The organism is Massilia sp. YIM B02443 (assembly GCF_030411955.1).
Taxonomy (GTDB): domain Bacteria; phylum Pseudomonadota; class Gammaproteobacteria; order Burkholderiales; family Burkholderiaceae_D; genus Telluria.
This window is the reverse complement of the sequence record NZ_JASNRA010000015.1, coordinates 1-57,671: the sequence shown is the minus strand read 5'-3', so window position 1 is coordinate 57,671 and position 57,671 is coordinate 1. Positions and strand designations below refer to the sequence as shown.

Below are 57,671 nucleotides of genomic sequence, written 5' to 3'. Positions count from 1 at the left end.
GGTGCAGGGCAAGCCGCCGGCGGATCCGTATGCGGCGTCGCCGCATTTGAAGGAGATCCTGAAGGCGGGGATGAAGGGGCGGCGCTAGGAGGACGTCGACCGTGGTTGCATGGATGCTGATGCGGTGCGCGTGCAAGCTTGGATTCCCGCCTTCGCGGGAATGACGTTGGATAAGTAAGATGTGCGCGGGTTTTCCGACTTCGGCCAAGTACGTAACTCAGCATCGGCCACCTCACTAAAAACGTCGTTCCCGCGAAGGCGGGAACCCAAGTCCGCCGGTCAGCCAATAACGTCAGCCGATCAACGCTTGGCCGACGAACTAAAGCGCTTCCACCACCCCCGGCTGCACCACGCGCTCATGCAGTTCCGGCTCCATCCCGCGATACAGCTTGACCACCGTCGACGTGCGCGTCCCATACCCCTCCATCTCGATACACACCGGCGACAGCATCCGCTCCACTTCGATCGGCATCCCGGTCTCCGGCAGCCGCACGTCCGGCGCGCGCGTGGTATCGGCCAGCATCTCGAAATACGCGTCCTCCGGCGCACCCTGGCACAGCAGGCTCGCGAACTGCGCCTTGGTGCGCAGCACCTTCGGCCACGGCGCATCGAGCAGGCCGTTCGAGATGCCGTAGATGCGTCCGCGCTCCAGCGGCTGGCCATTGCGTGGATCGGCGCCGCCGCGGTTCGAGTACCAGTACAGCGCTTCGCCGTCGCCCAGCACCAGGTTGTAGCCGTTGTAGACGTCGCCGCGCTCCACGATACGTTGCAGATAGTCGGGCGCCGTCACGTCCTCGCGCAGGAAGTCCGCCACCAGCGCCCCGCGCGAGGGCGCGTCCGGCCGCCGTTCGTCGGGCGCGCGGATATTGGTCAGGGCGGCGAAGCGCGGCCCGTTGGCGCCGGTCAGCGACACCCCCATCCAGCTGCCGCCGCCCTGCAGGTCGCGCCCGGCGATCACGTGCGGGGCCTCCGGCCAGGGGCCGGCCGGGGTGGCCGGGCGGTCGTAGAATTCGTCGCGGTTGGCCGCGGCGATGACGGGCACGCCCGGCAGGACGTGCCATGCGAAGACGATCAGGCACATGGCGGCAGGTCCGTGAAGATTTCGGCGCGGCGCGGGCCCTCGATCAGGCCATCGAAGCCGGCGTTGGCGGCGGCACTCGCTACCACCTCGGCGAAACCGTCGGCGACGCCGGGATAGATTTCCATCCAGGTTTGCAGGCCGTCCTTTTCTTCCGGACGACGCTTGAGCTGGCCGCGCACGCCTTGCTGCGTGGCCAGTCGCTCCTGCATCGCGCGCACCAGCGGCGCCAGGCGCGCCGCGTCGACGCCGCGGACCTTGTAATAGACGTACAGGTCGATCATCGTCAGTCGTCGACCGGATCAAGGCTGTACGGCATCGGCAGGAACTTCACGCCGGCGCCGGCGCTCGAACCGAGGTGGACCGATTCGTCGAGCGCGGCCAGCTTGATCTCGACCAGCGCGTCGGCGCCACCGAGTCCGTTCGGCGCGGCATTGACCACCATGCCGCACGGCTGGTCCGGGTCGGCGCTGGAAAATACCTCGTCGCCAGGGCGGGCGGCGGCGTTGTCGATGCTGGCCAGGGCCGCGCGGCGCTTGATCTTGCCGAGGTACTTGGTGCGGGCGACGATTTCCTGGCCCGGATAGCAGCCTTTCTTGAAATTGACGGCGCCCAGCAGCTCGAGGTTGATCATCTGCGGCACGAACTGTTCCTGGGTCGCGGCGCCCACCTGCGGTTCGCCGGCGTGGATCGCGGCCAGGCGCCAGGCCTGGTTGCCGCCCAGGGCCAGGGTTTCCTTCAGCGCCGGCAGGGCGGCGACGGCGGCCTCGACCGAGGCCAGCCACAGGTAGCGCGGGGCGCCGAAGGCGTCGTTCAGGCGGATCACGGTGCCGAAGGCGCCGTCGGTCTTGCTCATCGGCGCGGCCGGCAGCACATCGACGTGGCGCGCCAGCGCGGCCTGCGCCGCGGCGCCGCCCAGGCCGAGCACGGCCGCGAACGGCGCTTCCGCGGTGGCGTCGCGCAGCTTGGCCTTGGAGCGCAGCACGAACATGGTCAGGCGCTTCTGCAGCGGCGCCTGGATCGCGCGTGGCAGCTGCAGGTAGACCGCATCCGGATCGCGCCACATCAGGAAGCTGGCTTGCAGCCGGCCTTTCGGGGTGCAGAAACCGGCGAAGCGCGCCTCGTTGCCGCCGAGATGCTCGACGTCGTTGGTCAGCTGGCCATGCAGGAATTTGGCCGCTTCTTCGCCAGCGACGGCGATCAAGCCCTGGTCGGTGACCGGCGCCACGAAGCCGGCGCCAAGGTCGGCCACGCTCAGCGGACGGCCGAAGTCTTCGACCTCCGTGGCCTCATCGACGTGGAAACGCGCGCCGTGCGCGGCAAGGTGTTCTGTCCAGTTACTCATCGTCACTTATGAAAATCCGAAATGTTTTGCAATTAGGCTTTATCATTACGGGCTCATTATAGAGTTGTCGGGAAAATCGCGCCGGAGGCGCTGCAATCTCCGGCCAGCCCGTACCAACCAAACTAAAACATGGCACTGATAAAAAATCTCGTGGTTGCCGGCGTCGTCGCCGGGTTCGCAGCAGCCGGCGGCTTCGCCTGGTGGTCCAAGAATCCCTTGCCGACGCCCGAAAAACGCGTCGAATTCAACGTCAATCCGGGCAGCGGCGTCGGCGCCGCCGCCCAGCAGATGGTCGAAGCCGGCGTGCCGATGAACCAGCACCTGTTCGTGCTGCTGGCGCGCCTGACCGGCGACGCGTCGCGGATCAAGGCCGGCAGCTACGAGCTGAAACCCGGCACCAGCCCGCGCCGCCTGCTGACGCAACTGGTCAAGGGCGAGTTCGCCCAGCAATCGGTGACCATCATCGAAGGCTGGACCTTCAAGCAGATGCGCGCGGCGATCGCCGGCCACACGCGCCTGAAGCACGACACCGTCAAAATGTCCGACGCCGAGCTGATGAAGCAGATCTCCCCGGACTACAAGGATGCCGAAGGTCTGTTCTTCCCGGATACCTACCTGTTCTTCAACGGCACCTCGGAGCTCGAGATCTACAAGCGCGCCCACCAGGCCATGCTGACTCACCTGAACGACGCCTGGGAACGGCGCAACAAGGAGCTGCCCTATAAATCGCCGTACGAAGCGCTGATCATGGCTTCGATCGTGGAAAAGGAAACCGGCCAGAAAAGCGAGCGCAACATGATCGCCGGCGTGTTCGTCAACCGCCTGCGCACCGGCATGCTGCTGCAGACCGACCCGACCGTCATCTACGGCATGGGCGAGCGCTTCGACGGCCAGATCCGCAAGAAAGACCTGCTGACCGACACCCCGTACAATACCTATACGCGCAGCGGCCTGCCGCCGACCCCGATCTCGCTGCCTGGCCTGCAGTCGCTGCACGCGGCGCTGGAACCGGCCAACACGCCGGCGCTGTATTTCGTCTCGCGCGGCGACGGCACCAGCCAGTTCTCGGATAACCTGCTCGACCATAACCGCGCCGTCAACCGCTACCAGCGCGGCATTCCGAGCGGCGTCATGGGACGAGCACAATGACGCAAGGCAGGTCCATGCAGGGCAAATTCATTACCTTCGAAGGCATCGACGGCGCCGGGAAATCGACCCACATCGGCTCCGTCAAGGCCTTCATCGAAGCGCAGGGCAAGACCGTGGTGTCGTCGCGCGAGCCGGGCGGCACGGCGCTGGGCGAGAAGCTGCGCGACTTGTTGTTGCACGAAACGATGGATCTGGAAACCGAAGCACTCTTGATGTTCGCCAGCCGGCGCGAGCACATCGCCCGGGTGATCGCACCGAACCTGGCGCAGGGCCACTGGGTGCTGTCGGACCGTTTCACCGATGCCAGCTTCGCCTACCAGAGCGGCGGCCGCGGCCTCGACCGTGCCAAGATGGAAGCGCTGGAAGCCTGGGTCCACCCGCATCTGCAGCCTGACCTGACGCTGCTGTTCGACGTGCCGCTCGAAGTGGCGCGCGAACGCCTGGACGCCACCCGCACCCTCGATAAATTCGAGCGCGAGCAGGCCGACTTCTTCGCCAGGTGTCGCGCCGAATACCTGCGCCGTGCCGAACAGTTCCCTGAACGCATCGTGATCATCGACTCGTCGCAGACCATCGCCGCGATCCAGGCCCAGCTGCAACCCGTGCTGGAGAAGTTGCTGTGACGATGTATCCGTGGCAAGCGTCCGCCTGGACCCAATTGCAGCAGATGCGCGAGCGCATGCCGCACGCGATCCTGTTCCACGGCCCGGCCGGCACCGGCAAGGCCGATTTCCTCGAAACCTTCGCCCAGGCGCTCCTGTGCGAGAACGTTCGTCCCGACGGCCACGCCTGCGGCGAATGCGCCTCGTGCGGCTGGTTCGCCCAGCACAACCACCCGGACTACCGCCGCGTGCGTCCGGAAGCGCTGGAAGACGAGCCAGGCGAGAGCGAAGAGGGTGGCGACGGCGAGCGTAAATCGAAGTCGGCCAAGGCGCCGTCGAAAGAGATCAAGATCGAGCAGATCCGCCAGCTGGCCGACTTCATGAACATCTCGACCCACCGCCAGGGCTTGCGGGTGGTGGTGCTGTACCCGGCCGAGGCGCTCAACATGCCGGCCTCGAATGCATTGCTCAAGACGCTGGAAGAACCGCCGCCGGGCACCGTGTTCCTGCTCGCCTCGAACAGCCTGGACCGGCTGCTGCCGACCATCCTGTCGCGCTGCCGCAAGTTCGCGCTGCCGATGCCGGACCACGCCGCGGCGCTGGCCTGGCTCAAGGAACAGGGCGTGCCGGACGCCGACAGCTGGCTGCGCGAGCAGGGCGGGGCGCCGCTGGCGGCCTTGAATGCCTCGAACGACGGCAACCGCGAAGACATGGACGCGCTGCTGCATTTCCTGGCGCGCCCAAGCCCGGACGGCGCCCTGCGCAGCGCCGAGAAGCTGGCCAAGGCCGAGCTGCCGGCGCTGGTGGCCTGGACCCAGCGCTGGCTGTATGACGTGTTCTCGTACAAGCTGTCGGGCACGCTGCGCTACTATCCGCGCTACCAGAAAGAGGTGGCGGCATTGGCGGGGCGGGCCGGGGCGGCCGGCCTGCTGCGGGCGATCAAGGCGGTCAATGAGCGGCGCGCGGTGGCGGACCATCCGCTGTCGGCAAAATTGTTTGTCGAGGACATGCTCCTTGAGTACACTGCTTGCACCGCATAATCAGGTGAATAAGTGAGCTTCAATGAGTGGCTTTATTGGAAAGCTCGCAGTGAAAGGATCGCAGTGAAAGGTTCTCAATGAGCGCCAGTCCGCCGGACCCCTCCACGCCGCAGGCGCCGCGGCCGTCCGTGCTGTCGCTGGCGATCAAGGAAAAGGCGGCGCTGTATGCCGCCTACATGCCTTTCCTGAAGAACGGCGGCATCTTCGTGCCGACCACCAAGCCGTATAAAATCGGCGACGAGATCTACCTGATCCTGTCGCTGATGGACGACCCCAATAAATACCCGATCGCCGGCAAGGTGGTGTGGATCACGCCGGCCGGCGCCGCCAACAACAAGGCGCAGGGTATCGGCGTGCATTTCCCGTCCGACGAGTCGGGCGAGCGCGCCAAGCTGCGCATCGAGGAAATCCTGGGCGCGGCGCTGCGCTCCTCGCGCGCCACCCATACGCTGTAACCTTATCGTATTCCACCCTTCGTTCAACCAACCTAGCGCTTTATGCCGTCCTACGTCCATCGCCTGGCCCGCCGCGACGACCTGCCGGTCATCGTCGACATCTACAACTCCACCATCGCCTCGCGCGAAGTCACCGCCGACACCGAACCGATCACCGTGCAGTCGCGCGAAGCCTGGTTCAACGACCACACGCCGGAGCGCCGTCCGCTGTGGGTGATCCACGACGCCGCGGACACTTCCGATAACCCTGAAGTGCTGGGATGGCTGTCGTACTCGAATTTCTACGGTCGCCCGGCCTATTCCGGCACGGCCGAGGTGTCGATCTACATCGCGGAACAGGCGCGCGGCCAAGGTCTCGGCCGCTATTGCCTCGACCTGGCGATCGCCTTCGCGCCCAACGTCAACGTGCACACGCTGCTCGGCTTCATCTTCGGCCACAACGCGCCAAGCCTGGCGCTGTTCGGCAAGTACGGTTTCGAGAAGTGGGCGCATTTCCCGCGCGTGGCCAACCTCGACGGGGTCGAGCGCGACCTGATCATCCTGGGCAAGCGTGTCGCCTGACATGCTCGTCGCCCGAGGCCGGCCGCGGCGCATCCGTGGCCGGCCTCGCGTACAATAATGGGATGTTTATCGATTCCCATTGCCATATCAATTTCCCGGAGTTGGCAGCCCGCATGCCGGAAGTCCTGGCCAAGATGGCCGAGAACAAGGTCACCCACGCCCTGTGCGTCTCGGTCGACCTGCCGGACTTTCCGCAAGTGCTCGCCCTGGCCGAGCAATATCCGCACATCTTCGCCTCGGTCGGCGTCCATCCCGACTACGAAGACACGCCGGAACCGACCGTGCAGCAGCTGGTCGAGCTGGCCGACCACCCGAAGATCGTCGCCATCGGCGAGACCGGCCTGGACTACTACCGCCTGGAAGGCGACCTGGAGTGGCAGCGCGAACGCTTCCGCACCCACATCCGCGCCTCGCGCGAGACCCGCAAACCGCTGATCATCCATACCCGCGCCGCCAGCGCCGATACCATCCGCCTGATGAAGGAGGAGGGCGCGGGTACCGATGCGGGCGGCGTGGCCGGCGTGATGCACTGCTTCACCGAGTCGCTCGAGGTGGCGCAGGCCGCCATGGAGCAGGGTTTCTACATTTCGTTCTCCGGCATCGTCACGTTCAAGAGCGCCAAGGAATTGCAGGAAGTGGCGAAAGCGGTGCCGCTCGAGCGCATGCTGATCGAGACCGACTCGCCCTACCTGGCGCCGGTGCCGTTCCGCGGCAAGATGAACGAGCCGGGCTACGTCGCCCACGTGGGCGAGTACATCGCCAACCTCAAGGGCGTGTCGCTGCGCGACGTCGCGGCGCAGACCAGCGAGAATTTCTTCAACCTGTTCCAGGCTGCCAGGAGCTGACCCCATGCCGATTCGCCGTGTTCTTGTAGCCAGCATGCTGTCCCTCGCTTGCGCCACCGCGGTTGCGCAGCAGCCGCAGCCGCCTACCCAGCAACAGATCACGGCGTTCTTCCGCGCCGTGCAGCTGAACGACGAAAACACGGTGCGCGAGATGGTCGGCCGGGTGGTCAATGCCAACGAACTCAATCCGCTCGGCGGCGAGCCGGCCCTGGTGGTGGCGATGCGCGAGGGTTCGAACCGGGTGTTCGAGGCGCTGCTGCGCCATCCGGGCACCGACCTGGAGCGCAAGGCGCTCAACGGCAACACGGCGCTGATGATGGCTGCCTATAAACGCGACGAAGACAAGGCGCGCGCGCTGCTGGAGAAGGGCGCCAAGGTCAACCAGCCGGGCTGGACCGCGCTGCACTACGCCGCCGCCAGCGGCGACGTGGCAATTGCCCAGATGCTGATCGCGCGCGGCGCCAGGCTCGACGCGTTGTCGCCGCGCACCAGCGGCGCCTTCACGCCCCTGATGATGGCGGCGCGCGAAGGCCAGGCCGAGGTGGCGCAATTGCTGCTGGCCAAGGGCGCCAATCGCGAGCTGAAGAATACCGAAGGCTTGACCGCGCTGCAGATCGCCGAGCGTTCGGGCCGCGCCGACGTGGTGCAAGCCTTGTCCGGCGGCGCGCGCTGAACTGCAGATTTCACGGCTCGAGCGAGAAGTAGGCCGTAATCACCCCTCAGCTTCAGGCATTGCGTCACGGCAAGTGTCCGCATAATACGCATACGGATCACGTACAGAGTACGGGCACACACAAGGACAACCATGCTGAACGAACGCGAAATCGAGAGCTGCTACCTGGGACAATTCATTCCGGTGCACTACCATCACAATATGCTGATGGACCAGAACCGGATGCACAGTTTCAAGTCCGCCATCCACTACGCGGTGCGTCCCGGCGCCAAGGTGCTGGAACTGGGCGGCGGCACCGGCGTGCTCTCGTGTTTCGCGGCCCAGGCGGCGTCGAAAGTCTATTGCGTCGAGTTCAACCCGGACATGGTGCGCGAGGCGCGCCGCTTCCTGGGCATGAACAAGCACGGCGACCGGGTCGAAGTGATCCATGCCGATGCGTTCGAATACCTGCCGCCGGAACCGGTCGACGTCGTCATCTGCGAGATGATCCACGTCGGCATGCTGCGCGAAAAGCAGGTCGAAGTGATCGAATCGTTCAAGCGCCGCTACCTGGCCAAGTTCGGCGGCCCGCTGCCGGTGTTCCTGCCGGAAGCCGTGATCATGGCGGTGCAGCCGCTGCAGCAGGAATACGATTTCGAAGGTTTCTATGCGCCGATCGTGCAGTTCCAGGAAACCGGCGTCGCTTATCCGGGAACCGTCGAACTGACCCAGCCTGCGGTGTACAGCGTGCTCGACTTCACCCAGCCGGTCGACAGCCTGATCGCATGGGAAGGCTCGATGGTGGTCGAAAAGAGCGGCACGCTCAATGCGCTGCGCTTCGTGACCAAGAACGTGCTGGCCGTGGTGCAGGAGCAGGCGACCACGATCGATTGGCTCAACCATTACATGACGCTGCCGCTGTACGAGCCGGTGAACGTCAAGGCCGGCGAGCTGCTGCGCCTGTCGTTCGCCTACCGCGCGGGCGGGTCGATCCCATCGCTGCAGGCGTCGGTGCGGGTCGAGGTGGTCAGCCAGCTTGAAGTGGAGCGGGTCGCGGAATTTGCCTGATCCCGCGGGTGGCGCTCGAGGTTCCCGCTTTCGCGGGAACACTCATCGCCGCCAGCAACCGTTCACCCCGTCAATATTCCCATCCATCGCACGCCCCTCGCGACGCGCCCCGCGCCGCCGTAAACTCAGCCCGTCATCCTCTCAACGACGGAGAACCCCACAATGCTGAGCTTCCTGGTCTGGCTGCTGTTGCTGTTCCTGTGCTGGCCGATCGCCATCCTGGCCTTGATCCTGTACCCGCTTTTCTGGCTGCTCCTGCTGCCTTTCCGCATGCTCGGCATCGGCGTTGATGCCGTGTTCAGCCTGCTGCATGCCATCGTGATGCTGCCCGCCCGCGTGCTTGGCCACCGTCCAGGTCGCTGATGAGCCCGTTCGAGTGTGGGTCAATTAACAGACGACAGCAAATCATTCTTCTACTGTGGAGTTCCCGCTTTCATCCGGAAAGCGGGCATTGAATAGAGGAAAATGACTATGCGCCTGGATATTTACCGCCGAGCCGAAGAAGACGGCAAACTCTCCTACCTGGCCGTTCCTGAAGCCAAGAACATCCCCGAAGAAGCCACCAACACCGACTGGGAAATCGAAGCACGCGCCTACGAGGCCGACGACAACGCCAGCCAGCTGGACGAGTACGATATCGAGAATGTGAGCGGCCAGATCGCCGAAAAAGGTTACGCCATCACTTCGGTTCAGCACTGACACCGACCCGGCGGGCCAGGCTTTCGCCTGCTCGCCATCGCGTACAAGCCGGCGCATCGGCGCCGGCGCCACACGCTGCCAGCCCTCGCCCGGCAAGCAGCCGAGAAAGCGGCCCGGCCTTTCACGGCCCGGTAGCCGTTATGGTATCCTGCGTCCTTGATCAAGCAAGCCAGCCGTCAAAACGGGCTGGGACGGAGGATGCAATGAAATGGGTTGTGGTCGGTTTTTATATTTTGTCGATCCTGCACATCCATTTCAGGGGGCGCGTGCGCCTGCCTTTCCGTCGCCAGATTTTCGACCATTCGTCGTTCATGGCGCCGATCAACATCTTCATGCACAAGTTCTCGCGTGTGCCGAGCACGCCGTTTATTCCGGTCTCTGAATTCCCGGAACTGGCGCGCCTGCAAGAGAACTGGCCGATCATCCGCGCCGAAGCCGAAAACCTGCTGGCGCTCAAGAAAATCAAGGCAGCCGAGCAGAACGACGACGCCGGCTTCAACTCCTTCTTCAAGAATGGCTGGAAGCGCTTTTACCTGAAATGGTACGACGCCAGCCACCCGTCGGCCGAACGCCTGTGCCCGCAGACCTACGCGCTGCTGCAGTCGATTCCGTCGGTCAAGGCGGCGATGTTCGCCGAGCTGCCGCCGGGCGGCAAGCTCAATCCGCACCGCGACCCGTTCGCCGGTTCGATGCGCTACCACCTGGGCCTGGCCACGCCGAACGACGACCGCTGCTTCATCGAAGTCGACGGCGAGCGCCACAGCTGGCGCGACGGCCAGGGCGTGGTGTTCGACGAAACCTTCATCCACTGGGCCATCAACGGCAGCGAAAGCGACCGCGTGATCCTGTTCTGCGACGTCGAGCGTCCGATGCGCTACCGCTGGATGGGCGCCTTCAACCGCTGGTTCGGCCGCACCGTGATGACCGCCGCCGCGTCGCCCAACGAATCCGGCGACCAGGTCGGCCTGGTCAGCAAGCTGTTCCGCATCTCGTTCACCATGGGCCAGTACCGCCGCCGCCTGAAGGCATGGAACAAGACCGTCTACAACATCACCCGCGTGGCGCTGGTGGTGGCGCTGGCGGCCTTCATCTACTGGATCTGAGGCCGGGCGCGGTGTTCGCGCCGATTCAAAACAATTCGTCCAGGAGCAGGTGCAGGGTCAGCTTGCCCTGGTCGATGTCGGCGATGCCATAGCTTCGCATGAAGCGCTCCTGTAATGGGGCACCAAATTCCCCCAGGCAGTTCCAGATGATCGCCAGATCCTGGTAGCGGTCGGCCACGCCGACCAGGCCGGCGTCGATGCAGCCGACCACTTCACCATCGCGCAGCAGCAGGTTGTCGAGCGAATAGTCGCCATGGGTGACGACCGGATCCGGGTCAAGCGGCAGCAGCGCCTGCATCGCGTCCCATACCTGCTCCGGGCTCCAGCCTTCCCGTTCCTCATCGAAATCATCGGCATCGACCAGGCCGGCCTCGATGCGCGCCCGTGCCAGCGGCAGCCGTTGCCCGAGATCGCTCGTGAAGGGGCAGGCTGCAGGCGGGATCGCGTGCAGCCGGTGAAGGAAGGCGGCAAGCGCATCGACCACGGCGAAACGTGATTCCGGGTGCGCCTCCATCACCTGATACGCGCTCGAGCCGGGAATCGCCGTCATCAGTAGCCAGGCCTCCTGCGACGCGCGTTCGAACTGAACGACACGCGGCACCCGCAGGTATTCGGCCAGCCAGCGCAGCCGCGCCGCTTCCGCGTCGATGTCGTCGGCAACCCTGTGTTTGCCGTGTTTCAGGTACAACTCAGGCGCGCCCGGCTTGCCATGCAGCCGGTAGACCGCGCCGCCCGATTCGCCAATCGTATTGCGTGCCCATGCATATCCAGCCACGGCCTCGGACAGGCAGGCCGGCACATCTACCGCGCCACAGTTTTTCTCTCGACTCATTGCCGCGCCTCCACGCTTGCTCATGAGCGCCCATTTTGCGGCACTCTCGCTAGAATGGCTGTCCGATATTTGCACATATGGAGGCAGGCAATGGCAAAGGTACTGGTACTGTATTACTCGACCTACGGACATATTGAAACCATGGCGAACGCCGTCGCCGAGGGCGCCCGCAATGCAGGCGCGACGGTGGACGTGAAACGGGTGCCGGAAACGGTGCCTGAAGAGATTGCCAAAGGCGCCCACTTCAAGCTGGAGCAATCCGCGCCGGTCGCCAAGCCGCAGGAACTGGCCGACTACGACGCCATCATCATCGGCGCCCCGACCCGCTATGGCCGCATGCCGGGCCAGATGGCGGCCTTCCTCGACCAGACCGGCAGCCTGTGGGCCAGCGGCGCCCTGAACGGCAAGGTCGGCGGCGCATTCACGTCCACCGCCACCCAGCACGGCGGCCAAGAGACGACGCTGTTCTCGATCATTACCAACCTGCTGCACTTCGGCATGACCGTGGTCGGCCTGCCGTACAGCTACCAGGCGCAGATGACGCTGGACGAGATCACCGGCAATAGTCCGTATGGCGCCAGCACCATCGCCGGCGGCAAGGGCGAACGCCAGCCGAGCGCGCTGGAACTGGGCGGCGCGCGCCACCAGGGCGAGCTGATCGCCAAGACGGCGAACAAGCTGTTCGGCTGATCATCCCGTACCGCCGTGTTGGGCGGAGGGCCGGCGCGAACTTTGGTAAGGTCTGCACGACAGGGCCGCATCCGGCGGCCCGCCAACCTTCGCGTGCACACCATGAGCGACCTTTCGTTCTTTCCCATTACCGAGAAATGGCCGGCGCAACATCCGGACCGGCTGCAGCTGTATTCGATGCCCACGCCCAACGGCGTCAAGGCGGCCATCATGCTGGAAGAGATCGGACTGCCGTACGAGGCGCACAAGGTCGATTTCGCCAGCGACGACCAGAATTCGCCGGCCTTCCTGTCGCTGAACCCCAACAACAAGATCCCGGCCATCATCGACCCGAATGGTCCGGACGGCCAGCCGCTGGCGCTGTTCGAGTCGGGCGCGATCCTGCTTTACCTGGCGGAGAAGAGCGGGAAACTGATCCCGCAAGACGCCGCCGGACGCTACCACGTGATCCAGTGGGTGATGTTTCAGATCGGCGGCATCGGGCCGATGTTCGGCCAGCTCGGCTTCTTCCACAAGTTCGCCGGCAAGGATTATGAAGATAAACGTCCGCGCGACCGCTATGCGGACGAATCGCGCCGCCTGCTGCGTGTGCTCGAGCATCAGCTCGGCCGCCACGCCTGGGTGGCGGGCGAGGATTACTCCATCGCCGACATCGCCGTATTCCCGTGGCTGAATGGCTTGATGAACTTTTACCAGGCGGGTGAGCTGGTCGGTGCGGCCGAGTGTCCGCACGTGACTGCCGCGCTTGAGCGCTTCCTGACGCGGCCCGCGGTGCAGACCGGGCTGAAAGTCCCGGCCTGAACCCGCGCTTCAGTACGGGCTGGCGGTCGGCCGCACGATCATTTCGCTGACGTCGACGTCGGCCGGCTGCTCGATCGCGAAACCGATAGCGCGTGCGATCGCAGCCGGCTTGATCGCGACCTTGCGGAAGTCGCGCATGGTGTCGCGCGCCAGCGGGTCAGAGATCGACTCGGCCAGTTCGGATTCCACCACGCCGGGCGAGATCAGCGTCACCCGGATGTCGCCGCCAACTTCCTGGCGCAGCCCTTCGGTGATCGCCGCCACCGCGAACTTGGTGGCGCAGTAGACCGCCGCCGTCGGGCTCACCGTATAGGCGCCGATCGAGGCGATATTGATGACCTGCCCGCTGCGGCGCGCCTGCATGTGGGGCAGGGTGGCGGCGATGCCGTGCAGCACGCCGCGCACGTTGACGTCGATCATCCGGTTCCATTCGTCGATCTTGAGCGCTTCCAGTTTCGACAAGGGCATCACGCCGGCGTTGTTGACCAGCACGTCGATCTGACCGTGGCAGTCGAGGGCGAAGGCGACGAATGTCTTCATGCTGTCGAGGCTGGTGACGTCGAGCTGGGCGACGTCGGCGCGCCCGCCCGCTTCGCGGATCTCGGCGGCCAGTTGCACCAGCCGCTCGGTGCGCCGCGCCCCGAGCACGACGCGGTGGCCGCTCGCCGCCAAGTGGCGCGCGCTGGCTTCGCCGATGCCGCTGCTGGCGCCGGTGATGAGGATGACTTTGCTGTCAGTGGCTTGCATGGTTGACTCCCTGTTGTGTTGATCATTGGAGTCAGTATGCGGCCGTGAAGCGCGGCTGAACATGCCGGGAAGTCGGCGTCGATTGCACGATTCTCCGGAAATGGGCTGGCCAAGCGACGGGCAATGCGTACTGGAATCTGCGACGCAGAAGCGTCAACGCCATGCATCCTAGAGTTTGTGAGGTTCAGCTTCTTTTACACAACGTCCCGAAGAATGCGACCATCGCACGAAAGGTGATCAGTATCGCGAGGGGCACTGCGAAATGGAACACAACTATCCAAAGATAGTTCATTGCAAAGTTAATTCACATACCTGACGGGATTAGCCCGGGTATGGGGCCTAGCGCTGCGCTGATGCAGGAAGCTTTCACGCTGTGGGTCAATCCAGACGGGAGCAATATCGCCGGAAGTAACGACAAGCCCACCAAGTATGCCGGCGCATGCATAGGCGTTGGAAGAGAAGCGGCCCAGTCGGGAAGGCGAAAAACTTTTGAAAAGATGAAAAGATCACGCCAAACCAAGACAACTACTGAAAGCAAAACGATACTTCCGTACAAGCCCAGGCGATATCTCGTTTTCTCATCTGGCGTCGCAAATCGCATGTTGCTCCCTCAGAAATTACATGGCGTCTTTCAATGTTCGCTACGAAATCTATGCGCATCGCCAGAGAGCCGAGTTACCAGCCAGGACGAATCGTACGCAAGATATTGATGGCGACCTGCTTCAGCCCGCGCCCTTCGCGCTGCGCTCGCCTCTCCCAATCGCATATTCAGCAACTATTCAGTGTAACAAATATCGCATCGATTGCCGCGTTGTATCAGGCATCGCTATCCAAGGAAAAATTCCATCCCGCGCGCCATTGCCGGGAAGGTCGCCGACCCATGGTTTTCATGCGCCAGCAAGTGGAACCGTACGCGCGACAAGACGTCCAGCTTGCGTAGCCGCTCGTCCAACTCGCGCGCCTCGTCCACCATGCGGCGCGCGGCCGCGATCGCATCACGTCCCTGCGCCGGCTTGCCACCCGGCGCCGGCTGCTCCAGCTCGCCCACGCTCAGCATCAGCGACGGCCGCGCCGGCAAGCGCGCGACGCGTCCCTCAAAGCCCTGCAGGCCGGACAACACCGCGCGCTCGCCGTACCAGATCGACGGACTGGCCGCCAGGTACGTTTGGAACATCGCCGGACGGTTGAACAAAGCATACAGCGTGCACAAGCCGCCGTACGAATGCCCGAACAGCGCCTGGCGCGATGGATCGATCGGCGCCAGCGTCGCCACCAGGGGCTTGAGTTCGCGTTCGATGAAGTCGAGGAACAGCGCGGCGCCGCCGCTGGTCCCGGCCTTGTCACCGGGGACGCCGGACGGCGGGGTGTAATCGCGGCCGCGCGGGATGCCGTAATCGTGCTCGCCCGGGTAGCCGATGGCGACCACGACCGGCGGGTTGACGCCGCTGGCGTGGCGCCAGCCGGCCATGCGCGCCATCAGCGCCAGCGTCGGAAAGCTTGCATTGCCGTCGAGCGCGAACAGGACCGGATGACCGCCCGCCGGGGCCGGCTGCGAGGGCACGCTGATGAAGATCCGGTATTGCTGTCCGGTGATGCGCGAGGTGACGTCGCGTTGCCGGGTGTGCGGCAGCGTGACGCTGGTCCACTCATCGGCGGCGTGCGCCAATGGCGCGATCAGGCTACCGGCGGCAAGGGCGCCGGCAGCGCCGAGCAGGGAACGGCGGGGCAGGGAGATGGAAGACAAGGAGGCGGCTCCAGCGAATTGATGAGAATGATTCTCATTATAAACGCTGGCGCCGCCTTTCGGCCAAGGCGGCCGGTTGGCCGCGGACAAGACAACCGAGCGGGATCAGGCGCGTGGACGCTGGCGGTGGAAGGTCAGCGGGCTGTACTGTACGGCCGACGGTGGCGGCGACTTCAGGATGTTGGTCTTCATCGCGCCCACCACGTGCATCTCGCACGGCTTGCAATCGAAACGCAGCGTGTACTTCTCTTCGCCGCTCACCAGCGTCATCGGCTCGGCCTTGACCTGGCCCTGCACACCCTGCACGCCCTTGGCTTGCTTTGGGCACAGGTTGAACGAGAAGCGCAGGCAATGCTTGGTGATCATCAGCGAGACTTCTCCCGCTTCCTCGTGCGCCTCATAGGCCGCGTCGATCAGCTGCACACCATGCTTGTGATAGAAGGCGCGCGCCTTTTCGTTGTACACGTTGGCCAGGTAGCTCAGCTGGGTGTCCGGATAGGTCGGGCGCGGCTCGACCGGCGCCTTGCGCTGCGGACGTTCCCACGCCGCCAGTCGCGCCGCCTCATGCGCGGCGATCGCGTCGCGTCGCAGCGCATTGATCGCCGCCGACGGCACGAACCATGGCTGGCTCAGCGCCAGTTCCACGTGGCCGGCCTCGAACATGGTATTGCCCAGCTTGGCCACCGCCGAACGCAGCGCGGCGTCAGCCTGCGCCGCCTGCTGGGCCGGCTGCAGCGCGATCTCGGCCGTGGCCGACGAGGCGATGCCGTCTTCGTCCACGATCGACAGCACCAGGCCGGCCGGATGTTCACTCAACTTCAGATCCAGCGACACCTTGCGCTCGGACGACTTCTTGTTGAGCGTGGCTTCCCACTGGTGATCGCGGTTGCGGTGGATGACGGTGCCGACCTTCAGCCCGCTCAGTGCCGCCATGGTCTCGTTCGGGAACACGCGCCAGCGCTGGCCGTCTTCCTCGTCGCCCAGCTTCTCGGCGCGGTTGGCTTGGATGCCGACAGTGGCGCGCTTGTGCATGAAGTTCAGGCCGTCGCCATTGGCCATCGGCGCATTGGTGACCAGGTCGAACGAATCGCTGCCCAAACGCGCCACGATGCCCAGCTCGACGCCCACGTACTTGGGCGAATCGAAGGCGCCGATGTCCGGCTGGCGGCCGGTGGCGAAGTAGTCGGTGTGGCCGCGGTGGAAGTTCTTGTCGACGTCCGGGGTGAACATCACGCGCGTGCGCCCGCTCGCGGCGCGCACGAATTCCGGGCGCTTGTCGAGCAGTTCGTCGAGCAGCAGGCGGTAGTGGGCGGTGATGTTTTTCACATAACCCATGTCCTTGTAGCGGCCCTCGATCTTGAACGAGCGGATGCCGGCGTCGACCAGCGCTTCCAGGTTGGCGCTCTGGTCGTTGTCCTTCATCGACAGCAGGTGCTTTTCGTAGGCCACCACGCCGCCCTTGCCGTCGCTCAGCGTGTACGGCAGGCGGCAGGCCTGCGAGCAGTCGCCGCGGTTGGCCGAACGGCCGGTGTCGGCGTGCGAGATGTAGCACTGGCCCGAGAACGCCACGCACAAGGCGCCGTGCACGAAGTATTCGAGCGGGGTGTCGGTGGCGGCGTGGATCTTGCGGATTTGCTCGACGGTGAGTTCGCGCGCCAGCACCAGCTGCGAGAAGCCGGCGTCGCCCAGGAACTTGGCCTTCTCGGCGCCGCGGATGTCGCACTGGGTGCTGGCGTGCAGCTGGATCGGCGGCAAGTCCATTTCCAGCAAGCCCATGTCCTGGATGATCAGGGCGTCGACGCCGGCCTCGTACAGTTGCCAGATCTGCTTGCGCGCGAGCTCCAGTTCGCTGTCGTGCATGATCGTGTTCATGGTCACGAAGATGCGCGCGCGGTAGCCGTGCGCAAATTTCACCAGCGCGGCGATGTCTTCCAGCGGGTTGCTGGCGTTGTGGCGCGCCCCGAATGCCGGGCCGCCGATATACACGGCGTCGGCGCCGTGGAGGATCGCTTCGCGGCCGATCTCGGCGGTCTTGGCGGGCGAAAGCAATTCGAGCTCGTGGGCTAGCAGGGACATGGGGGGATTTCCTTTGGGGCGAAGGACGAAATTATAGCGGGGTGGCGGCCTGCCGTCATGTGCGGTGCATGGCGATGTGGTTCGGAAAACCCATTTATGCAAGAGAAGATCCGCGGATGAGCACTGAGCCGGCGCAATCGGCAGCGCCGCAGTGCTGGCACCTGGGGCAGGGCCTTCCTACCATGGACGGGTAACAGCGACCGGCCAGCCGGCGCCTCGTTGCGACATGCATGAGTTCGAGCGCTCATGCGTCCTTTCATTCGCACTTTCACTTTTCATAAGAGAAGACCATGAACATCGTCCGATCCGTGCATATCCGGTGCGCCGGCGCCGCCTTGTTGCTCAGCGCAAGCGTGGCTGCTGCGCCAACGTTGGAAGTGACGAAGCCGGGCGCGCCACCCGCGGCGCTGCTTGCCGCCGTCGCGCCCGCCGCGCGCGGCGCCGTCGCGCAGGCGTGGAGCGAAGCGCGGCAGGCGGACGCCCTGGCGTCTAGGCCGGTCGCTTGCGACGGCCGCCACCCACACGGCGTGCGCTACCACGTGCAGCGGCTGCAAGCCTTCGAAGGCGCCAGGTCGTCCTTTCCGCGTGCGGTCAACAACCTGGGCATCGTGGTCGGCTACAGCTCAGTCGGCGGCCTCGGGCGTCCGACGGTGTGGATCGGCCGGCGCGGATTCGAGCTCGCCACCCTCGGCGGTCGCTATGGCGTGGCTGAGGATATCAACGATGCCGGCGTGATCGTCGGCATCGGCACCACGGCGGACTCCGCTAGCCGCGGCATGAGCTGGTTTCTGGGCGCGCGCCGCAACCTCGGCACGCTGGACGGCGCCGACACGGCTTCGCATGCCTACGGCGTCAACAACCTCGGCAAGATCGTTGGCATTGGCATGCTGCCGGACAGAAGCGCATCCCGCGCCGTGGCCTGGCGTGGCGGCGCGCCGCGCCAGGCCACGCTTGGTGGCTCAAGCACGGCCTACGGCGTCAACGATTTCGGCTACAGCGTCGGATCCAGCCGGACCGCCGGCCCTGACAGCCAGGAACATGCCGCGCTGTGGCGGCCCGACGGCAGCGTCCAGGACCTCGGCACCCTGGGCGGCAGGCTCAGCATTGCCTACAGCATCAACAACAAGGGCAAGGCGGTCGGCTACGCTTACCGCCTGGGCGAGACGCGGCTGACGGCCGCGCTCTGGGAACAAGGCGCCGCTTCCGAATTGCCCGGCCTGGGCGGCCGCACCAGCGTGGCGAACGACATCAACAACCGCGACCAGGCGGTCGGCTTCGCGACCACCGCCGATGAGGTCGACCGCGGGATCATCTGGTTTGGCAAGACACCGGTGCAACTCGACACGCTGCTTGACGACGAAAGCCAGGGCCTGCAAATCAGCCGCGCCGAAGCGATCAACGACCGCGGGCAGATCGCGGCGCAACGCAATATCGACGTCGTCACGATCGAGCCTTTGCTGCTCACGCCCCGGCCCTGCCGCTACGAATGACACGCGGAACCGGCAGGGCGAGGGCGGACTGGCCGATGTTAGCGCAAACCGCATGCAATCAGCCGAGGCTTTCTCTGCTGTAACCGGGTCGGTAAGGGGGAGGTGCCAGTGGCCGCAGGTGCGTGCCTAACTGTGCTAACATTGCGCAAGCACCCGCAGCCCGATAGGAATCCTCCCCCTCATGAGCAAACCCACGATCGAGTCCATCCGCGAGACGATGGAGAACGGCAAACCCACGATGGTGGACGTTGCCCGGCTCGCGGGCGTGTCCGCGATGACGGTCTCGCGCGTCATGAATGGCAAGGGACTGGTGCGCGAAAGCACGCGGCGCAAGGTGGCGGAGGCCGTCGCCGCGCTGAACTACACCCCGAACCAGGAAGCGCGCAACCTGGCCGGCTCCAAGCCGATCCGGGTCGGCTTCTTGTACAGCAACCCGAGCGCGGCCTACCTGAGCGAGTTCCTGGTCGGCCTGCTGAACCAGTCGGGCCTGAACAACGTGCAGCTGTTCGTCGAAAAGTGTGAGGCCGGCAACCACGAGGCCGAGCACACCCAGCGCCTGATCGAAAACGGCCTGGACGGCGTGATCCTGCCGCCGCCGCTGTGCGACAGCGAGGCCGTGCTCGAGTGCATCGCGAACGCCGGTATCCCGGCGGTGGTGGTGGCCTGCGGCTCGCCGGCCGAGAACGTCGGCGCGGTCAGCATCGACGACTACGAGGCGGCCCATTTCATGACCCGCCACCTGATCACGCTCGGCCACCAGCGCATCGGCTTCGTGGTGGGCCACCCGAACCAGACCGCCAGCAGCCGCCGCCTGGCCGGCTACCGGAAGGCGATCGCGGAGAAGGGCGCCGATGCGTCCGACGAACTGGTGGTGCAGGGCATGTTCACCTACCGCTCGGGCCTGGACGCGGCCGAGCAACTGCTGGCGCTGGAAGAGCGTCCGACCGCGATCTTCGCCAGCAACGACGACATGGCCGCCGCCGCGGTGGCCGTCGCGCACCGTCTGGGGCTGGATGTGCCGGGCGACCTGACCGTGACCGGTTTCGACGATACCGCCCTGGCCACCACCATCTGGCCTGAACTGACCACCGTGCGCCAGCCGATCGCCGGCATGGCGCGCGAAGCGGTGCAGTCGCTGGTGCGCCGCGTGCGCGCCCAGCGCGAAGGCGAGCCGGCCGCGCCCGAGCTGACCCGCATGGACTTCGAGCTGGTGCGGCGCCAGTCCGATGCCGCGCCGCGTATCCGTCCGCCGGCACGGTTGCCGGCTGCGGCCAAACCCAAGGCCAAGGCCACTTACGCCGGCTAAATACGTCTCGAGACAGCGACAGGCCGCCTTTGGGCGGCTTTTTTTTGTCCCTCGGCCCGCATCACAGCACTGCACGCGGCAGGCGTAAAAGCCGGGTCAACGCAGCCTGTTCTCCGCAGCCTGTTTCGCTTGAATAATTCGTTGACAACCCTTCCGCTCGACGTATAGACTGGAATGGTTGCGGTAACATTACTGTTAAAAGAATGTTCTAAGCCGACAGCATATAACGACAACGAAGGAGACAACATGCCTGACCAGGACATCCGTTCCCGGTGCCATGGCCCGACCGATCTGCGCATGCCCGAGGCAGCGCAAGACGGTTCGCGCGGCCGTGCCGATGCGATGGCGCAGCCGCGCGCTACCCGCGTGGCAGCCGACGCCTCTCCCGTTGCCGACTAACGACCGCCGTTCGACCGCAACCCGGCCGCGCACGCCGACACGGCGCGCCGTCCCATAACAATACGAGAGACAACATGACAGCCAATCATATCAATGCGCTGCCCGAGGACGCCGCCCGAGCCCTGCTCGTCGGCCGCGTCTGGCGTCCGGCCCCGGTGGACGGCCCGGCAGTGGTCGCGGTGCGCGCCGGCCGCCTGGTCGACATCACCCGCCACGCGGCCACCGTCGCCGACCTGTTCGAGCGCGACAGCGCCAGCCTGCTGGCCATCGTGCGCGACGCCGACGGCGAAGACCTGGGCGACGCCGCTGCGCTGGCGCAAGCGACGCTGGACGGCCAACCGGGCGAGGGCGGCCTGCGCCTGCTGGCGCCGTGCGACCTGCAGGCGATCAAGGCCTGCGGCGTGACCTTCGCGGTCAGCCTGCTCGAGCGCGTGCTCGAAGAGCAGGCCAAGGGCGACCCGGCGCGCGCGGTCGAACTGCGCGGCGAACTGCAAGCCTCGATCGGCGGCAACCTGGCCGAGATCGTGCCCGGCTCCGACGCCGCCATGCGCCTCAAAGCCGAATTGATCGAGCGCGGCCTGTGGTCGCAGTACATGGAAGTGGGCATCGGACCGGACGCCGAGGTGTTCACCAAGTCGCAGCCGATGTCGTCGGTCGGCCATGGCGTGCCGATCGGCCTGCACCCGACTTCGCACTGGAACAACCCCGAGCCGGAAGTCGTCCTGGCCGTCAACAGCCGCGCCGAAGTGGTCGGCGCCACCCTCGGCAACGACGTCAACCTGCGCGACATCGAGGGCCGCAGCGCGCTGCTGCTCGGCAAAGCCAAGGACAACAACGCCTCGTGCGCCATCGGCCCCTTCATCCGCCTGTTCGACGACGGCTACACCATCGATACGCTGCGCCAGTGCGAGCTGGGCATGCTGATCGAAGGCGTCGACGACGGCTTCGAGCTGTCGGGATCGAGCCGCATGCGCGAGATCAGCCGCGACCCGCTCGACCTGGTGGCCCAGACCTGCGGCCCGCATCACCAGTACCCGGACGGCTTCATGCTCTTTTTGGGCACCATGTTCTCGCCGATCAAGGACCGCGACACGGCCGGCGGCGGCTTCACCCATCACGAGGGCGACCGGGTGGCGATCTCGACCCCGACGCTGGGCACCCTGGTCAACACGGTCGGCCGCAGCGACAAGCTCGCACCGTGGACCTTCGGTGTGCGCGCCCTGTACGCCAACCTGGCGCGACGCGGCCTGCTGGCCGCCACGTCCAATACCAACACCGATAACAACGCCGCCTGACGCGGCACTGCATCCAATACTAGCGAGCACACAATGGCAGAACACGCAGCATCCTTGGTTTACGCGACCTATCCCGACCTGCGCGGCAAGCGCGTCGTCATCACCGGCGGCGGCACCGGCATCGGCAGCGAGCTGGTAACGGCCTTCGCGGGCCAGGGCGCGCGGGTCTGGTTCCTCGACATCGCCGAACATGCTTCGCGCGCACTGGCCGAATCGCTCAGCGGCTCGGCGCACGCGCCAATCTTCAAGCGCTGCGACCTGACCGACCTCGATGCGCTGGCCGCGACCTTCGCCGCCATCGAGCAGGAGGCCGGCGGCATCGACGTCCTGCTGAATAACGCCGCCAACGACGACCGCCACGAGATCGACGACGTCACCCCGGCGTATTACGAGAACCGGATGGCGGTCAATCTGCGCCACCAGTTCTTCTGCGCCCAAGCGGCGGTGCGCATGATGAGGAAGCAAGGTGGCGGCGTGATCCTGAACTTCGGTTCGATTTCCTGGCACCTGGCCTCGAGCCAGCTGTCGCTGTACATGACGGCGAAAGCCGCAATCGAAGGCCTGAGCCGCGGCATGGCGCGCGACCTGGGCGCCGACAATATCCGCGTCAACGCCGTGATCCCGGGCGCGGTGCGCACCCCGCGCCAACAGGCGCTGTGGCATACGCCGGAAGAAGAAGCGCGCATCCTGTCCGGCCAGTGCCTGCGCGAGCGGGTCGAGATGCAGGATGTGGCGGCATTGACGCTGTTCCTGGCGTCGGATAATGCGCGCCGCTGCAGCGGCCGCGAATACTTCGTCGACGCGGGCTGGTACGGCGCATGAGTTCATCCATCGCCACCGCGCCAAGCTGCATGTGGGACGTCAAGGCCACGCTGGGCGAGGGCGCCCTGTGGGACGCGGCCAGGGGCCAGGTCTGGTTCGTCGACATCAAGGGCCGCCGCATCCATCGCTGCGATGAAATCGGCGGCGCGCGGCGCAGCTGGGATGCGCCGAGCCAGGTCGGCTTCGTCGCCCCGCTCGAAGGCGGCGGCATGGTGTGCGGCCTGGAAGACGGGCTCTACCGCTTCGTCGAACAGACCGGCGAGTTTGCACCGCTGGTAAAAGTCGAAGCCGACCTGCCGGGCAACCGCTTCAACGACGGCCACGTCGACGCCAAGGGCCGTCTCTGGTTCGGCTCGATGGACAACGGCGAAACCGCGCCGACCGGCGCCCTGTACCGCTTCGACGGCGCGCTGGTGGCCGGCATGGACAGCGGCTACATCATCACCAACGGCCCGGCCGTGAGCCCGGACGGCCGCACGCTGTACCACACCGACACCCTGGCCAAGCGCATCTACGCCTTCCACCTGACGCCCAATGGCGCGCTGGAAAGCAAGCGTACCTTCATCGAACTCGAAGCTCCCGGCCACCCGGACGGCATGGCGGTCGACGCGGAAGGGCACCTGTGGGTCGCCACCTTCGGCGGCTGGCGCATCGACCGTTTCGACCCGCAAGGCGTCAAGGTCGGCGAAGTGCGCTTCCCGTGCTCGAACATCACCAAGCTGGCCTTCGGCGGCGAAGACCTGCGCACCGTCTACGTGACCACCGCGCGCAAGGGCCTGAGCGAAGACCAGCTGCGCGAGCAGCCGCTGGCCGGCGGCCTGTTCACCTTCCAGAGCAGGACGCCCGGCCTGGCGCAGCACCTGCTGCGCATCTAGACATCACCAAGAGAACCAGCATGAGCAACCCCATCGTCAAGCGCCGCTTCCGCTCGCAGGAGTGGTTCGACAACCCGGACCGGATCGACATGACCGCGCTGTACCTCGAGCGCTTCATGAACTACGGGATCACACCAAGCGAACTGCAGTCCGGCAAACCGATCATCGGCATCGCCCAGAGCGGCAGCGACATCGCGCCGTGCAACCGCATCCACCTGGAGCTGGCCAAGCGCGTGCGCGACGGCATCCGCGACGCCGGCGGCATCCCGATGGAATTCCCGCTGCACCCGATCTTCGAGAACTGCCGCCGCCCGACCGCGGCGCTCGACCGCAACCTGGCGTATCTGGGCCTGGTCGAGATCCTGCACGGCTACCCGATCGACGCGGTGGTGATGACCACCGGCTGCGACAAGACCACCCCGGCCCAGCTGATGGCCGCCGCCACGGTCGACATCCCGGCGATCGTGCTGTCCGGCGGCCCGATGCTGGACGGCTGGTTCGAAGGTGAACTGGTCGGCTCCGGCACCGCGATCTGGCGCGCGCGCCGCAAGCTCGCCGCCGGCACCATCGACGAACAGAAATTCCTCGACATCGCCACCGCCTCGGCGCCGTCGGCCGGCCACTGCAACACGATGGGCACCGCGTCCACCATGAACGCCGTCGCCGAAGCGCTGGGCATGTCGCTCACCGGCTGCTCGGCAATCCCCGCGCCATACCGCGAACGCGGCCAGATGGCGTATGACACCGGCCGGCGCATCGTCGAGATGGCGTTCGAGGACCTGCGCCCCTCGACCATCCTCACGCGCGAGGCCTTCCTGGACGCGATCGTGGTCAACGCCGCGATCGGCGGCTCGAGCAACGCGCAGCCGCACATCGTCGCCATGGCGCGCCACGCCGGCGTCGAGATCACGCCGGACGACTGGATGAAATACGGCTTCAAGGTGCCGCTGCTGCTGAACATGCAGCCGGCCGGCAAATACCTGGGCGAGCGCTTCCACCGCGCCGGCGGCGTGCCGGCCGTGATGTGGGAGCTGGAGCAGGCCGGCCTGCTGCGTTCCCAGCGTCCCACGGTCACCGGGCGCTGGATGAACGAGAACCTGACCGGCCGCGAAAGCACGGATCGCGAGATGATCCGCCCGTTCGCCGAACCGCTCAAGGAATACGGCGGTTTCCTGGTCCTGAAGGGTAACCTGTTCGATTTCGCGATCATGAAGACCAGCGTCATTTCGCAGGCCTTCCGCGAACGCTACCTGTCCACGCCCGGGGCCGAAAACTGCTTCGAGTGCAAAGTCGTCGTGTTCGACGGCTCGGACGATTACCACCACCGCATCAACGACCCGTCGCTGAACATCGACGAGCGCACCATGCTGGTGATCCGCGGTTCGGGCCCGATCGGCTGGCCCGGGTCGGCCGAAGTGGTCAACATGCAGCCGCCCGATCACCTGATCAAGGCCGGCGTGAACGCACTGCCGACGCTGGGCGACGGCCGCCAGTCCGGCACCTCGGACAGCCCGTCGATCCTGAACGCCTCGCCCGAAAGCGCGGCCGGCGGCAACCTGGCGTACCTGCGCACCGGCGACGTGGTGCGGGTCGACCTCAACACCGGCAGCTGCAACGTGCTGCTGGCGGACGGTGAACTGGAAGCGCGCAAGAAGGACGGCCCGCCCGAGATCCCGGCCAGCCAGACGCCGTGGCAGGAGATCTATCGCGCCACCGTCGGCCAGCTGCACACCGGCGCCTGCATGGAACTGGCCTTGCCGTACCGCGGCGTGCGCGACGTCGTGCCACGCCATAACCACTAAACGGATCGACTGTTACTACTGAACAGTAGCGCTGCCACGGTTTTTTGAGCAAAATAGCAATACAGGCTGCATGGCGCGAAGCCGCGCAGCCGACAATAAAGGAGACACGTAGCATGAAAAAGATCATCACCGCCATCGGCCTCGGTTGCGCCATGCTGTTCGGCAGCGGCGCCGCGATTGCCGACGCCAAGAATCCCAAGATCGGCTTTTCGATCGACGACCTGCGCCTGGAGCGCTGGACCCGCGACCGCGACTACTTCACCCAGGCTGCCGAAAAACTCGGCGCCAAGGTCTTCGTGCAGTCCGCCGACGCCAGCGAGCAGCGCCAGATCGCCCAGATCGAGAACCTGATCTCGCGCGGCGTCGACGTGCTGGTGATCGTGCCCTACAACGCCACGGTGCTGAACAACGCGGTGCGCGAAGCGAAGAAGGCCAAGATCAAGGTGGTCTCGTACGACCGCCTGATCCTGAACGCCGACGTCGACGCCTACATCTCGTTCGACAACAAGGCCGTGGGCGAGCTGCAGGCGCAGTCGATCGTCGCCCTCAAACCGAAGGGCAACTACTACCTGCTGGGCGGCGCGCCGACCGACAACAACGCCAAGATGCTGCGCGAAGGCCAGCTCAAGGTGCTCAAGCCCCTGGTCGACAAGGGCGACATCAAGGTGGTCGGCCAGCAGTGGGTGAAGGACTGGAGCGCGTCGGAAGCGATGTCGATCGTCGAGAACGCGCTGACCGCCAACGGCAACAGGATCGACGCCGTGGTCGCGTCGAACGACGCCACCGCCGGCGGCGCGATCCAGGCGCTGGCTTCGCAGAAGCTGGCCGGCAAGGTGCCGGTCTCGGGCCAGGATGCGGATCTTGCCGCCGTGCGCCGCGTGATCGCCGGCACCCAGGCCATGACGGTCTACAAGCCGCTCAAGCAGATCGCCACCAGCGCCGCGCAACTGTCGGTGCAGCTGGTCCGCAACGAGAAGCCGGCCTTCAACGCGCAGCTGAACAACGGCTTCAAGCAAGTCAACACCATGCTGCTCAAACCGATCCTGCTGAACAAGCAGAACGTCGACATGCTGGTCAAGGACGGGTTCTACACCCAGTCCCAGCTGGCTGGCAAGTAAGCTCCTGTTGAGGCCTGCGCGAGCAGGCCGCGGACAATACATGCGACCGGGTACCGGAGGCGTCGAACGCCTCCGGCGGCCAGTGCCATGTCCGCAGTTTCCAACGCAGTTTTTCAACACGCAGTTTTCAACACGTGTAGCGAGTACCTGAATGTCCGGCTATCTGCTTGAAATGAAAGGAATCGCCAAGCGATTCAACGGGGTGCCCGCGCTGGACGGCATCGACCTGGCGATCCGCCCGGGTGAGTGCATCGGCCTGTGCGGCGAGAACGGCGCCGGCAAGTCGACCCTGATGAAAGTGCTGTCGGCGGTCTACCCGCACGGCAGCTGGGATGGCGAGATCGTGTTCGACGGCCGGCTGCTCCGCGCACGCTCGGTGCGCGAGACCGAGGACGCCGGCATCATCATCATCCACCAGGAACTGATGCTGGTGCCCGAGCTGACCGTGGCCGAGAACATCTTCCTCGGGAACGAGATCACGCTGCCCGGAGGGCGCCTCGACTACCACGCCATGAACCGGCGCGCCGAAGAGATCCTGCGCGAACTGAAGCTGCCGGACGTGAACGTGGTGCTGCCGGTCAAGAATTACGGCGGCGGCCACCAGCAGCTGATCGAGATCGGCAAGGCGCTGAACAAGAATGCGCGCCTGCTGATCCTGGACGAGCCGTCGGCCTCGCTCACGGCGTCCGAGATCGCCGTGCTGCTCGAGATCATCCGCGACCTGAAAGCCAGGGGCGTGGCCTGCGTCTACATCTCGCACAAGCTGGAAGAAGTCGCCGCCATCTGCGACACCATCGTCGTGATCCGCGACGGCAAGCACATCGCCACCACGCCGATGCCCGAGATGAGCGTCGACCGCATCATCGCCCAGATGTGCGGGCGCGAACTCAATCAGCTGTATCCGTCGCTGCCGCACGAAGTAGGCGAGGTGGTGATGGAAGCGCGCCACATCACCTGCTACGACCCGGACCAGCCGCAGCGCAAGAAAGTCGACGACGTCTCGTTCCAGCTGCGGCGCGGCGAGATCCTCGGCGTCGCCGGCATCGTCGGCGCCGGCCGCACCGAGCTGGTGACGGCGATCTTCGGCTCCTACCCCGGCAGGCACACGGGCGAAGTCTGGCTCGACGGCCGGCGGGTCGACAACGGCGAACCGCTGAAGGCGATCCGCAACGGCTTCGCGCTGGTGCCGGAAGACCGCAAGCACCACGGCATCGTGCGCGACCTGTCGGTGGGCGAGAACATCACGCTGTCGGTGCTGGGCCGCTATGCGCACCTGACCCGCATCGACGACGGCGAAGAGGGACGCGACGTCCAGGAGCAGATCCGCCGCCTGGCGCTGAAGACCGCCACGCCGGCACTGCCGATCACCGCGCTCTCGGGCGGCAACCAGCAAAAAGCCGTGCTGGCCAAGATGCTGCTCACCCAACCGAAAGTCCTGATCCTGGACGAACCGACCCGCGGCGTCGACGTCGGCGCCAAGTTCGAGATCTATAAATTGATGCTGGAACTGGCGGCGCAGGGCATCGCCATCATCATGGTCTCATCCGAACTCTCGGAAGTGCTGGGCGTATCGGACCGCGTGCTGGTGATGGGCGAGGGCAGGCTGCGCGGCGAATTCCAGAACCAGGGACTGACCCAGGAGACCGTGCTGGCAGCGGCGCTCGGACAACACCGCACCAACGCAGGCTAACCAAGAACGACAATGAATACGACTACTCTCAAACGCCTCTTCACCGATTACAAGATCCTGGCGCTGCTGATCGCCGTGGCCCTGATCTGGCTGTTCTTTAACATCAAGACCGACGGCGGCTTCACCTCGGCGCGCAACCTCTCGAACCTGATGCGCCAGATGTCGATCACCGGCATCCTGGCCTGCGGCATGGTGTTCGTCATCATCTCGGGCGAGATCGACCTGTCGATCGGATCGCTGCTTGGCCTGCTGGGCGGGCTGGCGGCGGTGCTCGACGTCACCCACGGCATGCCGCTGCCCTTGTCGATCCTGGTGGTGCTGGGCGCCGGCCTGATGCTCGGCTTTATCAACGGCTTCCTGACGGCGTACGCGGGCATCCCCTCGTTCATCGTCGGCCTCGGGGGCATGCTGGCCTACCGCGGCGTGGTGCTGGGCTTGACGGATGGCGCCACCATCGCCCCGGTGTCGCCGCAGATGGAGCAGCTGGGCCAGGCCTACCTGCCACCAAGCTTCGGCGCGGCGCTGGGCATCGCGCTGTTCGTGCTGGCCGGCGTGCTGGCCTGGCGCCAGCGCGTAAGCCAGGCGCGCCACAACCTGCCGGTGCTGCCGGTGTGGCGCTCGCTGTTGCGCGTCGCCGTGGCCGGCATCGTGCTGTATGGCTTGATCACCACCTTCAACAGCTACGAAGGCATTCCGCTGCCGGTGCTGGTGTTGCTGGTGCTGCTGGGCGTGTTCAGCTACATCGCGCGCCAGACCGTGTTCGGCCGCCGCATCTACGCGGTGGGCAGCAATATGGAAGCGACCCGCCTTTCCGGCATCAACGTCAAGGCGGTCAAGTTGTGGATCTTCGGCCTGATGGGCTTGATGTGCGCATTGGCGGGCCTGATCAACACCGCGCGCCTGGCGGCCGGTTCGCCGTCGGCCGGCGTATCGGCCGAACTGGACGTGATCGCGGCCTGCTTCATCGGCGGCACCTCGATGCGCGGCGGCGCCGGCACCGTGCACGGCGCGCTGGTCGGGGCGCTGGTGATGGCGAGCCTGGACAACGGCATGTCGATGCTCGACGTCGACGCCTACTGGCAGATGATCGTCAAGGGCCTGATCCTGACGCTGGCGGTGTGGCTCGACGTGGCGACGCGCAGCAGCACACGCTGATTGCCAATCCGTCAGCTTCACACAACGCCAGCTGAGGGCGGTCTCTGCATTAGTTTGATCTTTAGCAAACCCGGTACTCATCCTTGCGCGCGATGCGCAAGGGCTTCTTAAAATCGAAAGAACGCCTGCGGGGGCGGTGTTCTTTCAGAGGACAAGATGACGACCAAGAACGAGTACCGGCGCTTGCTGCTCAAGTCCGCCATGGGCGCAGCCGCTGCCGCTTGCTTGCCCAACCTGGCGCAGGCGGCGGGCCTCCCGGTGCGCCTCGAATGGCAGCAGTTCAAGCTGACGCCCCAGTACGGGCCGTTCCTGAGCGCGATCGCGGCGATGCGCGCCAACACCAACGCCAATGACCGCTCGTCGCTGCAGTTCTGGGCCGACGTGCACCTGCATCAGTGTCCGCACGGCGCGCCGTATTTCATCTCCTGGCACCGCGGCTACCTGTTCTATTTCGAGCAGCAGCTGCGCCTGATCTCGGGCGACCCCAAGCTGAACGTGCCGTACTGGGATTATTATTCCTACGCCACGCTGCCGGCCGAATTCACCAATCCGGCGTCCTCCAATCCCCTGTACGTACCGCGCATGAGCGCCAACGTGCACAGCGCGCTCGACCTGGCGCCGTTCGCTCCCGGCGTCTTCAATTTCCAGCACGGCACGGTCAATGCCTTCGAGCCCAAGCTCGAGGACGTCCACAATCCGATCCACGACCTGATTGGCGGCGTGATGAGCACCATGCTGTCGCCGCTGGACCCGATCTTCTATCTGCACCACGGCAACATCGACCGCCTGACGCATGCCTGGGCGTATCCCGATGGCAAAGGGATTCCATTTTCCGCCTGGCCGTATTCGCCCACCAACAGCGATCCCTACTGGGCGGGCGACAATGTCTATTCCGCCGATCTGAGCATGCCGCGCTACCAGACGCTCGACCCGAACTGGATGGGCGTCGACTATGCCAATGTCGCGGTGCCGACCAGCCTGCCGCCGGCGCCTTCCGCCAGGCGGATCGCGCCCTTGCAGCGTCCGCCGTTCAAGGCGTTCCCGCCGGCGCCCAAACGCCACATCAGCGCAAGCCGGCGCTCGCTGGGCGGCGTGCTGCAGCCGCTGTTCGACGAGCAATCGGTGTCGATCCGGCTACAGCTGGAAAAGAAAGATGCGGCCCAGGTGGCGCGTGTCGTTGCGGCGCGCGCCGCCGAAGAATCCGGGAAGGAAACGGGCAAAGACAGCCGGGGCGCGATCAAGGTAGTGATCGACAGGGCGGTGCTCAAGAGCGCCGCCGCCGCACGAGGGGGATTCTTCTATGCGTTGTACGTGAACATGCCCGACACAGTCGATGCCCAGGCCGCGCGCGAGCGCTGGTTCGTCGGCACGGTGGGCGCGTTCCAGATCGCCGCGGCGTCGCACCACGGCGCGGCCAAGGTCGAGTTCGACATCACCGGCCTGCTGGCGCGCCAGGGGACCACGGATTTCTCCGAGCTGACCCTGTCCTGGCTGCGGGTCGACGGCGACAGGCCGCCGGCCGGCCAGACGATCGGGGTCGACGAGTTACGCATCGACCTTGCGGCCGATGCGCAACCCGTGCAGCCGCTGCAGCTGTCGAAGCCGCAGGGCTGGTATGGGCAGCGCGGCGCCGGGCCGGCATTGTCAAGCGCCGGCCGGTGATGCTGGCTTACTTCGACGCGAGCTTCAGTTCGCCGTCTATCAGGCGCACGATGCCGAGCGGGTTGTCGTCCTTGAGCGCCTCCGGCAGCAGGCCGGCCGGCACGTCCTGGTAGCACACCGGACGCAGGAAGCGTTCGATCGCGGTAGCGCCGACCGAGGTGCTGCGCGGGTCGGAGGTGGCCGGGAACGGGCCGCCGTGCACCATTGCGTACGACACTTCGACGCCGGTCGGGAAGCCGTTGAACAGGATGCGGCCGACCTTGCGTTCGAGCAGCGGCAGCAGGGCCCCGGCCAGCGCGTGGTCGCTCTCGACCGCGTGCACGGTGGCGGTCAGCTGGCCTTCCAGGTGACGGGTCACGGCCAGGATCTCGTCCTGGTCGCGGCAGGCGATCATCAAGGACACCGGCCCGAAGATCTCTTCTTCCAGCGCCGGATTGGCCAGGAAGGTGGCCGCGTCGCACCGGTACAGCGCCGCCTGCGCCGCGCAACCCGCACCTTCGGCGCTGCCGCGCGCCACCAGCGTCAAGCCCTCGATGCCGGCGCGCTTGCCGATGGCGCCGGTGTAGGCCTGGTGGATGCCGGCGGTGAGCATGGTGCCGGCGGTTTTCAGGCCGAGCGCCGTGGCGGCGGCGTCGCGGAAGGCGTCGAATTCCGCGCCGGCCAGGCCGATCATGAGGCCCGGGTTAGTGCAGAACTGGCCCACGCCCAGCGTCAGCGAATCGACGAAGGCGCCGGCCAGCTTGCTGCCGCCTTGCGCCAGCGCGCCCGGCAGCAGGTAGACCGGATTGATGCTGCTCATCTCGGCGAACACGGGGATCGGCTGCTTGCGGCGGTTCGCGATCTGGGTCAGCGCGATGCCGCCGGCGCGCGAGCCGGTAAAGCCGACCGCCTGGATCGCCGGGTGGCTGACCAGGTCGCCGCCAATCTGATTGCCTTCGCCGATGATCAGCGAGAACACGCCTTCCGGCATGCCGCAATCGAGCGCTGCCTTCAGGATCGCCTTGCCCACCAGTTCCGAAGTGCCGAGGTGGGCGTTATGGGCCTTGACCACCACCGGGCAGCCGGCCGCCAGCGCCGAGGCGGTATCGCCGCCCGCCACCGAGAACGCCAGCGGGAAGTTGCTGGCGCCGAACACGGCAACCGGGCCAACCGGGATCTTGCGCATGCGCAGGTCCGGACGCGGAGGAGTGCGCTCGGGCAGGGCCGAATCCAGCGTCGCTTCCAGGAAGTGACCGTCCCGCACCACCTTGGCGAACAGGCGCAGCTGGTTCACGGTGCGGCCGCGTTCGCCTTCCAGGCGCGCAACCGGCAGGCCGCTTTCCTGGGCCGCGCGTTCGATCAGCGCCGGACCCAGGTCGAGGATGCGCTGGGCGATCGTCTCCAGGAAGGTCGCGCGCTGCTCCAGCGGCAGGGCGCGGTACGGCTCGACGGCGGCATCGGCCAGCTGGCAGGCATGCGCCAGGTCTTCCGGCGTGGCGGTGCCGAAGGCCGGCTCCAGGTCAAGCTTGCGTGCCGGATCGAAGGCGTGGATGGCCTTGCCGCTGCCGCGCACGATGCGCTGGCCGATGATCATTTCGCCGCTGATGTTCATTGGATCTCCTTGCTTGTTGTGTTTGGTATGGCTGCTGGCTGAACGCTTACTTGTCCGCCAGCCGAGACCATGGATGTTATACGCAATCATGAAAAAACGCACGCGCAGCGGCAGGGTAAATACTCTGGCGCGCGGCCGTCCTTGCTGGACGTGAAATGTGGCCTCTAACTTTTTCTGTTAGCGCGAACATTTTGCTTGCCAGTCACGTCTGTATTGTTTAGCATGGTTTGCAGTAAGCCACTATTTTCCAAACAGGTGGCACATAACAAGCACAAAAAAGCAGGAGACACATGCGTACCACGATCACCCGCCTGGCGGGCGTGGGCGCGGTTACGGCCGTCCTGGCCCTGACCGTCGCCGGCGTCGCCGCCACGGCCACCCCGGCCACCGCCCGGCAGGCGCCGGGGCCGGCTTCCGCGGCAGCGCGCGTCCCGTACGTCTGGGACAGCGTCGCCATCGGCGGCGGCGGCTTCGTCACCGCAGTGATCCCCAGCCGCAGCGAACCGAACGTGGCCTACGCGCGCACCGACGTTGGCGGCGCCTATCGCTGGGACGGCACGGCGCGGCGCTGGACGCCGCTGCTGGACTGGGTCGCGGAAGACCAGACGGGCTTGCTCGGCATCGACGCGCTGGCGATCGATCCGCACAACGCCGCCAATGTCTGGCTGCTGGCCGGCATCGCTTACCTCAACGGCGGCCGCACCGCAATCCTGCGCTCGAGCGACTACGGCAAGAGCTTTAGCGTGGTCGATGTCACCGCCCAATTCAAAACCCATGGCAACGGCTTCGGACGCCAGAACGGTGAGCGCCTCTCCGTCGATCCGGGTTCCAACAAGCTGCTGTATCTCGGCTCGCGCCGCGACGGCCTGTTCACCAGTGACAACAGCGGTCAGACCTGGCGGCGCAACACGGCGCTGCCGGTGACCACCACGCCCAACGACGTCGGCCTGAACATCGTGCTGCCGGATCCATCCAGCGTCGAGCAGGGGCGGGCGCGCCGCCTGTTCGTCGGCGTCTCGCGCTTCGGCAGCGTCGGCCCGAACTTGTACCGCAGCGACGATGCCGGCGCCAGCTTCGCTCCGGTGCCGAACGCACCGGTGGACCTGATGCCGCAGCGCGCCTCCTTCGATGGCGCCGGTAACCTGTACGTGACCTATGCCGGCGGCGCCGGTCCGCATCCGAACAAGAGCGGCAGCGAGCCGGTCGAGCGCGGCCAGGTGTGGAAGTACCACGTGGCCAGCGGCGCCTGGAGCGACGTTACGCCGAAAGGCTGGACCCGGCCATTTGCCGGCGTTAGCGTCGACCCGCGCAATCCGCAGCGGATCGTGGTCTCCACCATCAACACCTTCATCCCGCAGGGCGACGCCAAGGGCGATCGCATCTTCCTGTCCAACGACGCCGGCGCGACCTGGACCGACGTGATCGCGCGCGGCTACCGGCGTGACGCCGCCGGCGTGCCCTGGCTGAAAGGACATGCGATCCACTGGGCAGGCTCGGTCGAATTCGATCCGAGCGACCCGCGCGCGGTCTGGGTCACCTCGGGCAACGGCGTATTCCGCACGGCGGACATCGACGCTACGCCGGCCACCTGGACCTTTACCGTGGCCGGACTCGAAGAAACCGTGCCGCTGGGTTTTGTGAGCTTGGCTGGGCAGCCGCCGGTGTCGGCAATCGGCGACTACGATGGTTTCATCCACGACGATCCGGCGCGCCATGGGCGCATCCATCAGCCTGAAATCGGCACCACCACCGGACTCGATGCGGCGGCGCTGCGCCCCCAGACCATGGTGCGCGTTGGCGACACCATGTTGCTGACGACGGACGGCGGCAAGAGCTGGACCAGGACGCCTTCACTGCAGGGCAAGCGCGGACGCGTCGCCATGTCGGCGGACGGCGCCACGCTGGTGCATACGCCGCAAGGCTCCTCCACGCTGTACCGCTCGGCGGACGGCGGCAAGAGCTGGCTTGAGGTGAAGGGATTGGCGGGGCGCGACCTGCGCGCGGTGGCCGATCCGGTCAAGCCGAACGTGTTCTATGCCTACGACGACAAGGCGTTGATGGTCAGCCTTGATGCCGGCGCGAGCTTCACTGCGCGCGCCAGCCTGCCGGCCGGCGGTTCGCGCCTGATCCGTCCGGCGCCTGGCCGCGAAGGCGACCTGTGGGCGCCGCTCAAGAACGGCGGCCTGCAACGCTCGACGAACGGCGGCGCCAGTTTCACGCCGGTGGCCGGCATCGGCTACTGCGGCGCGGTCGGTTTCGGCAAGGCGGCGCCGGGCAAGGATTACCCGACCGTGTACATCTGGGGCAGCGTGGACGGCGTGCGCGGCATCTACCGCTCGCTCGACGGGGGCGCGACCTGGGCCCGCATCAACGACGACGCCCACCAGTACGGCGGCCCGGGCGACGGTCACTTCATCGTCGGCGACATGAACCGCTTCGGCTTCGTCTACATGAGCACCGCCGGCCGCGGCATCGTCTATGGAAGGCCCGTCACCCAATGAACGTGAAATCGATCCACCGCATCGTGCTCCTTGCCGGTCTGCTGGCAGCCGGCGTCGCCTGCGCCGCACCCGAGCTGGTGCTGCGCTACGACCGTCCGGCTCAGGACAACGACCAGGGCTGGGAAAAGGAGGCGCTCCCGATCGGCAACGGCCGCATCGGCGCCATGGTGTTCGGCCAGCCCGGCCGCGAGCACCTGCAGTTCAACGACATCACGCTCTGGACCGGCGACGACAAGACCATGGGCGCGTTCCAGCCCTTCGGTGACTTGGCTGTAGAACTGCCGGGCCACGAACGCGGCGCAACGGACTACCGCCGCACACTCGACCTGGCGCGCGGCGTGCACACGGTGACCTATGTGCACAAAGGCGTGACCTACAAACGCGAAGCCTGGGCCAGCTACCCGGCGCAGGTGATCGTGCTGCGCCTCTCCGCCAGCCGTCCCGGCCAGTACAGCGGCAGCGTGGCGTTGACCGACCGCCACGGCGCACACCTGGCCGTGGCCAACAACCGCATCCACGCCGCCGGCACGCTGGCGGGGTTCGTGCTGCCGGACCAGGCGCCAAGCAGCAATGTGATGACCTACGCCAGCCAGGTGCAGGTGCTGAACGAAGGCGGCAAGGTGGTTGCCGACGGCAAGCGCATCAAGGTCGAAGGCGCCGACAGCATTACCCTGGTGCTGGGCGCCGGCACCAGCTTCGTGATGGACGCGGCGCGCCGCTTCAACGGCGAGCATCCGCTGGCGCGCGTGACCGAACAGGTGAACAGGGCGGCCGCACGTCCACTTGCCGAGCTGCGCACCGAGCACGAAAAGGATTTCGCCAGCCTGGTCGGCCGCGTCGACCTGGACCTGGGCGCCACCCCGGCCGCACGGCGCGCGCTGCCGACCGATGCGCGCTTGCTGGCATATACGAAGCAAGGCGGCGACCCCGAACTCGAAGCGCAGTACTTCCAGTACGGCCGCTACCTGCTGGTCTCCAGCTCGCGCGGTTCGCTGCCGGCCAATCTGCAGGGCCTGTGGAACAACAGCTATTCGCCGCCGTGGAATTCGGACTACCACACCAACATCAACATCCAGATGAATTACTGGCCGGCCGAGGTCACGAACCTGAGCGAGCTGGCCGTGCCATTCTTCGATTTCGTGAACGGCGTGGCGCCGGTATGGCGGCGCGACACGGCCCTCGAGTTCAAGCGCAAGGATGGCAAGCCGGTGCGCGGCTGGACCCTGCGCACCGAGTCGAACCCGTTCGGCGCCATGGGCTACCTGTGGAACAAGACCGGCAACGCCTGGTACGCCCAGCACTTCTGGGAACACTACGCCTTCACGCGCGACGAGCGATTCCTGCGCGAGGTGGCGTATCCGATGATGAAGGAGACCAGCGCCTTCTGGCAGGACTATCTGAAGGAGCTGCCGGACGGACGCCTGGTGGCGCCACAGGGCTGGTCGCCCGAGCACGGCCCGGTCGAGGACGGCGTCGCCTATGACCAGCAGATCGTGTGGGACCTGTTCAACAACACGGTGGAAGCGGCCGGCATCCTGAAGGTCGATCCCGAGCTGCGCGCCACCCTGACGCGCATGCGCGACCGCCTGGCCGGTCCGCGCATCGGCAGCTGGGGCCAGCTGCTCGAATGGCTCGAAGAGAAAAAGGATCCGGTGCTGGACACGCCGCAGGACACGCACCGCCACGTGTCGCACCTGTTCGCGCTGTTCCCGGGCCGCCAGATCGGCCCAGTGCAGACGCCTGAACTGGCGCGCGCCGCACGGCGCACGCTGGAAGCGCGCGGCGACGCCGGCACCGGCTGGTCGATGGCGTGGAAGATGGCGTTCTGGGCGCGCCTGCACGACGGCGAGCGCGCCTACCGCATGCTGCGCGGCGTGCTGGCCGCGCCGGGCGCGCGCGCGTCCGAGCAGGCCGGCATCTTCTCGGAGCATAACAACGCCGGCGGCACCTACCCGAACATGCTCGACGCCCATCCGCCGTTCCAGATCGACGGCAACTTCGGCGCCACCGCCGCGATCGCCGAGATGCTGCTGCAGTCGCAGGCGGGCGAGATCCACCTGCTGCCGGCGCTGCCGAAGTCCTGGCCGACTGGTTCGGTAAAGGGGCTGCGCGCCCGCGGCGGCTACGTGGTCGATATCGCCTGGCGTGACGGGCAGCTGGTAGACGCCAGCGTGCGCGGCTTGTCTGGCGCCGGTCGCGTCAAGGTGCGCTACGGCGCCAAGGTGATCGACGTCGCTATCCAGCAGGGCCAGAACCGCAGCATCGGCGCCGCGCAGTTCCAATAAAAGACAACACCAAGGAGACGACCCGCATGACACTGAACCAGATCGCCCGCCGCCTCAGATTGGCCGTCCCGCTGTATCTCGCCTTGACGGCGGGCAGTGCGCTGGCTGCACCCGAACTGCCCAAGCTCGTCACCAAGGACGGCCGCCACGCGCTGATGGTGGACGGCAAACCGTTCCTGATGCTGGCCGGCCAGGCCCACAATTCGAGCAACTACCCGGCCGCGCTGCCCAAGGTGTGGCAGGCGCTGAAAGACGCCAAGGCCAACACGCTCGAGATGCCGATCGCCTGGGAACAGATCGAACCGCAGGAAGGCAAGTTCGACTTCTCCTTCCTCGATACTTTGGTCAAGGAAGCGCGCGAGAACGACATCCGCCTGGTAATCGTCTGGTTCGGCACCTGGAAGAACACCGGCCCCGGCTACCTGCCGGAATGGGTCAAGTTCGACAACGGGCGCTTCCCGCGCATGAAGGACAAGGACGGCAAGAACGTCTACAGCCATTCGCCATTTGGCGAGCAGACGCTGGCCGCCGACCGCAACGCTTTCGTGAAGATGATGGAGCGGATCAGGCAGATCGACGTGAATCACCGCACCGTAATCCTGGTGCAGGTCGAGAACGAGGTCGGCACCTACGGCTTCGCGCGCGACTACGGCGCCCGCGCCCAGGCCGCGTTCAATGCGCCGGTGCCGAGCGCCGTGACCGCGCGCCAGAAGCCGAAAAAGGCGAGCAGCGGCACCTGGACCCAGGTCTACGGCGACTACGCCGAGCAGTACTTCCATTCGTGGGCGATCGCCAGCTACATCGAGTCGATCGCCAAGGCCGGCCGCGCCGTGTACGACCTGCCGATGTTCGTCAACAACGCGCTGCGCGAACCGTCGCTCGACGGCAAACCGGCCGAACCGTGGAAGGGCAACTTCGCCAGCGGTGGCCCGACCTACGACGTGCTCGATATCTATAAAGCGGCCGCACCGCACATCGACTTCGCCGCGCCGGACATCTACATGCCGGAATCGAACAAGGTCACCGCCATCCTGAAGTCGTTCAAGCGCGCCGACAATCCGCTGATGATTCCCGAGATGGGCAATGCAGCCGGCTACGCGCGCTACGTGTACCAGGCCTTCGGCATGGGCGCGCTGGGTGTGGCGCCGTTCGGGCTGGACTACGCCGAGTACAGCAACTATCCGCTCGGCTCCAGGTTCACCGACAAGCGCATGGTCGAACCGTTCGCCAAGGTGTTTGGCGTATTCGCGCCGATCGGGCGCCAATGGGCGCAGTGGGCGTTCGAGGGCCGCACCTACGGCGTGGCCGAAGGCGACGACCGCGCGGCGCAGACCGTCGACATGCAAGGCTGGAAGGCGACCGTCTCGTTCCGCGAATTCCAGTTCGGCGAGCGCCAGTACCTGAAGGACAAGAACGAATACCAGTCCGGCACCGAGCAGCCAAGCGGCGGCGTGGCCTTCGCCCAGATCGGCGCCAATGAATTCGTGATCGTCGGCCAGCAGGCGCGCATCAAACTCTCGGGCATCGGGGCCAACGACGGCAAGCCGTCGATGCTGGCGCGGGTGGAAGAAGGGCGCTTCGACGCGAGTGGCAAGTGGATCATGGAGCGCAACTGGAATGGCGACCAGACCGACTATGGCCTGAACCTGCCGGCCACGCCGACGGTGCTGAAGGTGAAGCTGGGAACGTACAAGGATTGAAAAACAAGCAGGTAACGACAAAGTCCGCACCACAGCGCGGATACGACAACAGGAGATCGACAAATGCGAATGACCCAGGTAGCAGCCGCAGTGCTGTTCCTCGCCGCAGGCAATGCAGCTTATGCCGGCACCTTCCAACAGACCGGCACCGGCATCGAGGTCAAGCCCGACACGGGCGCCGCCAAGGTGGTGCGCCTGAACCTGATGAGCGATAACATCATCCAGGTGGTCAAGCTCAATGCCGAAGGCAAGAACCTGACGCCGTCCCTGATGACGGTGGCCACGCCGTGTGGCAGCAAGTGCACCTTCACCGTCAGCCCGAGCGCCGACAGCGTCCAGCTCAAGGCCGGCAAGATCGCCGCCACCGTGTCGCTGAAGGACGGCCAGGTCGCGTTTTTTGACGCCGCCGGCAAGCGCTTCCTGCAGCAGGCATCCGAGTCGATGACGCCCGTGACGGTTGGCGGCAAGCCGTTCTTTGCGATCAAGCAGGGCTTCAACCACGGCACCAGGGATGCGTACTACGGCCTGGGCCAGCACCAGAACAACCAGATGAACTACAACGGCGAAGACGTGCTGCTCCAGCAGCACAATATGATCGCCGCGGTGCCGTTCGTGGTCTCGGACAAGAACTACGGCGTCCTGTGGGACAACAACTCGATCTCGCGCTTCGGCGACGCCAAACCGTACGATCACATGTCGCGCGACCTCATCCTGCGCGGCGTCGACGGCAAGAGCGCCGGCCTGACCGCCAGGTACTACGCCGAAGGCAAGCTGCTGCTCACGCGCCAGGAAAAGGACATCGACTACCAATACCTGAAGGACATCGACCAGAACTGGCCGAAGGAAATCAAGCCGCTCAAGGACCTGAAGGACGTGCGCGTGGTCTGGGAAGGCACGATGACCAGCGACCAGCCGGGCGTGCACAAGATGCAGCTGTACTCGTCGGACTACGCCAAGCTGACGGTGGACGGCAAGGAAGTGATGGACGTGTGGCGCATGGGCTGGAACCCGTGGTACCACAACTTCGAAGTCACCTTCGCCAGGAACAAGCCGGTCAAGATTCACCTGGACTGGAAGCCGACCGGCGGCATGGTGGCGATCACCCACAACAATCCGCTGCCCGCGGCCGAGCGCCACTCGCTGACCATGTCGTCCGAGATCGCCGAAGCGATCAACTACTACGTCATCAGCGCCGACAGCATGGACAACGTCATTGGCGGCTACCGCCACCTGACCGGCCAGCAGCCGATGATGCCGAAGTGGGCCTACGGTTTCTGGCAGTCGCGCCAGCGCTACGTGGACCAGAACCAGCTGCTCGACACGGTGAAGGAATACCGCAAGCGCGGCTGGCCGCTGGATAACATCGTGCAGGACTGGTTCTACTGGCCGGAAGACGGCTGGGGTTCGCACGACTTCGACAAGACCCGCTTCCCGGATCCCAAGGGCATGGTCGACGAAGTCCACAAGATGAACGCGCGCATCATGCTGTCGGTGTGGGGCAAGTTCTACGCCAATACCGACAACTACAAGGAGTTCGAGAAGCGCGGCTACATGTGGACCAAGAACGTCGAGAATGGCTCGCGCGACTGGGTCGGCAAGGGGTACCTGAACAGCCACTACGACCCGTACACCAAGGAAGCGCGCGACATCTACTATCGCCAGCTGAAGACCAAACTGGTCGACCTGGGCTTCGACGCCTGGTGGATGGACAATACCGAACCCGACGTGCTGTCCAACAGCCGCCTGGAAGACTTCAAGGAACTGATCGGACCGACCGTCTACGGCGCCGGCGAGATCACCTTCAATCCCTACAGCCTGGTGAGCACCGGCGCGATGTACGATGGCCTCAAGCGCGACCAGCCGGACACGCGCCAGTTCATCCTGTCGCGCTCGGGCTTCGCCGGCATCCAGCGCAACGCCGTGGCGGTGTGGAGCGGCGACACGGTCGGCCGCTGGAACAATCTGTACGACCAGATCGCGTCGGGCACCAATATGTCGATGTCGGGCGTCCCGAACTGGACCCACGACATCGGCGGCTATGCCCAGGAAGTGCGCTTCCAGAGCGGCGACGTCGGCTCGGCCCAGGAAAACCGCACCGTCGGCAATGCCGCCGCCAAGCCGGAAGACATGGAAGAATGGCGTGAGCTGAACCACCGCTGGTGGCAGTTCGGCGCCTTCACGCCGCTGTTCCGTTCGCACGGCGAGGTGGTGAAGCGCGAGCTGTACAACATCTCGGCCGGCGACGACGCCATGCGCGACAACATGGTCTGGTACCTGAAGCTGCGCTACCGCCTGATGCCGTATATTTACACGATGGCGTCGGACACCCACTACCACTCGGGCACCATGATGCGCGGCCTGGTGATGGACTTCCCGGACGACGAGAAGGCCAAGAACGTCAAGGACCAGTACATGTTCGGCCCGTCGTTCCTGGTGGCGCCGGTGCACGAGTACAAGGCCCGTTCGCGCCAGGTCTATCTGCCGGCCGGCGCCGACTGGTACGACTTCTACACCGGCGAACGCGTGAAAGGTGGCGCGACGCGCAAGGTCGATGCGCCGCGTGATCGCATGCCGCTGTTCGTGAAGGCCGGTTCGGTCGTCACCACCGGCCCGGTGACCCAGTACGTCGACGAGAAGCCGGACGCGCCGATCACGATCCTGGTGTATGCAGGCGCTAATGGCTTGACCAGCCTGTACGAGGATGACGGCGTCACCAACGCCTACACCCGCGGTGAAGCCAGCCGCATCCCGATCGCCTACGACGACAAGACCGGCACCGTGCAGATCGGCGCCCGCGCCGGCCAGTACAAGGGCATGGTCGCCAAGCGCGAGTTCAAGGTGCGCCTGATCAAGCCGGGCATGTCGACCGCGAATGACCTGGACAAGTCGGACAAGTCGGTCACCTATGAAGGCAAGCCGGTGACGATCAAGCTGTAATCGTCGCCGTTGTCAGCTGCAAGCCGGGCGCTTCGTGCGTCCGGCTTTTTCCATTTGAGGGCAACTTATGAAAACTTCATTCGCATTCGGCCTGGCGCTGGCCGGCCTGCTACATCTGGCGCCGGCGCCGGCGGCCACCACCATCGCGCCGGATCACAAGCACCTGCAGTACACGGGCCGCATCGACAGCAGCTACGCCAGGGGACCGACCCTGAGCTTTGCCGGCACCGAGATCAGCGGCCGCTTCAGCGGCACCTCGCTGGCGATCGTGCTGGACGACGAGCGCGGGCAAAATTTCTTTAACGTGTTCCTGGACGGCGAGACCGAGCGGCCGATCATCCTGCAGGCCGACAAGGGCACAAAGACGTACGTGGTCGCCAACGGCCTGGCGCCGGGTGAGCACAGCTTCCGGATCTTCAAGCGCACCGAAGGCGCGGAAGGGCCAACGGTCTTCAAAGGCCTGGAGCTGGACGACAAGGCCGAACTGCTGCCGCCGCCGGCGCGGCCGTCACGCCGCATTGAATTCTTCGGCGACTCGATCACCAGCGGCATGGGCAACGAGGCGCCCGACGATGGCCGCGACGACCTGGCCAAGGACAAGAACGCGTACATGTCGTATGCGTCGATCACGGCGCGCGCACTGAAGGCCGAGGCGCACATCACCTCGCAGAGCGGGATCGGGGTGATGATCAGCTGGTTCCCGTTCACCATGCCGGATTTTTATGACCAGTCGAATGCGGTCGGCGACAACGACAGCAAGTGGGAATTCTCGAAGTGGACGCCGGACGTGGTGGTGATCAACCTGATGCAGAACGACTCGTGGCTGATCGGGCGCGATCACAAGCTGCAGCCGGAGCCGGACGATGCGCAGCGCGTTGCGGCGTACCAGAAGTTCGTGGCGCGGATCCGCAGCCTGTATCCGAAGGCGTACATCGTGTGCGCGCTGGGCAGCATGGAAGCGACCAAGGAAGGCTCGCCATGGCCGGGATACATTCGAACTGCTGTGAAGAATCTGTGGGAGAAGGGCGACACCCGGATCGACACCGTGTTCTTCCCGTTTACCGGTTATGGCCAGCACCCCCGGGTCAAGCATCATCAGGCGAATGCGGAAATCCTGAGCGCGATGATCCGGAAGAAGATGAGCTGGTGAGCCTGAAGCGAGCGATTGCTTGTTCCGGGCCGGCTGATGCTTGGCTCGGCCGCGCCTCCTTACTTGGCTGCAAAGCTTCGTATCAAGCTGGCGACCAAGGGAAATGTCGTGTCGCTGTAAGGCTGTAGAATCGCGCTGCCCTTGAACGGCAAGTCTGGAACCAGGGCAGGTTCGTTTTCCAATACATGAACGGCAATGGTCACTGGGGCAAAACGGCTCAATCGCTGCTGGCATGCGTGCAATGCCGGATCATCGAGCGCGGATCGTTCGACGAAAATCCAGGAAAGGGCGAATGATGGTGGAATCGGCGCGTTCAGCGCGGCTTGCGTGTCGAGGGCGATTTCTTGAAACGCAATCATTGACCGGTCAGCGAGTTCGCCAGCGACCTGACATGCCTCCATCAGCGGTGTTGACGCCGCTCCAAGCGCTACGATCAGTACCCGCGTCAACTGTCGTCCCCTTCATCGCTGCCGAGCTGGAACTGCGCGTGCACGTCGAAAATCTCCTGGCTGACGTTGCGCGCCCGCCGGCCTTTGCCCTCAGGCTGGATGACGAACTGAAGCGAGTCTCGGAGCGATACCGGTTGCTCCTGGTAGTCTTCTCCAATGGGATAGCTCGGGGAGAACGGGCTGAGCGCAGACGCGAGTCGGTCGATGATCTTCTCGCTTTTCTTGTACGCTGCCGACGGCAAATCCAGCATCGACTCGATGATCGCACAGTCGATCAGGGTCCCTTGCAGCCAGTTCGCGCTTGACGCGTAGCTTGCGCACCAACGCAGCTGGCTGCTCTGGATGCCTGTCTCCAGTGTCGTACTGCATTCACCGCCGTAGCAAGAGCCAATCAATACGCCCGTAATATTGCACTGTTTTGCAATCACTTGGGCCGCGGCAAAGATATTCAGCAATTCGACGTTGCCGACTTGGCCATGTGCGCCATGCGCGGCAATGTACATAATGGCATTCTTGTGCCGCGATTTCGCCAGGAAATTGTACGCATGGATGAGGCTGAGTTCATCGTAGAAGTTCGCATGCAAAACATCAGTGTCTCCGGCAAGCTTGGCCACACCCTCGAGAAACGGCAGCACGCTGCTCCGATTCGCATCTCTCGCGTCGAGCTCCCAGGGGCATTCCAGGACGATGATGGCGCGGTTGGCGTGGTTTCTTGGCATTATTAGGGATGTAGTCGAGAAGAGCAGCTATTATATTTCCAAGAAGAAATTAAACAAAGCGCTATGGCGTATAACGATGTGGAAATGGCTGCGAACCTGGAGAAAGGTGAAGAGAAGCGGATCAGAACGCTGTTTTGCTGTGAACCAGGTCATGGGCAGCATTGGCGGGTGAAGCAGCATCGGCAGACGCGGAGATGCCGACGGTATTACTCGCAAGAAGATGGGGTGGTGACCGGAGCTTGCACGAACTGCCGATCACGCAGATATCTGCCTTGTCCCAAAGACCGTCATTATTCCCACTGGTTGCGGTCACTCCCCGCGCAGGCGCGTACCCAAGTTTGCCCGCACTTTCAATAGCACACATCGCAGTGGCTGCGGCACAATCCTCGGTTCGCGACTTCGCGGGAATGACGGTTTCGAAGATCGCAGCAACCGAAAATGGTAACTATTTTGACGCGTTCAGCTGCAGCAGATAGACATCGTTCTCACGCAGCGGCAGCGCGGTGCTGAACTTGCCGTCGGTGCCGACCTGCACCGTCTTCTGCTGCGACGGTTTGCCGGTGGCCTGCGCTTTCAGCGTAGCGACCTGGTTGCGCGTTAGCTGCTTGGGCGACCCCATCCCGATATACGCCGTGAACGCATCGTTCTGCTTGTACCCGACCTGCGACACGATCATGGTGTACGCGCCCGGTTTCAAGCCGCGCATCGTCACCTGAGCCGTGCCCTTGGATTTCGGGGGCAGGTCCTTGATGAAGAATTGCTGGTTATTGGTCTTCTCCGGCAGCGTATGCGTGTAATCCCATAGCAGCACCTGGGCCCCGCCACGCTCGTCGAGCGTGGCATACGAATCCTTGTCGACATTCTTCAGCTCCGTTGCGCCCAGCTGGTTCATGAACTGATAAGCAAAGTAGCCCGGCTTCTTGATCCCCTGCGTATTCATCAACCCGAACCCGCCATGGAAGGCTTCGAAGCGCGGACCCGGTTCCTCGAAGATGTCGGTGAACACCCAGTAGGACATCGACTGCACCGCGCCGCTGCTTTGCTTGAGCTTCTTGAGAATGTAGGCCGCCTGGTGATAGCTGTCGTGGGTCGGGTCGGCCGGCGTGTACGACGAGCTCCACTCGGTGTAGTGCAGTTCGAGCTTCGGCATAGCGGAGGCGCCGATTTCCCTGCGGTTCTTGAACACATCGCTGGCCACCGCCATGTCGTCCTTGTTCAGCACCGTACCATGAGTACCGAATTCGTCCAGGAAGCCCTGGCCGACGCCGTACGAGTGGGTACTGACGAAGTCGAGCGGCACCTTGTTCTTGTCGGCGAACGCGATCATCTCGGGAATCCAGGCCGCGCCGGCGGTGGCAGGACCGCCCACGCGGTACGAGGGATCCACGCCTTTTACCGCGCGCGCCGCGTGGGCATACAGCTTGAAGTACTCGTCCTGGGTGCCGGCCCAGAACCCGTCTAGGTTCGGCTCGTTCCAGACTTCGAAGTACCACTTGGCGACTTCTTCACGGCCGTAACGCTCGGTCCAGTGCCTGGCAAGCGCAGTGACCAGGCGGCTCCACTGCGCGTAGTCCTTCGGCGGCGTGACGTTACCCTTCCACCAGAAGATGGTCTTGGCGCCGCTGGCGATCGCGCTCGGCATGAAGCCCAGTTCCACGAACGGCTTGACGTCGATGCTCAGCAAATAGTCGAACAGTGCGTCGATGTACTGGAAGTTGTACTGTTCCTTGCCCTGGGCGTCGATCTTGAACACGCCCATGTCGTCGGTCAGGAGACCGTGGAAGCGGATGTAGCGAAAGCCGGCGTCGCGCTTGATCTCGGCCAGCTGCTGCTGCCAGTCGGCGCGCAGGCCTTCGTTGGCGCGGCCGGCGCCGACCGACAGGTTGAACATGCGGTCGAGCGGGCCTTGCACCTGCTTGACGTCGACGTCGATGGCGCGGTTCTGGGCGAAGGCGCCGAGCGGGAGGGCGATCAGCGCAGCCAGCACGGCGGCCTTGATCGTGGCGCCGGCGGCGCGTGGTGATACCTGTTTTGTCTCCTGGTTCATCTTCTTCTCTCGTGATGGAAAGCGAAGCTTCAGGATACGGCCAGCGCGCATGCGCGGCTAGAACTCAAGGCTGCAACTGCTGCTCCATGCGGATAGTTGAAGCTTTGGTGGCGCCCGTGTTAGCCACAACCGTGGACTCGGGCGCCCCGAGCGCGCCACGGAATGCCTTGGGCGTGCACCCGTACTCCTCCTTGAATAGCTTGTTGAAGTAGGAAACGTTGTTGTAGCCGACCGAGTAGGCGATCTCGGAAACGGTCGCGGTGTCCTTGTCGGCCAGCAGGCGCGCCGCCTCGGTCAGGCGCAGTTTATTGAGGTAGCCGCTGAAGGTGAATCCCAGTTCGGCCTTGAGGATCTCGTTGACCTTGTTGCGGTTGACGCCCGTTTCGTTCACCACGCTCTCGAGATCGAGTTCGGCGTCGGCGTAGCGGGTGGCGATCACGCGCAGGATGGCGGCCTTTTCGCGGTCGCGGTGGGGTTGTAATGACAGCTGTTGATAGGCCACGATCGGCAAATCCTTTTGCAGGCGGTCCTGCACGTCACGTGTGAGTTCGGCGGCGTGGCGCCGGAAGAACCAGAATCCATAAGCGGCCCAGGCCAGCAGGATCAGCGCGCCCGGCACGAAGACCCAGCGCAGGTCGCGTCCGTGCAGGCTCAAGCCGCTGATGTCGACCAGCAGGTCGGTGTCGCGCGGACTCTGGAAGGTGCTGCCGATGGCGAGTTTCGGCACCTGGTCCAGGCGGTATTCGCGCCACGACAGGTCGAGTCCGAACATCGCGAACCACCACTGCGGCGTCTCCATCCGGGTCAGGTCGAGTTCGACCCGGGTGCCGTGCTCGCTGCACGAAAAGAACGCGGTCGGCGCGCGGTAGGTGAGCAGGTCGCCACGGCGCGACAGCTTGGGTTCGAACGTCGGCGCCACCAGCGACAGCGTATTGCCCGGCGCGCAGGTGGCCACGAACGAGACCGAGGCGTAGCGCGACAGGTCGGCATGCACCGGCCGGCCGGCGCGGTCCACGAAGAACAGGTTGGCTTCGGCGTAGGCAATCGAAGCGGTGCCGGCGACGTTCAGCAGCACGCGCAGGCGGCGCCCGTCGTCGAGCATGCGCGTCTCTGAGCGCCCGCCCGGCGAGGCGTCGGCGCCGGCGCGGATGCGCCACGGCGTCGCTGCATCCGACGTCGGCACCAGCGCCGCTTCCAGGAAGCTGCGCCGGTAGCCAGCCACGCCCAGCACGATGCTGAGCGCCAGCAGGATCAGGAAGGCGACGAGCGCCTTGCGCCGGAACGCCGCCATCGCCGAGCCTTAGCGCGCTCCGGCGGCGAACTCGCGCGCCGCCAGGCGCACCGTCACCGTCTGTGCCGGCGCGTCGGCGGCCGAGGCCAGGATCACCTTGTACTCGCCGGCCGCGATCTTCCAGCGGTTGGTCGCGCCGTCGAATACGGCCAGCGTGCGCGGATCGACCGTCACGGTGCTGCCACGACGTTCGCCCGCGTTCAAAGCCAGCTTGTCCCACCCGCCCAGGCGCTTCGGCGCTTCCCAGCCGCTGCCGACCTTCGACACGTACACCTGCGGCACCGCCTTGCCGGCGCGCGCGCCACTGTTGGCGGTGTCGAACGTCACGCGGATGCTGCCGTCGACCGCTTGCGCTTTCAGGTTGGTGTAGGTGAAGCTGGTGTACGACAGACCGTGGCCGAAGGCGAACAGCGGCTTGTGGCCCTTCAGGTCGAACCATTTGTAGCCGACCGCGGCGCCGTCGATGTCGTAGTCGACGTCGAAGCGGGTGTCCTTCGGCAGGTCGATGCCGTCGATGGTCGGGCGCGGCAGCTGGTTCTCGGACAGGGGGAAGGTCTGCGGCAGGCGGCCCGACGCGTCGACTTCGCCGGTGAGCACGCGCGCGATCGCCTCGGCGCCGTTGGTGCCCGGGTACCAGGCTTCGACTACGCCGGCGACCTCGTTCACCCAAGGCATGGTGACCGGGGTGCCGGTCTGCAGCACGACCACGGTGCGCGGATTGGCCTTGGCCACGGCCGCGATCAGTTCGTCCTGCTTGTTCGGCAGCGACAGCGTGCGCACGTCGGCCGCCTCCGAGGTCCACTGGGTGGCGAACACCAGCACCACGTCGGCGTCCGCCGCCACTTTCGCCGCGGCGGCAGTGTCCTTGCCGTCGTGCCAGCTGAACCTGGCCTTGTTGCGCGCGGCCAGCGCCTTCATCGGCGAGCCTGGCAAATAGACCATCGGGCCGGGCCAGCTTTCCGGACCTTCGTTCGGCACCGCCATGCCGCCGCGCGGATAGACCTGGGCCGAGCCGCCGCCCGACAGCACGCCCTTGTTGGCGTGGCCGCCGATCACGGCGATGCGTTTCAGCGATGGGGACAATGGCAGTACGTTGCCCTGGTTTTTCAGCAGCACGATCGCCTCTTCGGCGTCCGCCTGCGAGATCCTGCCGTGCGCCGTGTAGTCGATCTGGCTGTCCTGCACCTTGACCGGGTTATCCAGCACGCCGTGCGCGGCCATCGCCCACAGGATGCGCTTGACCATGTCGTCCAGGCGGCTTTCCGGCACGTGGCCGTTCTGTACCGCCTCTTTCAGCGCGCCGTCGAAGTAGGGCGACTTGTCGAACGGGTAGCCGGACTGCTGGTCCAGGCCCGCCAGCGCGGCCGGGATGGTGGAGTGGGTTGCGCCCCAGTCGGACATCACGTAGCCCTTGAAGCCCCAGTCGCCCTTCAGCACCTTGTTGAGCAGGTGGTCGTGTTCGCAGCCATAGGGTCCGTTGACGCGGTTGTACGAGCACATCACCGAGCCCGGGTTGCCGCGCTCAATCGCGATCTGGAACGCGAGCAGGTCGGACATGCGCCCGGCCGGATCCTTGATCTTGACGTTGACGTGGTTGCGGCCGGTCTCCTGGTCGTTGTAGGCATAGTGCTTGAGGGTCGAGATCACGTGGTTCGACTGCACGCCGCGAATCTGTTCGCCGGCCATGATCCCGGCCAGCAGCGGGTCTTCGCCGGTGTATTCGAAGTTGCGGCCGTTGCGCGGCTCGCGCGCCAGGTTGACGCTGCCGCCGAGCATGACGTTAAAGCCCGACAGGCGCGCTTCCTTGCCGATCATGGCCGCCCCTTCGAAGGCCAGGCGCGGGTTCCAGGTGGCGGCGGTGGCGATCCCCGATGGCAGCGAGGTGCGCTCGCGCGTGTTCTTGCCGGGCTGCGAGGCCACGCCGATGCCGGCGTCGGTCAGCCACTGCGGGGTGACGCCGAGGCGCTCGATGCCGTTCAGGTAGCCGGCCGACTGGGGCAGGGCGCCTTTCGGCGGCTGCTTGCCCTGGAACTCGGTGCCGAAGTAGCCGAAGACCATGCTGATTTTCTCGTCGATCGTCATCTGGCTTACCAGCTTGGCGGCGCGTTGCTGGGCCGCGTCAAGCGGGGCAGCGGGAGTGGCCGCTTGTGCGCATTGCACCGCGAGTGCGGCAGCAAGGGCGATGGCCCAACGCGAGGTCTGCAGGCTTTTCTTCATACTTCGGTCTCCTTGACGTTAATTATTTTAGTGATTGATGTCTTACTAACTGCGCAGCAGCCTACCACCACACCGCATAGATCGCCACCAGCGCCAGGCAGATGATGGCCGAGCCGAGCGCGAAGCCCGGCTGCACCTTGAACATGCGGGCATCGACTTCGACACGCTTGCCTTGTTCCGCCACCGATTTCGGGAACAGCTTGCTGATGATGACCATCCCGATGATGACCGCCACGAACACGATCAGCATCCGGTCCACGAACGGGATCTCGTACACGCCGGCGGCATTCGGTACCGCGAAGCCGATCGGCGCCAGGAACGACAGGTCCATCATCGTCGGCAGCACCTTGAGGATGATCGAGCCGACAAAGCCGCCGACCGTCGCGAACATCGCCGCCGCGGCGGTGGTCGGCTTCCAGAAGAAGCCCATCAGGAACATGGCGAGGATGCCGGGCGAGACGAAGCCGGTGTATTCCTGGATGTACTGGAAGCCGCCTTTCTTGTCGATGCCCATGTAGGGCGCGATGATCACCGCCAGCAGCATCGCCACCACCACCGTGATGCGCCCGATCCAGACCATGCGCTGTTCCGAAACGTCCTTGTTGAAGTGCTTCTTGTGAATGTCGAAGGTATAGATGGTGGCGATCGAATTGGCCTTGCCGGCCAATGACGCCACCACCGCCGCGGTCAGGGCGGCGAAGGCGATCCCTTTCAGTCCCGACGGCAGCAGCGCCAGCAGCACCGGATAGGCGCGGTCGGGATTGACGTCGGCGCCCATCCCCATGGCGGCGCCGAGCGCGCCCTGCTGGTGCAGCACGAAGGCCGCGATCCCCGGCACCACCACGATCACCGGCATCAGCATCTTGAGGAAGGCCGCGAACAGGATGCCCTTGCGTGCCGTGTGCAGGTCGGCGCCGAGCGCGCGCTGGATGATGTACTGGTTGCAGCCCCAGTAGTTCAGGTTCACGATCAGCATGCCGCCGATCAGGATCGACAGGCCGGGCAGGTCGAGGTAGTTCGGATTGTCGCGCGCGAACACCATGTCGAAGTGGCCCGGCGCCACGTCCAGCAGGTGGTTGAAGCCACCCAGCACGCCGCCGCCGCCGTTGTGCGCGGCGACCAGGTCGAGCGCCAGCCAGGTGGTCACCAGGCCGCCGGCCACCAGGCAGAACACCTGGATCACGTCGGTGTAGCCGATCACCTTCATGCCGCCCAGCGTGATCGCCACCGCGAACACGGCCAGGAACAGCATGCAGGCCCAGAGGTCGATGCCTGCGATCGACGAAATCGCCAGCGCGCCCAGGTACAGGATCGCGGTCAGGTTGACCACCACGTACAGCGACAGCCAGAAGATCGCCATGATGGTCGAGACGCTGGCGCTATAGCGCTGCTCGAGGAACTGCGGCATCGTGTAGATGCGGTTCTTGCGGTAGACCGGCATGAAGAACACCGCCACCAGGATCAGGGTGAAGGCGGCCATCAGCTCGTAGACGGCGATCGCCATGCCCATCTTGAAGCCGGAGCCGCTCATGCCGATGAACTGCTCGGCCGAGATGTTGGACGCGATCATCGAGGCGCCGATCGCCCACCAGGTGAGCGAGCCTTCGGCCAGGAAGTAGTCGTGGGAAGCGGAGGTGGAGCGCTGCTTGCGCTTGTAGACCCAGAAGCCGTAGCCGGCCACGATGACGAAGTAGACGAAGAAGACGAGGGTGTCGAGCGACGAGAAAGCCGTGTTCTGCATGAATGACGATCCTGGAAAAACGACGACGCGCCGGCGGCGCCGCCCGTATCGAACGGGAAGCGTCGCCGGCGCCGGTAACGACGAACTTAGAACGTCATGCCCAGACGGACGCTGTAGCGCGGGCCGGTCACGAACCAGGCGCGGCCTTTTTCGCCGATGTGCTGGGTGGTCACCTGCTTGTACTTGGCGTCGGTCAGATTCTGGGCCTGGAAGTCGAGGCGGAAGTTCTCGTTGAACTTGTAGCTGACGCCGCCGTCAAGCTGGCCGTAGTCGTCGGCCCACACCGGCAAGCCCCACGCGATCACGTTCTGGCCGAAGGTCGGGCTGGCCGGATTGCTGTCGACGCCGTTGCTGCCGTTGGTGCCGTTGTTGTTGTTGCCCAGCAGGCTCTTGGAACGCCAGCTCCAGGCCAGGCGCGCCGACCACGGGCCCTTGTCGTACAGGGCCGCGAAGTTGTACGAGTTGCGCGACAGGTACTGCAGCGGCAGGTCGCCGAACACGCGGCCGTCGGTGTCGCAGCCGTTCAGGTTCAGGTTCAGGTTGGCCGCGCCGCCGCTCGAGCTGCTGCAGTATTCCGAGAACACCGGGTTGTACAGGTCGCGCTTGCTCTTGACGTGGGTGTAGTTCAGCTGCACGCCGAAGCCCGACATCCAGCCCGGCAGCTTGTCGAAGTACTGCTGGTACGCCAGTTCCAGCCCGCGCGCGGTGCCGCGTGCGCCGTTCACCGGCGTCGCCACGGTGAAATCGACCGCGCGACCGTTGACGTCATTGAGCTGGTAGGTCGAGTTCTGGGTGACGATGATGTCCTTCAGGCGCTTGTCGAACAGCGCCACGGTCAGCGAACCGGCCTGGGCGAAGTACCATTCCGCGGTCAGGTCGATGTTGCGCGAGGTGGTCGGGCGCAGCATCGGGTTGCCGACCGATTCGCCGGTGTGGCCGACCGAGGTGACGATCGCCGATTGGGTTGCGCCGGAGCCGACGTTCTCGGTCTTCACGTCCTGGCCCAGCGTGGTGTAGGCCTGCAGGCGGTCCCAGTCCGGACGCGCCATGCCCTTGCCGATGGCGAAGCGGAACTGCAGCTGCTCGCTGGCCTTCATGCGCAGGTTCAGGCTCGGCAGCCAGTTGTCGTAGCTGTTCTCGTAGTCCTGGCGCGCCGCGTAGGAGGCGATGACCGGCACCGGCAGGCCGGTGGTGCCGCCCGGCGGGACCACGAAGGTCGAATTGAACACGGTGTAGCCGTACGACTTGGAATCGGTCTTCACGTAGCGCACGCCGACGTTGCCGTCGACCGGATAACGCAGGTCGTCGAAGGCGAAGCGCAGCTGGCCGTACAGCGCCTTGGTCTTCTCGGCCTGCTCGTTGTCGCCCGACGGATTGGCTTCGCCGAAGGTGGCCGGGGTCCATGGGGTGCAGGTGGTGCTGCCGATGTCGGCACACAACTGGTCATGGAAGCTGTGCACCAGCGAGTACGAATTCGGGAAGTCGGCCATCAGCCCCTGCGCCGGGAACACCAGCGCCGGCACGTTGGCGCCGCCGTTGAAGAAGTTCGGGAAGTTGTTGACCACGGTCGGCGCCTGGAAGCGCGGATCGCTCAGGTTGGCCAGGCTGGCGATCTGCCACGGCATCATCCAGCGCTGCGACACGCCGACCCAGTGGTAGTTCGGGTTCGAATTGATGGTCTTGCCGTCGCGGTCGGTCAGGCGCACGCCGACGCGCAGGTCGCGCAGCACCGGGTGGTCGAAGTCGTACTTGACGTCGCCTTTCCAGGCCTTCTGTTCGGCCACGCTGCGGTCCATGTGCTCCTGGGTGAAGGCCCAGAAGTAGTTGCTGCGGTCGGCCATGGCCGACACCTGCTGTGGGCTGAACTGGAGGTTCGGCACGTTGCCGGTGACGTCCAGGTTCAGCGCCGGCAGCAGGGTGCCGAGGCTGATGATCGAGTCGAAGCCCTGCGAACGCGCCTTGACGTGCTGGAAGTCCGAGGTCAGGGTCCAGTTGCTGGCCGGTTTCCACTCGATGTTCCAGGCGATGTCGGTGGTCGACGAATTGCGGGTGGCCAGGCGGCCATTGTTGCCGTATTCGATCGAGCCGTCGGTCGGGTTGATGATGCTGCCGCTCAGGAAACCGCCGTTGGCGTCGTACACGCCGTTGTTCACGCGCAGGTTGGTCGGCGTGCCTTCGGACGAGAACAACGCGTTCTCGGTCCATTCCATGTCGTACTTCGAGCGGAACCAGGTCAGGTGGCTTTTCAGGGTGTTATCCAGCTTCCACTGCAGCGCGCCATAAGTGCCGGTGCGCTCGCGGTCGTATTCCACCGAGCGGTAGCCGGCGCCGCGCGGCAGCCAGACGGTGCGGCCCGGTTCGGCGTTGGCGTTCGGGAAGTAAGGATCGACCTGGAACGCGTCGGTGCGGGTCGCGCTTTGCGACTTGGCAAAGTTGACCAGGGCGCCGATCTCGCCGATGCCGGTCTTCCAGCGGTTCGAATACAGGAACGATCCGGCCGGGTCGGTCTTCTTCTTGAGTTCGTTATAGGTGGCTTCGACGCTGCCCGAGATGCGCTGGCCCTTGATGTCGAACGGCAGCGCGGTGCGCAGGTTGACCAGGCCCGAGATGCCGCCCTCGATCTGCTCGGCGGACGGGTTCTTGTAGACGTCGACGCCTGCCATCAGTTCCGGCGGCACGTCTTCGAAGTTCAGGGCGCGGCCGCCGGTCGACGAGAACGAGTCGCGGCCGTTGAGTTCCGAGCGTACCCAGGTCAGGCCGCGGATCGAGACGCCCGAACCTTCCACCGAGAAGTGCTCGGGGTCGCTGCGCGACATGGTGCGGTCGATGGTCACGCCCGGCACGCGCTGCAGCACTTCGGTGATCGATTTATCGGGGAGCTTGCCGATGTCTTCGGCGACGATCGAGTCGACGACTTCGTCGGAATTGCGCTTGATGTTCTGGGCGCTGTTGAGCGCGGCGCGCTGGCCGGTGATGGTCACTACCTGGGAGTTGGCGGCCGGCGCTGCGGGCGCGGTATCCTGGGCGAATACCGCCGACATCCAGCACAGTTGTGCGACGCCCACGGCGATCGCCGTCCTGTTGAATTGCCTCATTTGTTGTCTCCGTCGTTGTTGTTCAGCGCCCATCTGCCGGGGCTATCTCTGCTTTTTTACCGCTGTCCACCATCCGGTTGCCGGAGTCCCGGTGGCAGCGATGGTGCAACCTGTCAAATAATATAACACCAAATGTTATGCGCAACCATTATTTGCTGCGCGTGTTCGGTAAATACTTCCGGCGGTGCGCCCGACATGCGCGCTCAGAGGGAGAATTCCATTCGGTTAACACAAGCCCGGACCGCGTTTTCCCTATGGCGCCGTGCTCGCGGGGGCTGCGCGCAGAACAAAATGTGAGCGCGATCATTTTCATCTCATTCACATCCTACTGTTGCAAAGACGTCACGGATGGCGCGCCGCGCGAGGCGGGCGCGGGAATGAACGCCGTGCGCGGCGGCGGGTCCAACCGCCTTTCACATCGAAACGGGGCGACGCCGTGGCCGACCAGCATCCGCCGCATTCCATGCCGGCCATTGGCCAGGCGCCGGCCGCGGTGCGGCATGCCGACTATCTGCTGATCGGGGGCGGCCTGGCGGCGGCCACGGCGGCCGAGACGCTGCGCCAGGAGGGCGCGCAGGGCAGCATCGTGATCGTCTGCGACGAACCCGAGCCGCCGTACCACCGGCCGCCGCTGTCCACCCGTTTTCTGCAGGCCGGCGCCCGGCCGCCGTTTCCCGGCGTGCTCGATGCCGCCTTCTATCGCGACAACGGCGTCACCCTGCTCAAGGGCGTGCGCGCGCTGGCGCTGGACTGCGCCGCGCGCCGCGTCGAGACCGACGGCGGCGGCGCCTTGCGTTACGAGCAGCTCCTGATCGCCACCGGTGTCCGTCCGCTGCGGCTGGACGGGCCCGGCGCCGGCCTGGCCGGGGTGCACTACCTGCGCACGATGGCCGACGCGCTGGCGCTGCGCGCCGCGATCGACGCAGCCCGCGCCGGCGAGGGGCGGGCGGTGGTGGTCGGCGGCGGCTTCATCGCCCTCGAGATGGCCGCCGCCTTCGTGCAGCACGGCCTGCAGGTGACGGTGGTGGCGCGCCGCAGCGCTCTGTTCGAGAAGCTGGGCGACCCCGGCATCAGCGACTACTTCCGCGCGGGTTTCCAGGCGCGCGGGGTCGAGGTGCTGTTCGACGAAGTCGCTGCGCTGGAGGGCGAGGGGCGGGTGCGCGCGGTGCGCACCGGCGGCGGGCGGCGCCTGCCGTGCGCGCTGGTCGGGGTCGGCATCGGCGTGCGTCCCGAACTTGGCTGGCTGGAAGGGAGCGGCATCGCGCTGGACGACGGCGTCGTGGTCGACGAATACCTGCTCAGCGCGGATCCGCGCGTGTTCGCCGCCGGCGACGTGGCCAACTTCGCCGACCCGGTGTTCCGGCGCCGGCACCGCATCGAACACTGGGATAATGCGCTCAAGCAGGGGCGGCTGGCTGCGCGCAATATGCTGGGCCAGCGCCTGCGCTACGACGAGGTGCCGTATTTCTCGTGCCAGCTGTTCGAGACCGGCTTCCAGTTCCTGGGCATGCCCGAGGGCGCGCGCTGCCATGCCCGCATCGGCCAGGGCGGCGACGGCGCCGCGGCCGGCCATCCCGATTCGTGGGCCTGCCTGTTCCTGGAGCGCGACGTGCCGCGCGCGCTGTTTTCCACCGGCCGTCCGGCGGCCGAGGTGCGCGCCATCGAATCCCTGATCCGCTACCGCACCAATATCGGCTGGGCGCGCGAACGGTTGCAGGAACCGGGCTTCGCGCTGACCCGCATCCCGAGCCAGACCGCGCTGATCCTGCAGGGTGGCGGCGCGCTCGGCGCCTTCGAGTGCGGCGTGGTCGAAGCGCTGGAAGAGGGGGGCGTGCGGCCCGACATCGTGGCCGGGGTCTCGATCGGCGCCTTCAACGGCGCCATCGTGGCGTCCAACCCGGGCAATGCCGCGCCGGCGCTGCGCGACTTCTGGCGCCGCCTGTCGCTGCAGCTGCCGGCGCCACTCGACGACCGCACCCGGCGCGTATTCGGCTCGTGGCAGGCACTGACGCTCGGCATTCCCGAATTCTTTCGCCCGCGCTGGAACACGTTGGGGTTCTAACAGTTAGCGAGGAACTCATTCGAACATATGTAGTCATATGCATATGAGTAAACTTGTTCCCATTGGAGCTGCTGCCAAGGCATTCGGTGTCTCGACCAGCACGTTGCGTCGCTGGGAAGCGGCAGGGCGGCTCGCGCCGACGAGAACTGAGGGAGGCCCGCGCCGCTACGATGTCGCAGCGCTCCTTTCGGGTATTCACCTTGATCCGCCAAGGAAGCAATGCTTCTAGCCCATCGCATCGCGCTTGACCCGAACAACGTGCAGGCCACCAGCCTTGCGCGCGCCGCCGGCACGGCGCGCTTCGCCTACAACTGGGCATTGGCCGAGTGGCAACGCCAGTACGAGGCGTGCAAGACCATGCCCACGCTGCCCAGGCCGAACGAGGCGGCATTGCGGCGTCAACTCAATGCCATCAAGCGCGAGCAGTTCCCCTGGATGCTGGCAGTGAGCAAGAACGCGCCGCAGATGGCCATCATGCAGTTGGGCCGCGCGTTCCAGAATTTCTTTGCAGGACGCGCCCGCTACCCGACATTCCGGCGCAAGGGGCGCGATGATCGTTTTACGCTGACCAATGACCAGTTCCGCGTTGACGGCAGGCGCATCCGCATTCCCAAGCTGGGATGGATACGCATGCGCGAAACGCTGCGCTTTGCAGGCCGTATTGTCTCCGCAGTGGTGTCGCGTATAGCGGATCGCTGGTACGTCAGTATCACCGTCGACGCTGCACACTTGCACCTGCCGCCGGCCGAAAACCAAGGCGCGGTGGGAGTCGATCTGGGTATCAC

The 57,671-nt window shown here is 65.4% G+C and carries 48 protein-coding genes (1 of these 48 running past the window's edge); 33 read left to right on the top strand and 15 right to left on the bottom strand.

The features are described from left to right. Nucleotides 1-88: the 3' end of an SDR family oxidoreductase gene (locus QPK27_RS16125; protein WP_290419271.1), read on the top strand. Its footprint begins 821 nt before the window's first position; only the last 88 of its 909 coding nucleotides appear in the window; the start codon falls outside the window, past its left edge; the stop codon is at nt 86-88. A gap of 231 nt (nt 89-319) precedes the next feature. On the opposite strand, the gene QPK27_RS16120 is transcribed toward QPK27_RS16125, so the two are convergent. From QPK27_RS16120 to QPK27_RS16110, 3 genes are read right to left on the bottom strand one after another with little or no spacing between them, the layout of a single operon-like run. Further along, nucleotides 320-1,081, bottom strand: a complete 762-nt coding sequence (locus QPK27_RS16120; RefSeq protein WP_290419270.1) for an NRDE family protein — start codon at nt 1,079-1,081, stop codon at nt 320-322. Beyond that, nucleotides 1,072-1,362, bottom strand: a complete 291-nt coding sequence (locus tag QPK27_RS16115) for a DUF4936 family protein (protein WP_290419269.1) — start codon at nt 1,360-1,362, stop codon at nt 1,072-1,074. Before QPK27_RS16115 ends, QPK27_RS16120 begins: the two co-directional genes overlap by 10 nt. Nucleotides 1,363-1,364: 2 nt before the next feature. Next, a complete protein-coding gene (locus tag QPK27_RS16110; RefSeq protein ID WP_290419268.1) occupies nt 1,365-2,423 on the bottom strand; it encodes a folate-binding protein YgfZ in 1,059 nt (352 codons plus the stop codon). Between the two features lie 129 nt (nt 2,424-2,552). Between QPK27_RS16110 and mltG the strand changes: the two genes are divergently transcribed. From mltG to lpxO, 11 genes are all read left to right on the top strand, one after another. Then, complete coding sequence (mltG, locus tag QPK27_RS16105; RefSeq protein WP_290419267.1) at nt 2,553-3,572, top strand: endolytic transglycosylase MltG; 1,020 nt, start codon at nt 2,553-2,555, stop codon at nt 3,570-3,572. A gap of 14 nt (nt 3,573-3,586) precedes the next feature. Beyond that, nucleotides 3,587-4,195, top strand: a complete 609-nt coding sequence (gene tmk, locus QPK27_RS16100) for a dTMP kinase (protein ID WP_290419266.1) — start codon at nt 3,587-3,589, stop codon at nt 4,193-4,195. A 2-nt stretch (nt 4,196-4,197) separates the two neighbouring features. Continuing rightward, complete coding sequence (locus QPK27_RS16095; protein WP_290419351.1) at nt 4,198-5,214, top strand: DNA polymerase III subunit delta'; 1,017 nt, start codon at nt 4,198-4,200, stop codon at nt 5,212-5,214. A gap of 77 nt (nt 5,215-5,291) precedes the next feature. Beyond that, entirely contained in the window at nt 5,292-5,669 is a 378-nt protein-coding gene (locus QPK27_RS16090) for a PilZ domain-containing protein (protein ID WP_290419265.1), read from the top strand. Nucleotides 5,670-5,711: 42 nt separating this feature from the next. Next, nucleotides 5,712-6,230 (top strand): GNAT family N-acetyltransferase, encoded by a 519-nt coding sequence (locus tag QPK27_RS16085; protein WP_290419264.1) that lies wholly within the window; start codon nt 5,712-5,714, stop codon nt 6,228-6,230. A 62-nt stretch (nt 6,231-6,292) separates the two neighbouring features. Next, entirely contained in the window at nt 6,293-7,075 is a 783-nt protein-coding gene (locus tag QPK27_RS16080; RefSeq protein WP_290419263.1) for a TatD family hydrolase, read from the top strand. Between the two features lie 34 nt (nt 7,076-7,109). Further along, nucleotides 7,110-7,748 carry an ankyrin repeat domain-containing protein gene (locus QPK27_RS16075; protein ID WP_290419262.1) on the top strand — a complete coding sequence of 213 codons (639 nt, stop codon included), beginning with the start codon at nt 7,110-7,112 and terminating at the stop codon, nt 7,746-7,748. 132 nt (nt 7,749-7,880) lie between these two features. Further along, entirely contained in the window at nt 7,881-8,795 is a 915-nt protein-coding gene (locus QPK27_RS16070; protein WP_290419261.1) for a methyltransferase domain-containing protein, read from the top strand. 162 nt (nt 8,796-8,957) lie between these two features. Then, on the top strand, nt 8,958-9,158 hold the full coding sequence (locus QPK27_RS16065; RefSeq protein WP_290419260.1) for a hypothetical protein: 201 nt from the start codon (nt 8,958-8,960) through the stop codon (nt 9,156-9,158). Between the two features lie 108 nt (nt 9,159-9,266). After that, nucleotides 9,267-9,494: a DUF6139 family protein gene (locus QPK27_RS16060; RefSeq protein ID WP_290419259.1), complete on the top strand. Its 228-nt coding sequence runs from the start codon at nt 9,267-9,269 to the stop codon at nt 9,492-9,494. A 203-nt stretch (nt 9,495-9,697) separates the two neighbouring features. Continuing rightward, complete coding sequence (lpxO, locus tag QPK27_RS16055) at nt 9,698-10,597, top strand: lipid A hydroxylase LpxO (RefSeq protein ID WP_290419258.1); 900 nt, start codon at nt 9,698-9,700, stop codon at nt 10,595-10,597. Between the two features lie 25 nt (nt 10,598-10,622). Here the strand turns inward: lpxO and QPK27_RS16050 are convergent, their stop codons facing one another. After that, nucleotides 10,623-11,429 carry an APH(3')-I family aminoglycoside O-phosphotransferase gene (locus QPK27_RS16050; RefSeq protein WP_374047081.1) on the bottom strand — a complete coding sequence of 269 codons (807 nt, stop codon included), beginning with the start codon at nt 11,427-11,429 and terminating at the stop codon, nt 10,623-10,625. A gap of 90 nt (nt 11,430-11,519) precedes the next feature. Between QPK27_RS16050 and wrbA the strand changes: the two genes are divergently transcribed. Both wrbA and QPK27_RS16040 read left to right on the top strand, forming a co-directional pair. After that, nucleotides 11,520-12,119 (top strand): NAD(P)H:quinone oxidoreductase, encoded by a 600-nt coding sequence (wrbA, locus tag QPK27_RS16045; RefSeq protein ID WP_290419256.1) that lies wholly within the window; start codon nt 11,520-11,522, stop codon nt 12,117-12,119. Nucleotides 12,120-12,221: 102 nt separating this feature from the next. After that, nucleotides 12,222-12,920, top strand: coding sequence for a glutathione S-transferase N-terminal domain-containing protein (locus QPK27_RS16040; protein WP_290419255.1), 699 nt, complete (start codon nt 12,222-12,224; stop codon nt 12,918-12,920). Between the two features lie 9 nt (nt 12,921-12,929). On the opposite strand, the gene QPK27_RS16035 is transcribed toward QPK27_RS16040, so the two are convergent. From QPK27_RS16035 to QPK27_RS16025, 3 genes are all read right to left on the bottom strand, one after another. Next, nucleotides 12,930-13,667 (bottom strand): SDR family oxidoreductase, encoded by a 738-nt coding sequence (locus QPK27_RS16035; RefSeq protein ID WP_290419254.1) that lies wholly within the window; start codon nt 13,665-13,667, stop codon nt 12,930-12,932. An 826-nt stretch (nt 13,668-14,493) separates the two neighbouring features. Further along, entirely contained in the window at nt 14,494-15,411 is a 918-nt protein-coding gene (locus QPK27_RS16030; RefSeq protein WP_290419253.1) for an alpha/beta hydrolase, read from the bottom strand. A 105-nt stretch (nt 15,412-15,516) separates the two neighbouring features. Then, nucleotides 15,517-17,487, bottom strand: a complete 1,971-nt coding sequence (locus QPK27_RS16025) for a U32 family peptidase (protein ID WP_290419252.1) — start codon at nt 17,485-17,487, stop codon at nt 15,517-15,519. 290 nt (nt 17,488-17,777) lie between these two features. Between QPK27_RS16025 and QPK27_RS16020 the strand changes: the two genes are divergently transcribed. The 11 genes from QPK27_RS16020 (at nt 17,778) to QPK27_RS15970 (ending at nt 31,101) form a co-directional block, all read left to right on the top strand. Next, complete coding sequence (locus tag QPK27_RS16020; protein ID WP_290419251.1) at nt 17,778-18,977, top strand: hypothetical protein; 1,200 nt, start codon at nt 17,778-17,780, stop codon at nt 18,975-18,977. A gap of 181 nt (nt 18,978-19,158) precedes the next feature. Further along, nucleotides 19,159-20,283 (top strand): LacI family DNA-binding transcriptional regulator, encoded by a 1,125-nt coding sequence (locus tag QPK27_RS16015; RefSeq protein ID WP_290419250.1) that lies wholly within the window; start codon nt 19,159-19,161, stop codon nt 20,281-20,283. Between the two features lie 246 nt (nt 20,284-20,529). Beyond that, complete coding sequence (locus QPK27_RS16010; RefSeq protein WP_290419249.1) at nt 20,530-20,682, top strand: hypothetical protein; 153 nt, start codon at nt 20,530-20,532, stop codon at nt 20,680-20,682. 74 nt (nt 20,683-20,756) lie between these two features. Next, nucleotides 20,757-21,977: a fumarylacetoacetate hydrolase family protein gene (locus QPK27_RS16005; protein WP_290419248.1), complete on the top strand. Its 1,221-nt coding sequence runs from the start codon at nt 20,757-20,759 to the stop codon at nt 21,975-21,977. A 54-nt stretch (nt 21,978-22,031) separates the two neighbouring features. Next, nucleotides 22,032-22,799: an SDR family NAD(P)-dependent oxidoreductase gene (locus QPK27_RS16000; protein WP_290419350.1), complete on the top strand. Its 768-nt coding sequence runs from the start codon at nt 22,032-22,034 to the stop codon at nt 22,797-22,799. Then, entirely contained in the window at nt 22,796-23,674 is an 879-nt protein-coding gene (locus QPK27_RS15995; RefSeq protein ID WP_290419247.1) for an SMP-30/gluconolactonase/LRE family protein, read from the top strand. Before QPK27_RS16000 ends, QPK27_RS15995 begins: the two co-directional genes overlap by 4 nt. A 20-nt stretch (nt 23,675-23,694) precedes the next feature. Next, entirely contained in the window at nt 23,695-25,476 is a 1,782-nt protein-coding gene (locus tag QPK27_RS15990; protein WP_290419246.1) for an IlvD/Edd family dehydratase, read from the top strand. A 113-nt stretch (nt 25,477-25,589) separates the two neighbouring features. Then, nucleotides 25,590-26,594, top strand: coding sequence for a D-xylose ABC transporter substrate-binding protein (gene xylF, locus QPK27_RS15985; RefSeq protein ID WP_290419245.1), 1,005 nt, complete (start codon nt 25,590-25,592; stop codon nt 26,592-26,594). Between the two features lie 151 nt (nt 26,595-26,745). Next, on the top strand, nt 26,746-28,284 hold the full coding sequence (gene xylG / locus QPK27_RS15980) for a D-xylose ABC transporter ATP-binding protein (protein ID WP_290419244.1): 1,539 nt from the start codon (nt 26,746-26,748) through the stop codon (nt 28,282-28,284). Between the two features lie 12 nt (nt 28,285-28,296). Further along, nucleotides 28,297-29,439 carry a sugar ABC transporter permease gene (locus QPK27_RS15975; protein ID WP_290419243.1) on the top strand — a complete coding sequence of 381 codons (1,143 nt, stop codon included), beginning with the start codon at nt 28,297-28,299 and terminating at the stop codon, nt 29,437-29,439. 156 nt (nt 29,440-29,595) lie between these two features. Next, complete coding sequence (locus tag QPK27_RS15970; RefSeq protein WP_290419242.1) at nt 29,596-31,101, top strand: tyrosinase family protein; 1,506 nt, start codon at nt 29,596-29,598, stop codon at nt 31,099-31,101. 7 nt (nt 31,102-31,108) lie between these two features. On the opposite strand, the gene QPK27_RS15965 is transcribed toward QPK27_RS15970, so the two are convergent. Then, a complete protein-coding gene (locus tag QPK27_RS15965; RefSeq protein ID WP_290419241.1) occupies nt 31,109-32,692 on the bottom strand; it encodes an aldehyde dehydrogenase (NADP(+)) in 1,584 nt (527 codons plus the stop codon). 290 nt (nt 32,693-32,982) lie between these two features. Here QPK27_RS15965 and QPK27_RS15960 point away from each other — a divergent pair, with 290 nt between their 5' ends. The 5 genes from QPK27_RS15960 (at nt 32,983) to QPK27_RS15940 (ending at nt 43,265) form a co-directional block, all read left to right on the top strand. After that, a complete protein-coding gene (locus QPK27_RS15960) occupies nt 32,983-35,193 on the top strand; it encodes an exo-alpha-sialidase (RefSeq protein WP_290419240.1) in 2,211 nt (736 codons plus the stop codon). After that, complete coding sequence (locus QPK27_RS15955; RefSeq protein WP_290419239.1) at nt 35,190-37,478, top strand: glycoside hydrolase family 95 protein; 2,289 nt, start codon at nt 35,190-35,192, stop codon at nt 37,476-37,478. Before QPK27_RS15960 ends, QPK27_RS15955 begins: the two co-directional genes overlap by 4 nt. Nucleotides 37,479-37,504: 26 nt before the next feature. Further along, entirely contained in the window at nt 37,505-39,178 is a 1,674-nt protein-coding gene (locus QPK27_RS15950; RefSeq protein WP_290419238.1) for a DUF5597 domain-containing protein, read from the top strand. Nucleotides 39,179-39,247: 69 nt separating this feature from the next. Beyond that, on the top strand, nt 39,248-42,115 hold the full coding sequence (locus QPK27_RS15945) for a TIM-barrel domain-containing protein (protein ID WP_290419237.1): 2,868 nt from the start codon (nt 39,248-39,250) through the stop codon (nt 42,113-42,115). Between the two features lie 67 nt (nt 42,116-42,182). After that, a complete protein-coding gene (locus tag QPK27_RS15940) occupies nt 42,183-43,265 on the top strand; it encodes an SGNH/GDSL hydrolase family protein (protein WP_290419236.1) in 1,083 nt (360 codons plus the stop codon). A 59-nt stretch (nt 43,266-43,324) separates the two neighbouring features. Here QPK27_RS15940 and QPK27_RS15935 read toward each other — a convergent pair whose 3' ends face one another. The 7 genes from QPK27_RS15935 to QPK27_RS15905 all read right to left on the bottom strand — a co-directional run bounded on the left by QPK27_RS15935 (nt 43,325) and on the right by QPK27_RS15905 (nt 54,824). Next, nucleotides 43,325-43,714 carry a hypothetical protein gene (locus QPK27_RS15935; protein WP_290419235.1) on the bottom strand — a complete coding sequence of 130 codons (390 nt, stop codon included), beginning with the start codon at nt 43,712-43,714 and terminating at the stop codon, nt 43,325-43,327. Then, entirely contained in the window at nt 43,711-44,349 is a 639-nt protein-coding gene (locus tag QPK27_RS15930) for a hypothetical protein (RefSeq protein WP_290419234.1), read from the bottom strand. The genes QPK27_RS15935 and QPK27_RS15930 overlap by 4 nt, the downstream gene beginning before the upstream one ends. A gap of 529 nt (nt 44,350-44,878) precedes the next feature. Further along, on the bottom strand, nt 44,879-46,480 hold the full coding sequence (locus QPK27_RS15925; RefSeq protein WP_290419233.1) for a glycoside hydrolase: 1,602 nt from the start codon (nt 46,478-46,480) through the stop codon (nt 44,879-44,881). 64 nt (nt 46,481-46,544) lie between these two features. Next, nucleotides 46,545-47,771: an AraC family transcriptional regulator gene (locus QPK27_RS15920; RefSeq protein ID WP_290419232.1), complete on the bottom strand. Its 1,227-nt coding sequence runs from the start codon at nt 47,769-47,771 to the stop codon at nt 46,545-46,547. Nucleotides 47,772-47,780: 9 nt separating this feature from the next. Then, a complete protein-coding gene (locus QPK27_RS15915; RefSeq protein ID WP_290419231.1) occupies nt 47,781-49,988 on the bottom strand; it encodes a glycoside hydrolase family 3 protein in 2,208 nt (735 codons plus the stop codon). 61 nt (nt 49,989-50,049) lie between these two features. Continuing rightward, on the bottom strand, nt 50,050-51,729 hold the full coding sequence (locus QPK27_RS15910) for a sodium/solute symporter (protein WP_290419230.1): 1,680 nt from the start codon (nt 51,727-51,729) through the stop codon (nt 50,050-50,052). 86 nt (nt 51,730-51,815) lie between these two features. After that, nucleotides 51,816-54,824, bottom strand: coding sequence for a TonB-dependent receptor (locus tag QPK27_RS15905; RefSeq protein WP_290419229.1), 3,009 nt, complete (start codon nt 54,822-54,824; stop codon nt 51,816-51,818). 463 nt (nt 54,825-55,287) lie between these two features. On the opposite strand from QPK27_RS15905, the gene QPK27_RS15900 reads away from it, so the two are divergent. The 3 genes from QPK27_RS15900 to QPK27_RS15895 all read left to right on the top strand — a co-directional run. Next, entirely contained in the window at nt 55,288-56,886 is a 1,599-nt protein-coding gene (locus tag QPK27_RS15900) for an FAD-dependent oxidoreductase (protein WP_290419228.1), read from the top strand. 37 nt (nt 56,887-56,923) lie between these two features. Continuing rightward, nucleotides 56,924-57,115 (top strand): MerR family DNA-binding transcriptional regulator, encoded by a 192-nt coding sequence (locus tag QPK27_RS25500; RefSeq protein ID WP_374047077.1) that lies wholly within the window; start codon nt 56,924-56,926, stop codon nt 57,113-57,115. Next, on the top strand, nt 57,106-57,671 hold a 566-nt coding region (locus QPK27_RS15895), incomplete at its 3' end, for a transposase (protein WP_290419227.1). The genes QPK27_RS25500 and QPK27_RS15895, both read left to right, overlap by 10 nt.

What these genes read in the sequence shown, in the direction of transcription:
- QPK27_RS16120 (WP_290419270.1), bottom strand. Translation starts at nt 1,081, where the DNA reads ATGTGCCTGATCGTCTTCGCATGGCACGTCCTGCCGGGCGTGCCCGTC.
- QPK27_RS16115 (WP_290419269.1), bottom strand. Translation starts at nt 1,362, where the DNA reads ATGATCGACCTGTACGTCTATTACAAGGTCCGCGGCGTCGACGCGGCG.
- QPK27_RS16110 (WP_290419268.1), bottom strand. Translation starts at nt 2,423, where the DNA reads ATGAGTAACTGGACAGAACACCTTGCCGCGCACGGCGCGCGTTTCCAC.
- mltG (WP_290419267.1), top strand. Translation starts at nt 2,553, where the DNA reads ATGGCACTGATAAAAAATCTCGTGGTTGCCGGCGTCGTCGCCGGGTTC.
- tmk (WP_290419266.1), top strand. Translation starts at nt 3,587, where the DNA reads ATGCAGGGCAAATTCATTACCTTCGAAGGCATCGACGGCGCCGGGAAA.
- QPK27_RS16095 (WP_290419351.1), top strand. Translation starts at nt 4,198, where the DNA reads ATGTATCCGTGGCAAGCGTCCGCCTGGACCCAATTGCAGCAGATGCGC.
- QPK27_RS16090 (WP_290419265.1), top strand. Translation starts at nt 5,292, where the DNA reads ATGAGCGCCAGTCCGCCGGACCCCTCCACGCCGCAGGCGCCGCGGCCG.
- QPK27_RS16085 (WP_290419264.1), top strand. Translation starts at nt 5,712, where the DNA reads ATGCCGTCCTACGTCCATCGCCTGGCCCGCCGCGACGACCTGCCGGTC.
- QPK27_RS16080 (WP_290419263.1), top strand. Translation starts at nt 6,293, where the DNA reads ATGTTTATCGATTCCCATTGCCATATCAATTTCCCGGAGTTGGCAGCC.
- QPK27_RS16075 (WP_290419262.1), top strand. Translation starts at nt 7,110, where the DNA reads ATGCTGTCCCTCGCTTGCGCCACCGCGGTTGCGCAGCAGCCGCAGCCG.
- QPK27_RS16070 (WP_290419261.1), top strand. Translation starts at nt 7,881, where the DNA reads ATGCTGAACGAACGCGAAATCGAGAGCTGCTACCTGGGACAATTCATT.
- QPK27_RS16065 (WP_290419260.1), top strand. Translation starts at nt 8,958, where the DNA reads ATGCTGAGCTTCCTGGTCTGGCTGCTGTTGCTGTTCCTGTGCTGGCCG.
- QPK27_RS16060 (WP_290419259.1), top strand. Translation starts at nt 9,267, where the DNA reads ATGCGCCTGGATATTTACCGCCGAGCCGAAGAAGACGGCAAACTCTCC.
- lpxO (WP_290419258.1), top strand. Translation starts at nt 9,698, where the DNA reads ATGAAATGGGTTGTGGTCGGTTTTTATATTTTGTCGATCCTGCACATC.
- QPK27_RS16050 (WP_374047081.1), bottom strand. Translation starts at nt 11,429, where the DNA reads ATGAGTCGAGAGAAAAACTGTGGCGCGGTAGATGTGCCGGCCTGCCTG.
- wrbA (WP_290419256.1), top strand. Translation starts at nt 11,520, where the DNA reads ATGGCAAAGGTACTGGTACTGTATTACTCGACCTACGGACATATTGAA.
- QPK27_RS16040 (WP_290419255.1), top strand. Translation starts at nt 12,222, where the DNA reads ATGAGCGACCTTTCGTTCTTTCCCATTACCGAGAAATGGCCGGCGCAA.
- QPK27_RS16035 (WP_290419254.1), bottom strand. Translation starts at nt 13,667, where the DNA reads ATGCAAGCCACTGACAGCAAAGTCATCCTCATCACCGGCGCCAGCAGC.
- QPK27_RS16025 (WP_290419252.1), bottom strand. Translation starts at nt 17,487, where the DNA reads ATGTCCCTGCTAGCCCACGAGCTCGAATTGCTTTCGCCCGCCAAGACC.
- QPK27_RS16020 (WP_290419251.1), top strand. Translation starts at nt 17,778, where the DNA reads ATGAACATCGTCCGATCCGTGCATATCCGGTGCGCCGGCGCCGCCTTG.
- QPK27_RS16015 (WP_290419250.1), top strand. Translation starts at nt 19,159, where the DNA reads ATGAGCAAACCCACGATCGAGTCCATCCGCGAGACGATGGAGAACGGC.
- QPK27_RS16010 (WP_290419249.1), top strand. Translation starts at nt 20,530, where the DNA reads ATGCCTGACCAGGACATCCGTTCCCGGTGCCATGGCCCGACCGATCTG.
- QPK27_RS16005 (WP_290419248.1), top strand. Translation starts at nt 20,757, where the DNA reads ATGACAGCCAATCATATCAATGCGCTGCCCGAGGACGCCGCCCGAGCC.
- QPK27_RS15995 (WP_290419247.1), top strand. Translation starts at nt 22,796, where the DNA reads ATGAGTTCATCCATCGCCACCGCGCCAAGCTGCATGTGGGACGTCAAG.
- QPK27_RS15990 (WP_290419246.1), top strand. Translation starts at nt 23,695, where the DNA reads ATGAGCAACCCCATCGTCAAGCGCCGCTTCCGCTCGCAGGAGTGGTTC.
- xylF (WP_290419245.1), top strand. Translation starts at nt 25,590, where the DNA reads ATGAAAAAGATCATCACCGCCATCGGCCTCGGTTGCGCCATGCTGTTC.
- xylG (WP_290419244.1), top strand. Translation starts at nt 26,746, where the DNA reads ATGTCCGGCTATCTGCTTGAAATGAAAGGAATCGCCAAGCGATTCAAC.
- QPK27_RS15975 (WP_290419243.1), top strand. Translation starts at nt 28,297, where the DNA reads ATGAATACGACTACTCTCAAACGCCTCTTCACCGATTACAAGATCCTG.
- QPK27_RS15970 (WP_290419242.1), top strand. Translation starts at nt 29,596, where the DNA reads ATGACGACCAAGAACGAGTACCGGCGCTTGCTGCTCAAGTCCGCCATG.
- QPK27_RS15965 (WP_290419241.1), bottom strand. Translation starts at nt 32,692, where the DNA reads ATGAACATCAGCGGCGAAATGATCATCGGCCAGCGCATCGTGCGCGGC.
- QPK27_RS15960 (WP_290419240.1), top strand. Translation starts at nt 32,983, where the DNA reads ATGCGTACCACGATCACCCGCCTGGCGGGCGTGGGCGCGGTTACGGCC.
- QPK27_RS15955 (WP_290419239.1), top strand. Translation starts at nt 35,190, where the DNA reads ATGAACGTGAAATCGATCCACCGCATCGTGCTCCTTGCCGGTCTGCTG.
- QPK27_RS15950 (WP_290419238.1), top strand. Translation starts at nt 37,505, where the DNA reads ATGACACTGAACCAGATCGCCCGCCGCCTCAGATTGGCCGTCCCGCTG.
- QPK27_RS15945 (WP_290419237.1), top strand. Translation starts at nt 39,248, where the DNA reads ATGACCCAGGTAGCAGCCGCAGTGCTGTTCCTCGCCGCAGGCAATGCA.
- QPK27_RS15940 (WP_290419236.1), top strand. Translation starts at nt 42,183, where the DNA reads ATGAAAACTTCATTCGCATTCGGCCTGGCGCTGGCCGGCCTGCTACAT.
- QPK27_RS15925 (WP_290419233.1), bottom strand. Translation starts at nt 46,480, where the DNA reads ATGAACCAGGAGACAAAACAGGTATCACCACGCGCCGCCGGCGCCACG.
- QPK27_RS15920 (WP_290419232.1), bottom strand. Translation starts at nt 47,771, where the DNA reads ATGGCGGCGTTCCGGCGCAAGGCGCTCGTCGCCTTCCTGATCCTGCTG.
- QPK27_RS15915 (WP_290419231.1), bottom strand. Translation starts at nt 49,988, where the DNA reads ATGAAGAAAAGCCTGCAGACCTCGCGTTGGGCCATCGCCCTTGCTGCC.
- QPK27_RS15910 (WP_290419230.1), bottom strand. Translation starts at nt 51,729, where the DNA reads ATGCAGAACACGGCTTTCTCGTCGCTCGACACCCTCGTCTTCTTCGTC.
- QPK27_RS15905 (WP_290419229.1), bottom strand. Translation starts at nt 54,824, where the DNA reads ATGAGGCAATTCAACAGGACGGCGATCGCCGTGGGCGTCGCACAACTG.
- QPK27_RS15900 (WP_290419228.1), top strand. Translation starts at nt 55,288, where the DNA reads ATGCCGGCCATTGGCCAGGCGCCGGCCGCGGTGCGGCATGCCGACTAT.
- QPK27_RS25500 (WP_374047077.1), top strand. Translation starts at nt 56,924, where the DNA reads ATGCATATGAGTAAACTTGTTCCCATTGGAGCTGCTGCCAAGGCATTC.